This is a genomic window from Brevibacillus massiliensis (genome assembly GCF_000311785.1).
Taxonomy (GTDB): Bacteria; Bacillota; Bacilli; order Brevibacillales; family Brevibacillaceae; genus Brevibacillus_C; species Brevibacillus_C massiliensis.
On sequence record NZ_HE978537.1, the window covers coordinates 77,967 to 123,366 of the forward strand.

46 protein-coding genes and 1 other annotated feature are annotated in these 45,400 nt (G+C 57.2%); of the genes, 10 read left to right on the top strand and 36 right to left on the bottom strand.

The window, feature by feature from the left end; translation table 11 throughout:
• Nucleotides 1–175: 175 nt before the first annotated feature.
• Nucleotides 176–409: an alpha/beta-type small acid-soluble spore protein gene (locus tag HGBM_RS07825; protein ID WP_425358556.1), complete on the bottom strand. Its 234-nt coding sequence runs from the start codon at nucleotides 407–409 to the stop codon at nucleotides 176–178.
• Between the two features lie 101 nt (nucleotides 410–510).
• Nucleotides 511–724: a binding site (T-box leader), on the top strand.
• 58 nt (nucleotides 725–782) lie between these two features.
• Between HGBM_RS07825 and trpS the strand changes: the two genes are divergently transcribed.
• Nucleotides 783–1,769, top strand: coding sequence for a tryptophan--tRNA ligase (gene trpS, locus HGBM_RS07830; RefSeq protein ID WP_019120539.1), 987 nt, complete (start codon nucleotides 783–785; stop codon nucleotides 1,767–1,769).
• Here the strand turns inward: trpS and HGBM_RS29420 are convergent.
• Genes HGBM_RS29420 through HGBM_RS07845 form a run of 3 tightly spaced genes read right to left on the bottom strand, consistent with a single transcriptional unit; the run spans nucleotide 1,667 to nucleotide 3,773 of the window.
• Nucleotides 1,667–2,155, bottom strand: coding sequence for a YolD-like family protein (locus tag HGBM_RS29420; RefSeq protein WP_245552901.1), 489 nt, complete (start codon nucleotides 2,153–2,155; stop codon nucleotides 1,667–1,669). The two genes, trpS and HGBM_RS29420, sit on opposite strands and share 103 nt — an antisense overlap.
• Nucleotides 2,152–2,541 (bottom strand): YhjD family protein, encoded by a 390-nt coding sequence (locus tag HGBM_RS07840; protein ID WP_019120541.1) that lies wholly within the window; start codon nucleotides 2,539–2,541, stop codon nucleotides 2,152–2,154. Before HGBM_RS07840 ends, HGBM_RS29420 begins: the two co-directional genes overlap by 4 nt.
• Complete coding sequence (locus tag HGBM_RS07845; protein ID WP_019120542.1) at nucleotides 2,538–3,773, bottom strand: DNA polymerase IV; 1,236 nt, start codon at nucleotides 3,771–3,773, stop codon at nucleotides 2,538–2,540. The genes HGBM_RS07840 and HGBM_RS07845 overlap by 4 nt, the downstream gene beginning before the upstream one ends.
• Nucleotides 3,774–4,023: 250 nt before the next feature.
• On the opposite strand from HGBM_RS07845, the gene hemQ reads away from it, so the two are divergent.
• Entirely contained in the window at nucleotides 4,024–4,776 is a 753-nt protein-coding gene (hemQ, locus tag HGBM_RS07850) for a hydrogen peroxide-dependent heme synthase (protein WP_019120543.1), read from the top strand.
• Between the two features lie 594 nt (nucleotides 4,777–5,370).
• Here hemQ and thiD read toward each other — a convergent pair.
• The gene (thiD, locus tag HGBM_RS07860; RefSeq protein ID WP_019120545.1) at nucleotides 5,371–6,183 is read right to left on the bottom strand and encodes a bifunctional hydroxymethylpyrimidine kinase/phosphomethylpyrimidine kinase; all 813 of its coding nucleotides are present in this window, start codon (nucleotides 6,181–6,183) and stop codon (nucleotides 5,371–5,373) included.
• A gap of 120 nt (nucleotides 6,184–6,303) precedes the next feature.
• On the opposite strand from thiD, the gene pdxR reads away from it, so the two are divergent.
• Both pdxR and HGBM_RS07870 read left to right on the top strand, forming a co-directional pair.
• A complete protein-coding gene (pdxR, locus tag HGBM_RS07865) occupies nucleotides 6,304–7,776 on the top strand; it encodes a MocR-like pyridoxine biosynthesis transcription factor PdxR (RefSeq protein ID WP_019120546.1) in 1,473 nt (490 codons plus the stop codon).
• Nucleotides 7,777–7,936: 160 nt separating this feature from the next.
• Entirely contained in the window at nucleotides 7,937–8,806 is an 870-nt protein-coding gene (locus HGBM_RS07870) for a LysR family transcriptional regulator (RefSeq protein WP_019120547.1), read from the top strand.
• A gap of 42 nt (nucleotides 8,807–8,848) precedes the next feature.
• Here HGBM_RS07870 and HGBM_RS07875 read toward each other — a convergent pair whose 3' ends face one another.
• The 12 genes from HGBM_RS07875 to HGBM_RS07930 all read right to left on the bottom strand — a co-directional run bounded on the left by HGBM_RS07875 (nucleotide 8,849) and on the right by HGBM_RS07930 (nucleotide 21,302).
• Nucleotides 8,849–9,814 carry an aminopeptidase gene (locus tag HGBM_RS07875; RefSeq protein WP_019120548.1) on the bottom strand — a complete coding sequence of 322 codons (966 nt, stop codon included), beginning with the start codon at nucleotides 9,812–9,814 and terminating at the stop codon, nucleotides 8,849–8,851.
• A 30-nt stretch (nucleotides 9,815–9,844) separates the two neighbouring features.
• A complete protein-coding gene (locus HGBM_RS07880) occupies nucleotides 9,845–10,537 on the bottom strand; it encodes a GntR family transcriptional regulator (RefSeq protein ID WP_019120549.1) in 693 nt (230 codons plus the stop codon).
• Nucleotides 10,534–12,882 carry a xanthine dehydrogenase family protein molybdopterin-binding subunit gene (locus HGBM_RS07885; protein ID WP_019120550.1) on the bottom strand — a complete coding sequence of 783 codons (2,349 nt, stop codon included), beginning with the start codon at nucleotides 12,880–12,882 and terminating at the stop codon, nucleotides 10,534–10,536. Before HGBM_RS07885 ends, HGBM_RS07880 begins: the two co-directional genes overlap by 4 nt.
• Nucleotides 12,879–15,203 (bottom strand): xanthine dehydrogenase family protein molybdopterin-binding subunit, encoded by a 2,325-nt coding sequence (locus HGBM_RS07890; RefSeq protein WP_081590136.1) that lies wholly within the window; start codon nucleotides 15,201–15,203, stop codon nucleotides 12,879–12,881. Before HGBM_RS07890 ends, HGBM_RS07885 begins: the two co-directional genes overlap by 4 nt.
• Before the next feature lie 5 nt (nucleotides 15,204–15,208).
• Complete coding sequence (locus HGBM_RS07895) at nucleotides 15,209–15,736, bottom strand: (2Fe-2S)-binding protein (protein ID WP_019120552.1); 528 nt, start codon at nucleotides 15,734–15,736, stop codon at nucleotides 15,209–15,211.
• 26 nt (nucleotides 15,737–15,762) lie between these two features.
• Complete coding sequence (locus HGBM_RS07900; protein ID WP_019120553.1) at nucleotides 15,763–16,641, bottom strand: FAD binding domain-containing protein; 879 nt, start codon at nucleotides 16,639–16,641, stop codon at nucleotides 15,763–15,765.
• The gene (locus HGBM_RS07905; protein WP_035286722.1) at nucleotides 16,622–17,044 is read right to left on the bottom strand and encodes a VOC family protein; all 423 of its coding nucleotides are present in this window, start codon (nucleotides 17,042–17,044) and stop codon (nucleotides 16,622–16,624) included. Before HGBM_RS07905 ends, HGBM_RS07900 begins: the two co-directional genes overlap by 20 nt.
• A 46-nt stretch (nucleotides 17,045–17,090) precedes the next feature.
• Complete coding sequence (locus HGBM_RS07910; protein ID WP_019120555.1) at nucleotides 17,091–17,975, bottom strand: nitrilase-related carbon-nitrogen hydrolase; 885 nt, start codon at nucleotides 17,973–17,975, stop codon at nucleotides 17,091–17,093.
• A 7-nt stretch (nucleotides 17,976–17,982) separates the two neighbouring features.
• Nucleotides 17,983–18,825, bottom strand: coding sequence for an SDR family oxidoreductase (locus HGBM_RS07915; protein WP_019120556.1), 843 nt, complete (start codon nucleotides 18,823–18,825; stop codon nucleotides 17,983–17,985).
• 20 nt (nucleotides 18,826–18,845) lie between these two features.
• Nucleotides 18,846–19,292 (bottom strand): SRPBCC family protein, encoded by a 447-nt coding sequence (locus HGBM_RS07920; protein ID WP_019120557.1) that lies wholly within the window; start codon nucleotides 19,290–19,292, stop codon nucleotides 18,846–18,848.
• Nucleotides 19,293–19,304: 12 nt separating this feature from the next.
• Nucleotides 19,305–19,958, bottom strand: a complete 654-nt coding sequence (locus tag HGBM_RS07925) for a cyclase family protein (protein WP_019120558.1) — start codon at nucleotides 19,956–19,958, stop codon at nucleotides 19,305–19,307.
• A 102-nt stretch (nucleotides 19,959–20,060) separates the two neighbouring features.
• Nucleotides 20,061–21,302 carry an MFS transporter gene (locus tag HGBM_RS07930; protein WP_019120559.1) on the bottom strand — a complete coding sequence of 414 codons (1,242 nt, stop codon included), beginning with the start codon at nucleotides 21,300–21,302 and terminating at the stop codon, nucleotides 20,061–20,063.
• A 381-nt stretch (nucleotides 21,303–21,683) separates the two neighbouring features.
• Between HGBM_RS07930 and HGBM_RS07935 the strand changes: the two genes are divergently transcribed.
• Nucleotides 21,684–23,222 (top strand): hypothetical protein, encoded by a 1,539-nt coding sequence (locus tag HGBM_RS07935; protein WP_019120560.1) that lies wholly within the window; start codon nucleotides 21,684–21,686, stop codon nucleotides 23,220–23,222.
• Between the two features lie 8 nt (nucleotides 23,223–23,230).
• Here HGBM_RS07935 and HGBM_RS07940 read toward each other — a convergent pair whose 3' ends face one another.
• The 4 genes from HGBM_RS07940 to sdaAB form a co-directional block, all read right to left on the bottom strand.
• Nucleotides 23,231–23,923, bottom strand: coding sequence for an MgtC/SapB family protein (locus HGBM_RS07940; protein WP_019120561.1), 693 nt, complete (start codon nucleotides 23,921–23,923; stop codon nucleotides 23,231–23,233).
• A 94-nt stretch (nucleotides 23,924–24,017) separates the two neighbouring features.
• A complete protein-coding gene (gene recG, locus HGBM_RS07945; protein ID WP_019120562.1) occupies nucleotides 24,018–26,075 on the bottom strand; it encodes an ATP-dependent DNA helicase RecG in 2,058 nt (685 codons plus the stop codon).
• 1 nt (nucleotide 26,076) lies between these two features.
• Complete coding sequence (gene sdaAA / locus HGBM_RS07950) at nucleotides 26,077–26,961, bottom strand: L-serine ammonia-lyase, iron-sulfur-dependent, subunit alpha (RefSeq protein ID WP_019120563.1); 885 nt, start codon at nucleotides 26,959–26,961, stop codon at nucleotides 26,077–26,079.
• 29 nt (nucleotides 26,962–26,990) lie between these two features.
• Entirely contained in the window at nucleotides 26,991–27,659 is a 669-nt protein-coding gene (gene sdaAB / locus HGBM_RS07955) for an L-serine ammonia-lyase, iron-sulfur-dependent subunit beta (RefSeq protein WP_019120564.1), read from the bottom strand.
• 239 nt (nucleotides 27,660–27,898) lie between these two features.
• On the opposite strand from sdaAB, the gene HGBM_RS26970 reads away from it, so the two are divergent.
• A complete protein-coding gene (locus HGBM_RS26970; protein ID WP_019120565.1) occupies nucleotides 27,899–28,399 on the top strand; it encodes a peptidoglycan recognition protein family protein in 501 nt (166 codons plus the stop codon).
• A 47-nt stretch (nucleotides 28,400–28,446) separates the two neighbouring features.
• Here HGBM_RS26970 and HGBM_RS07965 read toward each other — a convergent pair whose 3' ends face one another.
• The 3 genes from HGBM_RS07965 to HGBM_RS07975 are packed head-to-tail and all read right to left on the bottom strand — an operon-like array spanning nucleotide 28,447 to nucleotide 31,414.
• A complete protein-coding gene (locus HGBM_RS07965) occupies nucleotides 28,447–29,304 on the bottom strand; it encodes a DegV family protein (protein ID WP_019120566.1) in 858 nt (285 codons plus the stop codon).
• 22 nt (nucleotides 29,305–29,326) lie between these two features.
• The gene (locus HGBM_RS07970; RefSeq protein WP_019120567.1) at nucleotides 29,327–31,036 is read right to left on the bottom strand and encodes a DAK2 domain-containing protein; all 1,710 of its coding nucleotides are present in this window, start codon (nucleotides 31,034–31,036) and stop codon (nucleotides 29,327–29,329) included.
• 12 nt (nucleotides 31,037–31,048) lie between these two features.
• On the bottom strand, nucleotides 31,049–31,414 hold the full coding sequence (locus HGBM_RS07975; RefSeq protein ID WP_019120568.1) for an Asp23/Gls24 family envelope stress response protein: 366 nt from the start codon (nucleotides 31,412–31,414) through the stop codon (nucleotides 31,049–31,051).
• A gap of 264 nt (nucleotides 31,415–31,678) precedes the next feature.
• Between HGBM_RS07975 and rpmB the strand changes: the two genes are divergently transcribed.
• Nucleotides 31,679–31,867 carry a 50S ribosomal protein L28 gene (gene rpmB, locus HGBM_RS29425; RefSeq protein ID WP_081590121.1) on the top strand — a complete coding sequence of 63 codons (189 nt, stop codon included), beginning with the start codon at nucleotides 31,679–31,681 and terminating at the stop codon, nucleotides 31,865–31,867.
• A 166-nt stretch (nucleotides 31,868–32,033) separates the two neighbouring features.
• Here rpmB and spoVM read toward each other — a convergent pair whose 3' ends face one another.
• From spoVM to HGBM_RS31595, 5 genes are all read right to left on the bottom strand, one after another.
• On the bottom strand, nucleotides 32,034–32,117 hold the full coding sequence (gene spoVM, locus HGBM_RS26975) for a stage V sporulation protein SpoVM (protein WP_035286689.1): 84 nt from the start codon (nucleotides 32,115–32,117) through the stop codon (nucleotides 32,034–32,036).
• A 359-nt stretch (nucleotides 32,118–32,476) separates the two neighbouring features.
• Nucleotides 32,477–33,190 carry a thiamine diphosphokinase gene (locus HGBM_RS26980; RefSeq protein WP_019120570.1) on the bottom strand — a complete coding sequence of 238 codons (714 nt, stop codon included), beginning with the start codon at nucleotides 33,188–33,190 and terminating at the stop codon, nucleotides 32,477–32,479.
• 116 nt (nucleotides 33,191–33,306) lie between these two features.
• Nucleotides 33,307–34,029, bottom strand: a complete 723-nt coding sequence (locus tag HGBM_RS07995) for an amino acid ABC transporter ATP-binding protein (protein WP_019120571.1) — start codon at nucleotides 34,027–34,029, stop codon at nucleotides 33,307–33,309.
• The gene (locus tag HGBM_RS31590) at nucleotides 34,022–34,675 is read right to left on the bottom strand and encodes an amino acid ABC transporter permease (protein ID WP_019120572.1); all 654 of its coding nucleotides are present in this window, start codon (nucleotides 34,673–34,675) and stop codon (nucleotides 34,022–34,024) included. Before HGBM_RS31590 ends, HGBM_RS07995 begins: the two co-directional genes overlap by 8 nt.
• 27 nt (nucleotides 34,676–34,702) lie before the next feature.
• On the bottom strand, nucleotides 34,703–35,518 hold the full coding sequence (locus tag HGBM_RS31595; RefSeq protein ID WP_019120573.1) for a transporter substrate-binding domain-containing protein: 816 nt from the start codon (nucleotides 35,516–35,518) through the stop codon (nucleotides 34,703–34,705).
• Nucleotides 35,519–35,705: 187 nt separating this feature from the next.
• Here HGBM_RS31595 and HGBM_RS08010 point away from each other — a divergent pair, with 187 nt between their 5' ends.
• Genes HGBM_RS08010 through HGBM_RS08020 form a run of 3 tightly spaced genes read left to right on the top strand, consistent with a single transcriptional unit; the run spans nucleotide 35,706 to nucleotide 37,544 of the window.
• Nucleotides 35,706–36,092, top strand: coding sequence for a GntR family transcriptional regulator (locus HGBM_RS08010; RefSeq protein WP_019120574.1), 387 nt, complete (start codon nucleotides 35,706–35,708; stop codon nucleotides 36,090–36,092).
• Nucleotides 36,089–36,955 (top strand): ABC transporter ATP-binding protein, encoded by an 867-nt coding sequence (locus tag HGBM_RS08015; RefSeq protein WP_019120575.1) that lies wholly within the window; start codon nucleotides 36,089–36,091, stop codon nucleotides 36,953–36,955. The genes HGBM_RS08010 and HGBM_RS08015 overlap by 4 nt, the downstream gene beginning before the upstream one ends.
• The gene (locus tag HGBM_RS08020) at nucleotides 36,948–37,544 is read left to right on the top strand and encodes an ABC-2 transporter permease (RefSeq protein WP_019120576.1); all 597 of its coding nucleotides are present in this window, start codon (nucleotides 36,948–36,950) and stop codon (nucleotides 37,542–37,544) included. Before HGBM_RS08015 ends, HGBM_RS08020 begins: the two co-directional genes overlap by 8 nt.
• A gap of 155 nt (nucleotides 37,545–37,699) precedes the next feature.
• Here HGBM_RS08020 and rpe read toward each other — a convergent pair whose 3' ends face one another.
• The 7 genes from rpe to fmt all read right to left on the bottom strand — a co-directional run bounded on the left by rpe (nucleotide 37,700) and on the right by fmt (nucleotide 45,398).
• Nucleotides 37,700–38,347, bottom strand: coding sequence for a ribulose-phosphate 3-epimerase (gene rpe, locus HGBM_RS08025; protein WP_019120577.1), 648 nt, complete (start codon nucleotides 38,345–38,347; stop codon nucleotides 37,700–37,702).
• Complete coding sequence (rsgA, locus tag HGBM_RS08030; protein WP_019120578.1) at nucleotides 38,341–39,231, bottom strand: ribosome small subunit-dependent GTPase A; 891 nt, start codon at nucleotides 39,229–39,231, stop codon at nucleotides 38,341–38,343. The genes rpe and rsgA overlap by 7 nt, the downstream gene beginning before the upstream one ends.
• Before the next feature lie 26 nt (nucleotides 39,232–39,257).
• On the bottom strand, nucleotides 39,258–41,231 hold the full coding sequence (gene pknB, locus HGBM_RS08035) for a Stk1 family PASTA domain-containing Ser/Thr kinase (RefSeq protein WP_019120579.1): 1,974 nt from the start codon (nucleotides 41,229–41,231) through the stop codon (nucleotides 39,258–39,260).
• A gap of 5 nt (nucleotides 41,232–41,236) precedes the next feature.
• Nucleotides 41,237–42,001: a Stp1/IreP family PP2C-type Ser/Thr phosphatase gene (locus HGBM_RS08040; RefSeq protein WP_019120580.1), complete on the bottom strand. Its 765-nt coding sequence runs from the start codon at nucleotides 41,999–42,001 to the stop codon at nucleotides 41,237–41,239.
• Nucleotides 42,002–42,005: 4 nt separating this feature from the next.
• Nucleotides 42,006–43,070, bottom strand: coding sequence for a dual-specificity RNA methyltransferase RlmN (rlmN, locus tag HGBM_RS08045; protein ID WP_026074274.1), 1,065 nt, complete (start codon nucleotides 43,068–43,070; stop codon nucleotides 42,006–42,008).
• 71 nt (nucleotides 43,071–43,141) lie between these two features.
• Nucleotides 43,142–44,509 (bottom strand): 16S rRNA (cytosine(967)-C(5))-methyltransferase RsmB, encoded by a 1,368-nt coding sequence (gene rsmB / locus HGBM_RS08050; RefSeq protein ID WP_019120582.1) that lies wholly within the window; start codon nucleotides 44,507–44,509, stop codon nucleotides 43,142–43,144.
• 1 nt (nucleotide 44,510) lies between these two features.
• On the bottom strand, nucleotides 44,511–45,398 hold the full coding sequence (fmt, locus tag HGBM_RS26985; RefSeq protein ID WP_081590122.1) for a methionyl-tRNA formyltransferase: 888 nt from the start codon (nucleotides 45,396–45,398) through the stop codon (nucleotides 44,511–44,513).
• Nucleotides 45,399–45,400 lie beyond the last annotated feature (2 nt).

The following is a 45,400-nucleotide window of genomic DNA, read 5'->3' on the forward strand; positions in this document are numbered from 1 at the left end:
ATAATAACATACATTACAGCGAAATTTCATCCCTGGCAAAACGCAAAAATGAACAATTCCGTGAATCACTTTTGATTTGCCTTACTTTCTGCGTTCAGAGGTGCTCATTCGCGTTCACACGCAGCTTTTATTCGTTTGAAAGCGCCACCCGATATGGATGGCGCCGGAGGCTTTGTTACGACTCAAGTTTCTGGCTTTCTTCGTCGGCCATGTGCGCCTCTGCATAGGCGATCATCTTCTTGACCATATGTCCTCCAATTGTACCCACTTCCCGCGTGGTCATGTCACCCCAGCCACGCTCCCCAATGTCGTCGTCCAGGCCCAGTTCTTTCGCCGTTTCCATCTTCAGACGATCCACTGCCTGTTCGGCGTTCGGTACAACCAGTCGGTTATGACTCAAGTTGGCCACCTCCGGACCTTAGTATTTATCTGTGCCCGGGCTTTATGAGGCCGCCTTTTGACAATCTCTTTCGGGCGTGGTAAATTAATGAACATATAAATGCATACAGCTTGCGTGTAATGATAAAGAGTAGTACATATTGTCTGCTTTCAGAGAGCTTGTGGTTGGTGAAAACAGGCAGTGAGGCAATATGGAATGGACTTTTGAACACCCAAACCGAACCCTCGTGCAGTAGGCTTTGGCGTCTTTCCCTGGCGATATCAGGGCTTGAGTGATTTCTTTGTGAAATAACAAGGGTGGTACCGCGGTCCATTCGTCCCTTTGACAGGTGACGGATGGACCTTTTCCCTTTATTCCAGAAATTTTGCAAGGAGGATTGATCATGGCAACGATCTTTTCCGGCGTTCAACCCAGCGGCATGATTACACTTGGCAATTACCTGGGAGCCATCAAACACTTTGTGGAGTATCAGGATGAGCATCAGTGCTACTACTGCATCGTCAACCAGCACGCCATCACGGTGCCGCAAGACCCCGACAAGCTGCGGGAGAACAGCCGCAATCTGGCTGCGCTTTACCTGGCGGTCGGTCTCGATCCCGAGAAAGTGGTCTTGTTCATCCAATCGGAGGTGCCGGAGCACGCCCAGCTCGCCTGGATCATGCAGACTTTGGCATACGTCGGCGAGCTGGAGAGAATGACCCAGTTCAAGGACAAATCGCAGGGGCGGGGCGACTCCATTCCCGCGGGGCTGCTCACTTACCCGCCGTTGATGGCCGCCGACATCCTGCTGTACAAAACGGACTATGTCCCAGTAGGCGAAGACCAGAAACAGCACATCGAGATTACCCGCGACCTGGCGCAGCGTTTCAACAACCGCTACCACGAGGTCTTCGTGCTGCCGGAAATCCGCACGCCGAAAGTGGGTGCGAGAATCATGTCCCTGCAGGAGCCGACCAGGAAGATGAGCAAGTCTGATCCCAATCAAAACGCGTTTATCAGCCTCTTGGACGAGCCCGAAGAGATTGTGAAAAAGCTGAAGCGGGCCCAGACGGATTCCGACAACCGGATCGCTTTCGACAAGGAAAACAAACCCGGCATCTCCAACCTGATGTCGATCTACTCCCTCTGCTCCGGACAAAGCATCGAAGAGATCGAAGCGGCTTACGAAGGCAAGGGATACGGCCAGTTCAAGTCCGACCTGGCGGAGCTCGTCGTCAGTCTTCTCGAACCGATCCAGGCCCGTTACCGCGAGCTGGTCAAGAGCGACTATCTGGACCAGGTGCTGGACGCCGGGGCCCTAAAAGCACGCGAAACCGCCTCGCGAACGCTGCAGGAAGTGGAAGCGGCGATGGGCTTGTCGCGGAGGTGAATACAGGAAAAGGTGTCGGTTATCCGACACCTTTTGCTTATGTCCCTAGCTGCGCTCGACCGCATACAGCGCTTCAAACGGCAGCCAATCCACCCGGTCCAGCGAGCGAAACTTGAGACGGCCCGCGGCCTGGTCGAGGTGGCGATGATTCCTGCGTGCCGCTGCATCATCCGCCCGTCGAAAAACGTCACGGTGACGCTGCACTTGTCCCGAAACGCCTGCCACACCTGCTCGCTCAGCTCTGCCCGCTGTTCGTCATCCAGCGTCGGCGGTATGTACCGCGCTTCCTCCGCTTTGATCCGCAAATACAGCTCGCGGTGTTCCGGCAGCACGAATCGGCTGGCGGCAAACAAATTCTCCTTTTTGGAAGTGGGCTTATCTCTCATGTGTCATTCCTCCCGTGTTCTTTCAGCCAAAGCCCGACCCGCTCCCGGCACTCGGCCTGAAGCAGCTCAATGGAATAAACGACTTCCCGCAGATAGCCGCGCAGACGTACCTGCACACAGTAGCAGCTTCCCTGTTTTCGGCTGGTCAGCAGGATGCAGCCGATTTGACGGAGCTGCCGTTTCATCCGGTAATGCCGCCTTTCCGCCCACCGGGACAGCTCCTCGACGATCTCCCGGTAGGACAGCTTGAGCGGCGCCATCTGCATCGCATCCAGGTCGACCACCGCCGCCTTAAACAGCAGCCCAAACAAGACACATTCCCGCAGCAGTTCCTGCCAGCCGCCTTCGTCCGCTCCATCTCGAACAGGGCCGCCGCCCCCCGTCATTTATAATGGCCCCCGATTTTGGCCGCCCGCTCCTGTGCCTGCCCTGCCGGTAGCAGCGAGACGGCCCGCAAAATCGCGTCATTGCCGTACTTGGCCCGAATGCTGTCCATTGTGCGTCCAAGGGAGCGCTGCCGGGTTTTGTCTTCAAACAAGCTGAGCTGGCAATAGTCATCCGGGGTGAGCTGCCCGAGATGGACGCCTACGCTGCGCACCGGCGTATGCTGCCAATGCCGTTCGAACAGGCGGCAGACCGCGCGGTAGAGCGTCATCGCGTCATTGGTCGGCTCGGGCAGCTTCATCTGCCGCCAAAAACCAGTCGACTGCTCAAAATCCGCGCCGCGGCAGCCGACAGACGCCACCATCCCCATCAGCTGCTTGCTGCGCGAGCGCCGGCAGACCTCCTCACACAGCTCCAGCAGCACCACTTTGATGTCGGCAGAGGTATGGTAGTCGCGGGGCAGCGTCATGTGATGGCCGATCCCCTTTTGCAGATCGTGTGTCCGCGGCGATACCGGCGAGTCATCCAGACCGTGCGCCGTCCGCCACAGCACTTCGCCGTTGACGCCCCAGCGGCGGCTGACCAGCTCCGGCGAGGCGGCAGCCAGCTGGCCGATGCGGTAGATGCCAATGCGGTGAAAATGCCGCTTCATCCGCGAACCGACCCCGAACAGCTTCTCGATCGGCAGCGGCCACAGCGTCTCCGGCAGCTCTTCCCGCTTCAGCCAGAAAATCCCCTGCTCCTGTTTTTTGGCAAAGTTGTCGCAGGCCATTTTGGCCAGCACTTTATTTTCCCCGATCCCGACGCGGCAGACGATGCCCGTCTCCAGCCACACCCTCCGGCGAATCTGCTCCGCCAGCGTCCACGGATCGCCGAACAGCGACAGGCTGCCGGTCACATCGAGGAACTGTTCGTCGATCGAATACGGCTCCACCAAATCGGTAAACGCTTCGAAGATGCGCGTAATCTGTACCGACATCCGCAGGTAGGTCTCCATCCGCGGGCGAACGACGACGAGGTCCCGGCACTTCTGCTGGGCCTTCCAGAGCACCTCTGCCGTCGTCACGCCGTACGCTTTGGCCAGCGGGCAGGCGGCCAGCACCACCCCGCTCCGCCGCTGTGGATCTCCGGCGACGACGATTGGTTTATCGCGCAGCGCAGGATTGGCTGCTTTTTCTACACTGGCAAAAAAACTCTGCATGTCTGCGAGAAAAATGATTCGCTTGCCGTCCATGCTTCCTCCTCCTGACAGGAACATGTGTTCTCGATCTCATTATACCAAACGTATGTTCTTTTTATACTGCCAATTTCACCCTTTCGCCCGTCAACATTTTGACAAAAAAGCATAAGGAGGAGGCAATGTTTTGAGATACAATGATGGAGGAGGCATGTCAAAAACTGTGAACGACTCTGCTGTTGTGCTATACTAGTCGACATGGCCTTCATAAAAAGCTTCTCACCTGTAAAAAAGGAGTTGGGATCACATGAGCCAAAACGAAGCAGCACTTACACTGGAAGGTTGGTACGCACTGCACGATTTTCGTAAAATAGATTGGGCGGCATGGAAGTCGATCACGGAACAGGAGCGTAAAGCCGCAGTGGACGAACTGCTCTCCCTCAGCCACACCTGGGCAGCCAACGAAAAAGCCGGCGAGGGCAGCACGGTGATGTACTCCATCCTCGGCCACAAGGCGGACCTGCTCTTTATGTTCCTGCGCCCTACCCTGCAGGAGCTGAACGACATCGAGACGGCGTTTAACAAGACGCGTTTCGCCGACTTCACCTCCCCGGACTACTCCTATGTGTCCGTCGTGGAGATGAGCAACTACGTCCACAATCCCGGCGAAGACCCGAAAGCCAATCCGCAAATCCGCGCCCGTCTCTATCCGGAGCTGCCAAAGACGGAGCACATCTGCTTCTATCCGATGAACAAGAAGCGCGACGGCAACGACAACTGGTACATGCTGTCCATGGAGGAGCGCCGGGAGATGATGCGCTCTCACGGTCTGATCGGGCGCAAATACGCGGGCAAGCTGAAGCAGATCATCACCGGATCGGTCGGATTCGACGATTGGGAATGGGGCGTCACCCTGTTCGGCAACGATCCGCTCGACTTTAAATACATCATCTACGAAATGCGCTTTGACGAAGTCAGCGCTCGCTTCGGCGAGTTTGGCACCTTCCTGGTCGGCAACCTGCTGACGGAGGAGAAGCTGCAAAAGCTGCTGGCGATCTGAGGGGGCTGGACGGGAAAAAGAGCATCCATTTTGATGCTCTTTTTTATGTTAAATATTTCCCTTTCTTCCCAACTTCCTTTTTGGCGTTTGAAAACATTGTGGATGGAGAAAGAGAAAAATGGGCTCGCTCCGTTCGTGGCACGCCAACGGGGAAGCGGGGATGTCCGTCTGCACTCCAAAAAACGGCACGTCGACCAAAAACGACTGGAAGTATTTCAACGTAGAATTTGGTCGACAAGCGTGTGCCGTTTTTTTCCGTTCCGACTGGGTAAGCGTGCCAAGGCCTGCGCTCGCTCCATTTTTCTCTTTCTCCTCGCTGCTTTTCTCCTTACAAGAACGCTGCATCATTTCTTCGCCCCGCGGGTTGGTCCCATCGGAAACGGTCCAAGTGAAGGACTTGTTTGGACGGTCTGGGGGCTGTTTACACTCTCGATGATTTTGGGATTCGGCACCCTGTTCCACTCCATTTACTGGATTGTCAAAGAGAAAAAGCAAAAGTGACACGGAGCGGATGGGCTCATCCTGCTCCCCGGCAAAGACAAAAAGGAGTGGCCGCCGGGCACACTCCCTTTTCCATATAAATGAGGCAAATCCTTATTTCGCTTGTCCGTACTTGCGGTAAGCGGCATGGTTGGTCGGGCCAAAGCCGATGCCGAGCGAGAAAGAGTGACGAATGGCCGCGGTGATAAACGCTTTGGCCGTTTTGACCGCATCCGGCACGGAATTGCCTTTGGCCAGCTCGGCGGTAATCGCCGCAGAATACGTGCAACCGGCGCCGTGGGTGTTGGGCGTCTCGATCCGCTCCGTCTCCAACAGCTCAAAGTCCTTGCCGTCGTACAGCACATCCACCGCCACGTCGCTGTTATCCAGCTTGCCGCCTTTTACCAGCACGTACTTGGGACCAAACGAATGAATCTGGCGGGCCGCTTCCTTCATCTCATCCAGCGTCGCGATTCGCTCCTTGTTGGTCAGCGTTGCCGCTTCCTGCAGGTTGGGCGTCACCACGGTCGCGGTCGGAATCAACAGCTCCCGCATGGCACTCACCATGCCGCCGGCGATCAAGGTATCGCTTCCTTTGCAGACCATGACCGGGTCGATCACCACGTTTGGCAGCGAATGCTGTTTGATCTTGCGGGCGACCAGTTCGATGATCTCTTCTGCGTAAAGCATCCCCGTCTTCATCGCGTCTACGCCCATCACTTCGACGATGCCCTCGATCTGTTCCTCGATCAGGCTGAGCGGCTGGGTGTAGACATTGTGCGAAAGGTCAGCTCTGGAGACGACGATCGTGGTGATGGCCGTCATGCCGAACACGTCGCGTTCCTGGAACGTTTTCAAGTCGGCTTCCAGTCCGGCGCCTCCTTTAATATCTGACCCCGCGATTGTCAGTGCTCTTTTTATGCTCATCGTTCATTCCCCCTGATATTGGAGATAGGATTGCAGCTCCTGCTGCCGTCACCGTCATTTTACTGTATACTTGTGTGTAACAGTCAATATCAGTTTGTAACACTTTTGGAGTTGATACCATTGAAAATTGAGCTTAACCGCAGCTCCCACATCCCACTCTCGCAGCAAATCCACCAGGCGCTGGCCGACCGCATCCTGTCGGGATACTTCCCAAAAGGGTCGCGTCTGCCCTCGGTCCGCAAGCTTGCCGGGCTGCTGCACGTAAGCCCGGTTACGGTCATACACGCCTTGGACATGTTGGAGAAAGAAAAGCTGGTGACCCGCATACAGGGCAAAGGCACGTTTGTGTACGAACAGAGAACGGACGGCCAGGAAGGGCAACAGCAAGACCCCATGCCCTTGCAGATACCCGATTATATACACCGCTCACAGTACTTGTACTACAATCAAATGCCGGCCGAATTCAATTTTGCCTCCTCATCGGTCGACCCCGCGCTGCTGCCGACAAAGCTGCTTGCCGAAAGCATCCAGCATTTGGCTCGGCATCAACCGGAAATCCTGGCGCAATACGGAGAGATTCAGGGCGATCTGGAACTGCGTCAGGTGCTGGCCAAGTACTTGACCCAGGAAAGTCTGTTCACCACGCCGCAGGAAATTCTCGTCACCAACGGCTCGCAGCAGGGAATCGACCTGGTGGCCCGCAGTTTTATCGGGCCGGGTGACGTCGTCGTGACAGAGGAACCCACCTATGCCGCGGCGATTGACGTATTTCGCAGCCGGGGGGCGGCGGTTGTCTCGGTGCCGATGGACGAAGAAGGGATGCGTATCGACAAACTGACCGCCTTGTTGGACACGTACACGCCCAAGCTGGTTTATACAATACCGACGTTCCAAAATCCGACCGGCAAGGTGATGAGCGTACGCCGGCGCAAACAATTGCTCGAACTGGCCAACGAACTAGGCTTCCTGATTTTGGAGGATGACCCGTGGAGTGAGATCTACTACGATGAAACCCCTCCGCCCCACATCAAATCGATGGATACGAGCGGCAGCGTGATCTATTTGAAGGGACTCAGCAAAATCCTGTCGCCGGGCTGCCGCATCGGGTTTCTCATCGCCTCGGTAAACATCCTGAACCGTTTGATCGTCGCGAAAACCAATGCCGATTTGGGCAACCCCCTGTTGAATCAAAAGGTAATCCTGCCGATTTTGGAATCCAACCGCATTGGGCGCCAGTTGGGGGAGCTGCGGAGCACCTTGAAAAAGCGGCGCGACCTGACACTGAAGCTGCTGGGGCAGCAGGCTCCGGCAGGCACCTCCTGGATTGTGCCAAAGGGCGGGTTCAACCTGTGGATTTCCCTGCCCGATTGGGCCAATACGAACGAGCTGTTGGGTGAAGCGGAAAAACGGAATGTCACCTACCTGCCCGGTTCTTCCTGCTATCCCGGAGAGATGGAGTGGAATCATCTGCGGATCAGCTTTTCGTTTGTAGATGAAGATCACCTCAAGCGGGGAATTCGCGAGCTGTGTGCGCTGATTGACTCCTATCTCAGCTCGCCCGAGGAGCGAAAAGGACTTACGCCGCTGTTTTAACGGCAGAATGGAGAGGACTGCGACTGCAAGTTTTCGCAGTCTTCTTCTTGCCCAAAATCAACATCGGCAGACTGGCTGCTGCGAATTTTCTTCTGTGATATAATAGCGATGCAAATAGAATAGTTGAAATATTCAGTTAATACTTTGCTTTGGAGAGGGGTTGACGGCGATAAACCTTCTGTATCTGGAAACTTTTCTGGCTGTTTGCGAGTACCGGAATTTTACCGAGGCGGCAAAACACCTGTACGTGCCCCAGCCTACGGTGACAAATCGGATCCATTATTTAGAGGCGGAATTGGGACAAGAGCTGTTTGCCAGAGGAAAATCGGGGAAGAGAAGCGTGAGGCTTACAGAGGCGGGACGAATCTTTTTACCGTATGCCCGGAACGTTGTCGCGTCAATCGTAGCCGCCAAAAAAGAGCTGACCGCCCGCAGCCAAAGCAACCTGATCAGAATCGGCAGTTCCGTTCCGTTTACCCATCCGTTTATCATCGACAAGATCAAGGCATTGTACAGCTTCCATCAAGACATCAGTCTATCCTTTACCGAAAAAGCGAATGTGTTCCATCTGCTTCGCGACAACACGTTCGATATCGCCTTTACGACTGATTGTCAGGCAGAGGCGAATTTTGAAAGCCATCTGCTTGGCACCGAAGACTTTCAATTGATTCTGTCGGCGGAAAATCCCTTGTCCAGCTGCCCGTACATCGAGGACTTTACCTGTATGGAATCGGAAAATCTGATCTGCTATAAGCCATACGTCAACAGCTTGGAAGAGTCGCTGTTATCCCGATACCACTTCAAGAAAAAGCTGCTGTCCAACCAGCTCGGGATCATCCGCAACCTGCTCAAGCACAATTACGGCATTACCCTGCTGCCTCCGCTCCTCCTGGACAAAGAGCTTCAGACGGACAATTTAAAAAGCATTCCCTTAAAGCTGGACATTCCGGCAAAAAAAATATCTTATTCTCTGGTTTACAAAAAAGGCCAGCTCCCCTACATGGACGAGCTTTTACGCGATCATGCCTGAAGAAGGCCGGGATCCTCACAGCGAGGAAACCGGCCTTTGCCTTTATTTGATCAGCAGCTTCCCGTTGTCGACCACACATTCGCCGTCGATCCAGACGGTGGGAGCGAGCAGCAGTCCGTCCAAATGGATCGAGCTCTCCACTGTTCCGCCGATCACATGGCTGTCCCCGATCGCGATGTGAACCGTACCCTCCGCTTTTTTATCCTCCGCCATATTGCCGATCAGGCGGGCATTGGGGTTGGTGCCGATGGCAAATTCCGCGATGTTGCGGGCTCCCTCGTCCGCCTCTTCCACCAGTTTTCTCAGCTTGTCGGCGGATTTCCCGCCCTCGATGCTCGTCACTCTGCCCTGTTCCACTTTGAGGCGGATCGGGGCGTCGAGCAAACCGATGCCGTCCATCGTGTGGTCGATCACCAGTGTTCCCTCCGCTGTCCCTTCCACCGGGGCGATCGCCGCCTCTCCGTCAGGCATCGCGGCAAATGTGCCAGGTCCCTTGACCAGACCGGTCAGCATGATCCCCGTTCTGCCCTCGACGCTTAAGCTTAAATCCGTTCCGGAAGGCGAGGTAATCCTTACCGCCCCGCCTTTTGTCATTTTTTGCCTGACCAGTTCGGACACCCGGTCAATCTCTTTGTAATCCGCTCCGACAGCACCGTACAGCATCAGCTCTTTGGTCACGCCGCGCATGACCAAGACGCGTTTGCCCGCCTGGAGCGCCTCTTTGGTCGCATTGGTATGGGTAATGGCGTAGGTGATCGGCTGCAGGATCACATCTGCCGCCTTCATCGCCGCCGCCACCACTGCCGGCGGCTCTACCCCGTGCGTTTTGCGCGGTGCAATCACCAGGAGAATCGGCTCGGCGCCCATGGCGGCTACGCAGGAAGCGAATACTTCGCCGATCTCTGTCGTATTTGTATCCGAGACGATGCAGACGCTCTCCCCTGCTTCCAGCTTGACAGAATCCTTCAAAATACGGCTGGCTGCCGCATACAGGTTAAAGTTTTCCATAACAAATCTCTCCTCGTCGTGATTTGCCTCTTACCTGGCCAGCTCCGCCTCCAGTTCTTTGGCGGCATTGAGCACCTGAAGCGACGAATCCCAGATGTGTTCCTGGGCGCTCTTGCGGGCCAACTCCGGGTCCCTGGCCGTGATCGCCGCGAAAATCTCCTGATGCTGGTGAAGCGTCGTGACCCGCCGCTGCTTGTTGCGGGACCAGCTCATCGAGCACAGCAGGTGGATCGTCGCCCGAAGCTGGGACAGGGAATTGATCAGGGCGTGATTGTCGCCTGCGGCGGCAATGGCGTGATGAAACTCGTTGTTGTGCCGGACCGCCTCCTTTTCGTCGGGCAGTTCGAGTTCCAGGTTGGCTCTGGCCAGGTCCAGAATCTGCCCGATCGCCTCCAGCTTCTGCTTATCCCCGCGCTTGGCTGCCAATTCCGCCGACAGCCCCTCCAACTCGGCGCGCAGCTCGTAAAAATCCCTGATCTCCTTCAAGGTAAGCCGGCGCAGCCGGACACCGTGGTGGGGCACCGACTCGAGTATCCGCTCCTGCACAAGCATCCGCAGCGCTTCGCGGATGGGAGTGCTGCTCACCCCTAAAAGCTCCTTGATTTCCCTCTCCCGAATCCATTCGCCGATCTGAAATTTTCCGGCGGCGAACAGTTCGTTTAACCGATGATAGACCGCCATGGCCGCCGTTTCCTTGACGAGTTTGCCAGAAGATTCGATCATTCCGCTCCTCCCCTGTCGACAGCAGCCGCCGCCGAACGGCTGCCCAGCAATTGACTGATGTAAGACGGTTTGACCGGGATTCGGCCAATCGGAATTTTCCAAGGGCGCAGGGCGTCCTCCACTGCGGATTGGATGGCGGCCGGCACCGGAATGGTCCCGCTTTCGCCCGTTCCTTTGATCCCCAGCGGGTTGAGCGGGGACGGCGTCTCGATATGCGCTACCGTCAGCTCCGGACTTTCGCAGGACGTCGGCACCAGATAATCCATCAGCGTACTGGTCAGCAGTTGACCCTGCCGGTCGTAGACGACTTCTTCGTACAAGGCGGTACCCACCCCGTTGACGATGCCGCCGTGGATCTGCCCGTTCACGACCAGCGGATTGATCAGGCGGCCGGAATCATGTACCGATGTATACTGCAAGATTTTGATTTCACAGGAAGCGGGGTCCACCTCCACCACGGCGATATCCGCCATCGACGTAACCGCCGCGGCCGGGGGAGCGAAGTACTCGGTAACCTCCAGACCGGGCGAAACGGGCAGGGAGTAGGTCGTCCCCGGGTACAACCCCTTGGCTTCACGGGCCGCTTCCGCTAGAGAAATGCAGCAGTCCGGATCGTTTTTCAGGCGAATATACCCTTGGGAAAGCTCCAGCATCTCCACTTCCGCCTGCAGCCTACAAGCAGCAATCGCCAGCGCCTTCTCCTTGACGGCCTGGGCCGCTTTGTAGATCGCCGTTCCCGTAATCGTGGCAATCCTGCTGGCAAACGTCCCCGTACCATAAGAGATCAACGAAGTGTCCCCCTGGCACACCGTCACCTGCGGCAGCGGCACGTCCAATACCTCCGCGGCGATCTGGGCCAGCGTGGTCTCGTGTCCCTGCCCCTGCGAGGCTGCCCCGGTCAGCACCGTCACCTCTCCGGTGGTCTCCACTCTGACCGTCGCTCCCTCGAAGGAACCAAACCCCGTATTTTCAATCGCCACTGCCGTACCGATGCCGATATGCCGCCCGAGCCGCCGGCATTCTTCCTGCTTTTGACGCCAGTCGCCGTAACGGCTGCGTTTGACCGCCTCGTCCAGCAGCCTGGCGTAATCGCCGCTGTCGTACACCTGCGGCGAGCCGTCCCTCGACAACAGGCCGGTGTGATAGGGGAATTCATCCGCCTGGATGAGGTTTCTATGCCTGATCTCGATCGGGTCGAGATTCAGCTTTTGCGCTGCCTGATCGAGCAGCCGGTTTAAGATCAGGGCAGCTTGCGGTCGGCCCGCGCCCCGAAATGGCGCCAGCGGAACCGTATTGGTGTAGAGGACCTGGACGTCGCAGAAGTAATTTGGCACCTTGTACGGCCCCGGAATCAGCGTGGAGGTCATCAGCGGCACGATGATGCCCCAGGGCACGTACGCTCCGGTATTGGCCAGCATGGCGTCGGTAACGGCGAGAATCTTTCCGTCTGCGCTCACGCCGAGCGACGCCTCGTGGATCTGTTCCCGCTCGTGAATGCAGCTCATCATGTGCTCCATGCGGTCTTCGACCCAGCGGACAGGCGCACCGAGCCGGCGAGCCGCCCAGCAGACGAGAAAATCTTCCACGTAAAACGGCGCTTTCGCCCCAAACGCGCCGCCGACGTCCGGGGCGATCACCCGCACCTGTCGTTCCGGAAGGTCGAGCAATCTTGCCAAAATGCTGCGCATTTCGTGCTGATTCTGCGTGGCGGCGTACACTTCCAGAGCCGGATTTGTCCCCTCCTCCCGCCAGACCGCCAAAAGGCCCCTGGTCTCGATCGGCAAACAGCTTACCCTGCCGATCTGAAACTGCTGGGTCACCACCACGTCGGCTGCCTGCATGGCAGCCTTTGCATCGCCGATCGACTGGGTGAATCGGGCCGCGAGGTTGGAGTCGAGGTGCTCGTGGGCCAGCGGGGCGTCTGCTCCAATCGCGTCCTGCAGCTGGGCGACCGCCGGCAGCGGCTCGTAGCGGACATCGATCAAATCCAGCGCGTCCTCCGCGATATACCGCGTTTCGGCAACCACCATGGCGACAGGTTCACCGACGTGGTGCACCGTCCTGTTCAGGGGCCGCTGGGTGACCGGAGTCAGGTTGGCGTGGGGAAACAGCACAGGCAGAAAGGGAAAGTCTATGGCATCATCAGGCCCGTATACGGCCACCACTCCCGGCAGCCCGCGCGCCTGTTCCAGACTGATGTCGGCAATTCGCGCGTGGGCGTGCGGACTGCGGAGAAAAGCGGCGCTCAGCGTGCCCTGCACGGTTATGTCAGCAATATAGCGGCCGCCGCCTCGCAGCAGCCGCGGGTCTATTTTTCGTTTGATCGGCTTCCCGAACCACTTCATGACAACACTTCAGCCCCTTTCGGCCTGTTCTTTCCCTGCCGGATCGCCTGTCTGATCAGCTCCGGACGAATCGGCAGGGAAGTGATGGCAAGCCCGTAATCCTGAAGCGCATGGCAGACGGCATTGGCCACGGCGGGTGCCACTGCCACGGTACCGCCTTCTCCTGCGCCTTTTACGCCCAGGGGGTTGAGCAAAGACGGCGCCCACTCCAATATCTCCACTTCCACATCGGGTACCTCCATCGAACTCGGCAGCAGGTAATCCATGAACGTCCCCGACAAAAGCTGCCCGGTTTCGTCGTAGTACAGCTTTTCGAAGAGCGCTCCTCCCAGTCCCTGCGCCATTCCGCCGACCAATTGCCCCTTCACCAGCAGCGGATTGATCGCCCGCCCGACATCGTAGGCCAGGTAGTACCGGTTGATCTTGATTCGTCCGGTATCCTGATCCACTTCCACTTCAGCGGCGTGCACGCCGTAGGGATACGTCATATGGGCTGCCGAAAAGGTGTACTCTTCCCGCAGCCGGATGCCCTGCCGCCTGCATTCCTCCAGCAACTGCGCAAAGGAGAGCAGCGTTTGTCCGGTTGCCTGCATGACGACCGACTCGCCCAGAAGGCCAAGCTGTGCGGTCTCGATCTGCAGCAGACCGGCGGCAGTCTGCAGCATTTTGCTCCGGAGCGCGTCAGCCGCCTGCCAGGCCGCCGTTCCCCCCATGACCGTTCCGCGGGTGGCAAACGATCCATTTCCCTTGGGAACGGCAGCGGTGTCTCCATGAACCACCCGGATCTTGGTATAAGGGAGGCCAAGCCGGTCGCTGCACACTTGAGCCAGCATCGTCTTGACGCCTTGGCCCACATCAGCCAGACCCGTCTTGCAGCAGGCCTCGCCATTTTCCAGCAGCTCCACCTCGGCCCACTCCCACGGCCCCAGACCCGACTTCTCGACAAACATCGCCAGCCCCATGCCGAGCAGCCGGCCCGAGGCCGCCGCTTCTGCCTTCCTCGCGGCAAAGCCGTCCCAGTTCATCACGCGGCGCACGTGAGCCAGAATCCGCGGGTAATCGCCGCTGTCCAGCTCCACCTCCTGGCCGAGTGCGGAGATTCCGTTGGAGTAAGGCATTTGCTCCGGCCGGATGACGTTTATCTCCCGCACCTTGAGCGGGTCGCGCCCCAACGTTTTGGCGATCATGTCCATCACCCGCTCGCGCACGAAGGTGCCTTCAAATCTGCCGGGTCCCCGGTACGTACCCGTAGGTGTTTTGTTGGTGGCGACGACGTGGGTGGTCAGCTCCAGGGCTTCGATATCGTAGGGACCGGGCAGCATTGCCTGCGTCAAGGCGGGAACCGTTACCCCGTGGGTGCGGATATACGCGCCCGTATCCACGAAGATCTCGTCTCGCAGTGCGAGAATCCGCCCTTCTTCATCAAACCCGACGGTCACGCGGTGCTTTTGCTGCCGGGAGTGGTTGGTGGCGACCAGGTGTTCCAGCCGGTCTTCGATCCAGCGGACCGGGCGGCCGATCTGCATGGCGGCGTACGGAATCAGGAAGTCCTCGGGATAAAACTCGCCGCGCGGGCCAAAGCCGCCGCCTACGTCTGTTTCCACGCAGCGGATTTGGCTTTCATCCTGTTTCAACAGCCTGGCGAGGATTTGCCGGTTAAAATGGACGACTTTGGTGGTGCCGTACACGGTCAGTTTCCCGCTGGTCCTGTTGGGGTCGTAGACTGCGAGCAGCCCCCTCGTCTCCAGCGGCACACCGGTGTGGCGCTGTACGTACAGCTCCTCCTGCAAGACGTGCGGAGATTCCTTCAACTTTTCCTCTACCGAGCCTTTTTGGGAGTGAATGACAAACAAATCGTTGCTGCCGACAGCCGGATGCAGCAGGCCCGCATCTGCCGAGAGCGCCTGATCAACGCTCGCCACCGGGGCCAGCGGTTCATAGTCGATCTCGACAAGCTCGGCAGCGTCTTCGGCGGCGTACCGGTTTTTCGCCACGATCAGCGCGACCGGTTCGCCGACGTAGCGGACCTTATCCTTTGCCAGCGGATACTGCAGGGCAAGCTCCAGCGAGCCCTCCGGTGACAAGCGCATCGGAATCGGCGGGAGATCATCCGGCAAATCGTTTACGGTCAAGACCAGCAAAACATCCGGCCGATTGGCCGCCTGCTGCGTGCGAATGGCCCGCAGGTTGGCGTGAGCGTGCTGGCTTCTTACGATGACCGCCTCACACTGTCCGGGCAGTTGGATGTCCCCCACATAGCGGCCTTTTCCCCTGACCAGGCGCGGATCCTCCACACGCTTCACGCTGGTGCCTATCGTCATCAAGTTCACTTCCCTCCCCGGCAGATGCGGGCCGCCTGTTCTACCGCATCGATGATCGACTGGTACCCGGTGCATCTGCACAAGTTGCCGGAGATGCCATCGCGGATCTCCTCGCGGCTGGGATTCGGGTTTTCCTGCAAAAAGTGGTACGCCGTCATCAGCATGCCCGGGGTGCAAAAGCCGCACTGCAGGCCGTGATGCTCCCAAAACGCTTCCTGCAGGGGATGAAGCGGTCCATCGTCTTCAGCCAGTCCCTCTACCGTCAAAAGCTCGGCGCCGTTCGCCTGGACTCCGAAGACGAGACAGGAGCGGACCGGCCGTCCATTCATGATAATGGTGCAAGCCCCGCAGATTCCGTGTTCGCAGCCGACATGCGTCCCGGTTAAACCCAGTTCGTCCCGGAGCACATCCGAGAGGAGCATCCGCGGCTCGACGGATACGGTGTGCGCCACTCCGTTGACCTTCAAATGGACTTGGGCCAGTGTACGGCCCGGCGCGTTGGCTGCAGGTGTTTCCAGCGTGTGATCGCCCATGCTACCACCTCCTATCGATTGTCCAATTAAGTCAAACTCAGCCGGGCCCGTCCGAGTGCCGTCTCCAGCGCGCGCCTGCCCAATGTGACACTCAAATCCCGCCGGTACTCTGCACTCGCATGAATGTCGGACTCCGGTTCGACGATGTCCCTGATCTGTTCGCAGCACTCCTGGATGAGCCGGCTGTCGGGCTCCAGGCCGAGAAGTGCGTCTGTCACCTGATCAAGTTTGACCGGAGCCCCGTCCACACCGCCCAGGCCGAGACTGGCGGCGGCGATTTTCCCCGCTTCGTCCAAGGTTACCGCCGCGGCCGCCAGCACTATGGCAAAATCCCCTTTGCGCAGCGCGAATTCTTCAATCGCATGGCCGCTTCTCGGTTGAATCCGGGGGAATTGCACCGCGACCAAAAGCTCATTTGGCTCGATCGCCGTCGTCAGATAAGTCAGGAAGAACTCTTCGGCCGGGACAACGCGCTCGCCGTCAAGCGAGGCCAGCGTGACCGCTCCGCCGAGCGTGCAGAGGATCACCGGCAGCTCTGCCGTCGGGTCGGCGTGGACTAGACTTCCGCCGACCGTCCCCCGCGAGCGTATCTGCGGGTGGCCGATCAGCTTGATGCCCTCCGCCAGCATCGGACAATAGCGTGCCACCTCAGGCGATTGCTCGATCAGAAACTGCCTGGTCATGCCTCCAATCTGAATCTCCTCTTCGCTCACCCGAATCGATTCCAGCTCGCCGATTCGGCCGATGTCAATCAGCACCTTGGGGCTTGCCAGGCGCATGTTCATCGTCGGGATCAGGCTTTGTCCTCCCGCGAGAATCTTGGCCTCAAAACCGTGCTGTTCCAATAACAGCAGCGCCTCATGCACCGTCTGTGGACTGTAGTAGTCAAACACTGCCGGTTTCACTGCAATCCCCCTCTGTGACGAATTCTCCCAGGACACCGCACAAGGCCTCCCGCTTTAAAAAACAGATTTGCGTCTTTCCCGCGCCTGCCCGCGGCGCCCAGTCCGCGACGGGAATGTTCTCCCGGATCAGCCGGCTGCACTCTGCGGCGATATCGTCCACTTGAAACGCCAGGTGCTCGATCCCTTCCCCGTGCTCCTGCAGAAAGTCCCAGGCGGTGCTGCCCGGCCGAAGCGGCTGGATCAGCTCCAGCAGGATCTCCCCCAATGGAAAAAACGCGATGCGGAGCAAGCCTGCTCCATAGTCCTCGATCCGGTCCAGTTTGACCCCCAGCACCTCTTGGTACTTCAAGATGGCGGCCTCCAGATCGGAAACGATGATGCCGATGTGATTCAGCTTTGTCACAGACAATCTTTCGCACCCCTTTCTGACGGCGAAAATTCAAGTGCCGTCAAACACTTGAATTTTCGCCTTGTTTGCTCGTTATCTCGTTCTGTTTGACAAGCAGGGTGTACTGGCCCGGACAGCGATCGAGCAGCAGATCATTTTTTGTCCCGACGCGCTTGTTTCGCGACAGCTTCGGGTCGATCTCGGCGATCAGCACATCCGCCTCGCGCTTTGCTGCCGGGCCTGCCGCGATCCGCGACTGGGAATCGACGACCAGGCTCGAACCGAGAAATTGCACCCCGTTTTCCCCCCCGGCGCGGTTGGCGCAAGCGATGGAAATCCGGTTGCTGTAGCTGTGCGCCACCGCGAGGTAGTTGGCCAGACAGTACCCCTTTTCATCCCACAGAATCGACTTGCCGATCGACGTCCAGGTCGTGGGGACGAGCAGCAGCTCGCACCCGGCCAAGGCAAGTGAGCGAACCGCTTCGGGAAACCGCAGATCGTAGCAGATCAGCATCCCGACATGAACGTCAAGCGATTCCAGATAAAACAGGGGAAATCCCAGGTTGCCGGGTGTCAGGTATTCCGTTTCCCAGTCGAACAGGTGCACTTTCCGGTAGCGGCCGACAATGCCGCCGGGGCCGACAAGCACGGCTGTGTTGTACAAGCGGCCCGCTTCCCGCTCGATGATCCCGCCGGCGATGTAGCCGCCGTGTGCAGCGGCAGTCTCGCGCCAGGCCGAGACGCTCGGTCCATCCAGCGTCTCGGCCAGTTCGTCCGCTTCCTGCCTGGAGCCGACGATGTAATGGTGGTTGGAGCACTCGGGCAGGACGACGACTTCGGCCCCGCTGCGAAAGGCGGCTTCGATCATGTTTTGATTCGCTTCCCGGTTGCGCTGCAGATTGGCCAGCCCCTGCAGGTTGTTCGACTGGACGACGCCGATTTTCATCTTTGGATTACTCCGCCGCAGCCTTCTCGGCCGCTGTCAGCCGCTGCTGTTTTCTGTCCAATATCGCCTTCATCTGGCCGCCGTCAATCGTCAGCGCCGCATTGTGGACAAAGCTGGCCCGCTCGGAGGCGAGGAAGACGACCACGTCGGCCACTTCCTGAGCTGTCGCGATCCGGCCGAACGGCATCGATTTGGCGGCGGCGTCATTGGCTTCTTCGATGCTGATACCCATGTCGCGGGCATACGCCTCGGTCAGCGTCGCCCAGCGCCCGGTATCGACCGGTCCCGGGTTGACGCTGTTGATCCGGATGTTCTCGTTTCCGTATTGGTTGGCCAGGGCCTCCATGACAGCCAGGTCGGCCGCGTTCACGGCCGTGCCGGTCAGCTCCCACCAGGAAGGCTTGACGCCGTCGTTTCCGATCACGTTGACAATGACGCCGTGTTTTTGCTTGAGGAATTGCGGAATCGTCGCCTTCGCCATCCGCAGGTAGCCGCGAAACTTCAGGCCGAGGGCAAAATCCCAGTCTTCTTCGGTGAGATCCAGCAGAAGTCCGCCCGGGGCAGCCCCGGCGCAGTTGATCAGAATATCGATTTTGCCGAAGTGCTGGACGGTTTGGCGAACGGCCTCCTGGGCGTCAGCCTCGTGCTGCAGGTCGGCCGAGATCGTCAGAACGTCGGCTCCCGGCACCTCACCCATCAGCAAATCCTTGGCCTTTTGCAAATCTTCCGGATTTCTCGCCACCAGCGCCACGCGGGCGCCTTCCCGCAGAAACGTCAACCCGGTCTGACGTCCAATCCCTTTGCTCCCGCCGGTAATCAACACGACCTTGCCATTCAATCCAAGATCCATCTTCCTCTTCCTCCCTTTTCTCAACTGATTTGGGCATTCGTCTCCTTGGCAATCTTCTTGAAAAAGTCGTTGACGATCAGCTTGGCGATCCCGGCCAAAATCCGCTGCCCGACTCCGGCAATCTTGCCGCCTACCTGCGCCGTCCCGCTGTACTGGATGTGAGTCTTGGCGTTCTCGGAGATCAGCTCCACGACCGCGTCTCCGCTGACAAATCCGACCGGGCTGTTGGCGGTCATCACCAGGCGGTAGCGGTCGGGTTCGCACTTCTCCAGTATTTGAATCGTGGACTCGTACTCTCCGCGTACCGCAGCCACCCCTACGCTGATCTTTGCCTGGTAACAATCCGGTCCGACTTCCGTCAACGTCTTGCAGCCAGGTGTCGCCTTCTGCAAGGTCGAAGGGTCGTTCAGCACCCGCCACACTTCCTCCTTGCCGGCGTTTACCACAATCTCTCCGGCTACCTCCATGCAGATTCCCCCTTAATCCTCGATTTGTGCCACGACTCGCGCCGGGGAGCCATCCCCGCCCACCACCGGCAGAGGCAGTGCGATCAACGTGAATTCACGGGCACCGATCAGGTGCAGATTCACCAAGTTTTCAATCAAGGGAATCTCACTCCCGAGCAAAATCGGATGGTTGGGATACGGCGCCGCTCCGTCTACGGCAAAGTCCAACCCCAGCGCGGCGATCCCGGCGTCCCGCAGCCAGGCCGCCGCTTCCTCGGATAGGTACGGATTGTCTGCATAGAGTTCCGGTTTATTCCAATGCTCGGATGCCCAGCCGCTCCACAGCACCACTCGCTTTCCCCGGATCTGTTCGGCTGTCACCCGGCCGACCGTCGTCAGTTCTGACAGAGAAATTTCGTGATTCGGCGAAACTGCTTCCCGCAGATCGACCAGGACAGCCGGCCCGATGAACAGATCCAGCGGAAGCTGTTCGATTGTCTTTCCGTCCGGGAAAAAGTGATAGGGCGAATCGATATGGGTGCCGGTGTGTATGCTGAAGCGGACTTCCGTATTGGACCGCCCTTCCACCTCGTGTGTCGTGATCGGTGTAAACGTGATCGGGGGATGCCCTTCCAGCCCTTGTACCTCCGGCCCCCAGGGCATCGTCAAATCAACGAGTCTTGCCATCTATACCCCTCCTTCATCGGTCCTTTGTCAGATTTGTCATGCCTCTCTCCCGATCGGCCTCACCCCCTTTGCACAAACGCCCGGCGATTGCGAGAAAGAAGATCAAACGTTCTCTTGAACGAGAGCAGCCTCCTTGCTGTCAGGCGCCTCTTTTACCCGCGTCTCTTTGCCGAGGATTAGGACGTTGAGCGCAGCCAGCATGCTGGCGATAAAAAAGAGCGAGAAGATGGCTGTAAACGAGACTTTTGCCGCTACCAGGTACCCGACTGCCAGCGGGCCTGCGATCGCGCCGATACGCCCTGCCGCGTTGGCGTAACCGGAACCTGTGCCGCGGACGTCAGGCTCGTACTGATCGGTTGTGTAGGCGTAGGTGGTGCCTGTTACTCCGAGGTAGAAAAACGACAAGGCCATGCCTGCTGCGATCAGTACCGGCAGCGTCTCTGCCGTGCCGAAGAAGTAAGCGCTGATGGCCGACATTACGAGATAGGTGATCAGGACAAACTTCCGCCCCACCTTCTCAACAAGCCATGCTGCGCTGTAGAATCCCGGCAATTGCGTCAGCGTCATGAGCAGCACGTATCCGAAGCTTTTAATCAGGCCGAATCCCTTGATGACCAGCACGGACGGCAGCCATAAAAACATTCCGTGATAGCAGAACATGACGAAAATCCAGAGAATCCACAGCATGGCTGTCGGGCGGGCGTATTTGGGAGACCAGAGCGCCTTCAGGTTTTGCAGCATGGTCGGTTTGGGTCTGCCCGACGCTTGAAAAGCGGGAGAATCGGGGAGGCCCCAGCGCATGTAAATCGCCAGGAGTGCCGGCAGTGCACCGATGATTAACGCCGAGCGCCAGCCGAAGATCGGCATGATGAAGTAGGCAATCACCGCTGACAGGATCCAGCCTACAGCCCAAAAACTCTCCAGCAGTACGACCATTCGTCCCCGTCTGTGGGCGGGTACGTTATCTGCTACCAGGGTGGAGGCGACAGGAAGCTCTCCTCCCAGCCCAAGGCCGATGAAGAACCTGAATACGAGCAGCACGGCAAACGTAGGAGCGAGCGCCGAAGCGCCGCTGGCAATCGAAAACAGCAGCACGGTGAACATCAGCACTTTGTTGCGTCCAAAGCGGTCCGCCATGGAACCGGCCACGATGGACCCGATCATCATGCCAATTGCGTTGACACTGCCAATCCAGCCGGTCTCTTGCGGGGTCAACTGCCATTCCCCCATCAAAGCAGCAGCAATAAAAGAGATGAGTCCTACATCCATTGCGTCAAAAACCCAACTAAGTCCGGCCACGACAAATATCCTGCGAAAGGATAAGGTTTTTACAACGGAACTCACGGGAATCCCCTCTTTTCTGATCCTCATCGGACCGTATCGGTACATCAATGATTCAGGCCAAAAACCAAATAGAAATTACGGAATATTCAGATATATTCTGCTATCCTGTCGCCTCCTCCTTCCTATACGTTTGTTTCTTCGTTCCGAAACGCCCGAACATTCGACTGAATGATCAGACTATTTGCTAGTACAGATTATAATTTATATTCTATATAATGTTAAATATCAAAGGTTTATCATATCATAAAGTTGATGAATGTCATCGTTCCCGGTCCCACCAGTTAATTCCACGCGATTTCTTGGACCGAACAAGTAACGGATCGGCGAATCCCGACGTCAAATACTACAACGAATAAAACCTTTGAGCGAGGAGTGTGGAAGATGAAGGCAATCTCCACTTTGTTGATCCCGTTGACTCTGCTCGTCTTGACAGGATGCTCTGCCTCTTCGGACGCTGTCCGCCAGCCGATCGACTTACAGTCTCCCGAACCGCCGTTGATCCGCGATCAGATCAACGAAACCGCAGCAGGGCCGGAACAAGATACACCATTCGACTACGCCAGTATGACTGACGAGGTTCTGATCCAGCTCAATTCGGAACCTCGTTTGCATTCTCCGCTCCGCACGCTGGTATCGGACGGCCCGCAGGAGTACACCTTGTACTTCCGCCAGCCGATGCAGCGCGATTCCGTAGAACAAGCGCTGCAGGTGCAGGCGAAGGCCTTTCAAAAGGATTGGCCGTACTCCTTCGTGCCCGAGCTTACGTTTGCCTGGAAAAACGACCAGGAGCTGAAAGTGACGGCAAAAGTGCCCGCCTCCGCCAAGGCCGATCAGCTGAGCGATTCCTACCTGCTCGACGTAAAGGGAGCCAAAACCCAAAACGGAACGGTACTGGATGATGTGCCAAACTTCTTTGCCACTGTCACCAAACCGGATCAACTTTGGCGCATCTCACTCGATGGAAAGGTGCGAGAGCAGCTGAGTTCGCTGTCCGAGCCGTACATGTTCAAACAGCTTGGCACGGACGACCGTTACTTTTTCCTGTCCCGCTTTAAGGAGTACTGCGAGTGCGACAAAGAACTGGAACGGCTGTACGCCCTGTACGATGTTGAAACGAAGCAGGTGATTTCGTATCCGGTTCCGCTTGCCACCAACTACGTGGGACCCGGCACGTTCATCGTCGACCGCCGCGGCTTCTTTTACAAACAGCCAGACGAGCAGACCGTTGTTCCGGAGAGTCAGACTGCGGTTCCGGTTCAGGTAGACGGGTATATCCACGGCTCCAGCTTTAGCCGGAATGGCTCGCATCTGCTGCTGGCAGTGGGGCAGGGGCAGGAGCAGCAGCAGACAGATCTCGACCTGGTCGTGTACGCGTTGGAAAACGGGACATCAGAGCGGCTCACGGGCGCACTGAAAGGAAATGTGCCGCTCAGAGAACCAAGCGGCAGCCCCATGCCCATCCATTTTTATGACGATGGCGAGTATGTCTACTATGCGATGCGGGATCAAGAAAAACAAACCGAACAGCGGTATATGTACTCCTGGCAGACGAAACAGATCAGCGCTTGGAACCCTCCGGTTGACGAGTACGCCTGGTCCGGATTTATCATCTCCAGCGACGGCAAGTACCAGATGTATCCCAATGCCGGCGTGTACAAAGGCAAGGAACTGGTCTATCAAGATCTCAACGCGCCCGGAGATTTCTGGATAAACGGAACCCATCTGATGGTCGGACACAAGTATGAAGATGTGCCCGATGGCGTCGCACCGCAGGAGAGCATCACCCTGTTCGACGCCGACACGCAAAAGCGCTGGGTGATCGCGGAACATTTACCGGGCGGCACCTGGGTCATCGGATCCAGCTCTGACGGCAAGTGGATCTATTTGACCACGAATGCGGATCTCGCCTCTCTGCAGTAGGCAGCGTGCTAGTCAAGAGAGTGAACCTCGTGCACTCCTTCTATTTCTCCCAGCCTTCCGGCGAAATCAAGCAGCTTCTTCCTGGTCGGAAGGCGAACGCGCAGCCTGACCATGAGAAAGCTTTGCCCGTTCTCCTCCTTTGATTCGATCACAGAGACACTGCGGATCTCGGCCGCTTCCCCTTCGAGAGCGACGCTCAACCGGTGCAGGATGCCCGGCTGATCCCAGATTTTCATCTGCAGGGTCACATCCTGCAGCGGCGATGCGTACCGCTCTTCCACCCCGCGCAGCAGCACGACACTGACAAAGACGATCCCGGTGGTGACCACTGCTGGGAGGTAGAAGCCAGCCCCGACGCTGAGACCGATTCCGGCAACCACCCACAAGGTGGCAGCCGTCGTCAGACCGGAGACGACCAGATTGGAACGGCGCAAGATCGCCCCCGCTCCGAGGAAGCCGATGCCGCTTACCACCTGGGCGGCGAGCCGGGCGGGATCGTACTGGGCGTCCGGGTTATTGTAGTCGCCAAAACCGTAGATGGAGGTGAGCATGACCAAAGCCGAGCCTACCGAGACGAGCAGATGCGTTTTGAACCCGGCTTGCTTGTTGCGCCGCTCCCGTTCCCAGCCGACAAAACCGCCAAGCAGTGCCGCTACACACAATCTGGTGACAATCGTCAGGGCGTCGATGCCAAAATCCATACCTCTCTCCCCGTTCGCTCCCGTCATCCCTTCCTGATTGTATGTTTCTCCCACAGCCAGTGCTTTCATTCACATGGCGGGCACGCATTTTTCGTCAATCCAGTACTTTTCCTTCCAAGATGCCCTCGCGTTGCAGATAATCGTGCAGCGGGGCGTAAAGCTGATCCTGCCAAAACCGCTCGTCTCCGATCAGCGCAGCCGCTTCCTGCCTCGCCACCTCCAGAGCCCTGTAGTCACTTAGCAAATCAGCAACTTTGAATTCCGGCAGACCGCTCTGCTTGGTCCCGAAGAAATCCCCCGGTCCGCGCAGTTCCAAGTCGCGCTGGGAGAGGACGAAGCCGTCATTCGTCTCACACATGACCCGCATGCGCTCCTTGCCCACCTCTGTCTTGGGATCGGCGATCAGCACACAGTACGATTGATCGGCGCCGCGCCCCACCCTGCCGCGCAGCTGGTGAAGCTGGGCCAGTCCAAACCGCTCGGCGTCGTAGATGACCATGAACGTGGCATTGGGCACATTGACGCCAACCTCGACAACGGTCGTGGAGACGAGTACGTTCACGTCACCGCGGGCAAACGCCTGCATCACCTCGTCCTTTTCCTTGGCGGGCAGCCGCCCGTGCATGAGGCCGACACTGTACTCGGGAAAGTAGACGGCAAGCTGATGATGCACGTCAATCGCATTCTGCACATCCAGCTTCTCCGACTCCTCGATCAACGGACAGATGACGTATGCCTGCCGACCCTTCGCCAATTCACTGCGCATCCGCTCCAAAACCTGATGGAACTGCCCGTGTTTGGCCCAGACGGTGTCGACGGGTTTGCGTCCGGCAGGCATCTCATCGATCGTCGAAACGTCCATGTCGCCAAGGGCGGTAATCGCCAGCGTGCGCGGAATCGGCGTAGCTGTCATGAACAGCACGTCGGGCGACAGGCCTTTGCTGCGGAGGATGCGCCGCTGCTCCACGCCGAAGCGATGCTGCTCGTCTGTAATCACGAGGCCCAACCGGCGGAAGCAGACGTCTTCCTGGATCAGGGCGTGTGTGCCGACGACGACGTCAACCAAGCCGAGCTGCAGGGCGGAGATGATCTCCCGCCGCCTTTTCGCCGTCAGCGAACCGGAGAGCAGCGCGACCTGCAGGCCGTACGGCTCCAGCATCGCTTGCAGTGACTGCAGATGCTGCTCGGCGAGGATTTCCGTCGGGACCATCAGCGCCCCCTGAAAGCCCGCCTTGACTGTAGCAAACAGAGCGATCGCCGCCACGACGGTTTTACCGGAACCGACATCCCCCTGCAGCAGCCGGTTCATCGCGAAGCCGGCCTGCATGTCATCGAGAACCTCCTTGACCACCCGCTTCTGCGCCCCGGTGAGCGGAAATGGCAGAGAACGAATAAACCGGCGCACCTCTTCAAGCGGTATCTCCTGTTTGATTCCCTCTGTTTGCTGCTTGGCGATCTGCCGGTGAGCCTGCACCTTCAATTGAAACAGGAACAATTCTTCAAACATGATCCGCCGGCGGGCCTGCTTGCCCTCCGCCAGATCGCGCGGAAAGTGGATCGCCTGAATCGCCGCGCGCCGCGGCATCAAGCGGTAGCGCTCGACCAGCGGCTGCGGCAGAATCTCGCCGATCTGGTCGCCGTACTGGCGCAGACCGTTTTGAATCGTCCGGCGCAAAAAGGAGAGGGAGACGTCGCCGCCAAGCGGATAGACGGGAACGAGGTCGCTTCGCCTCTGCGCCCGCGGCGAATCAACCCCGGTCATTTCACTTACCGTGATTTGCAGCTTGTGCTTGTCCCACTTGCCTGTGACGATGATTTCTTTTCCCGGCGACAACTGATTTTTGACATAAGTCTGGTTGAACCAGACGGCTGTGACGACGACGCGGTTGATGACCATACGGACAGAAATGCGGGATTTGCGCTTGCCGTAAAAACGAACGGAGGGTTCACCGTAGATCGTGCCAGCCAGTGTAACCCTCTCGCCGTCTTGTACCTCCGTCAAGTCGCGTATCCGGTAATCTTCATAGCGGGACGGAAAATACTCCAGTAAATCCTGTACGGTTGCAATTCGCAGCGACGCCAGATCTTTTGCCCGTTCCTCCCCTACCCCGGCCACGGCAGTTACGGGCAATGCCAATGATGCTTGTGCCATCTTACCGGTTGATCGGGACGCCAAAGATTTTGGCCTCCAGCTGGCGCCCCGTCTGCGTCGCCGCCAATCCGCCCTGCGCCGTCTCCTTCAGCGTATTTGGCATCGTGCAGCCGATCCGGTACATCGCCAGGATGACTTCATCCGTCGGGATCACGCTCTTGATCCCGGCAAGCGCCATGTCGGCCGCGACTGTCGCGATCGCGGCTCCCATCGCATTCCGCTTTACACAGGGCACCTCTACAAGTCCGGCTACGGGGTCACACACTAGACCAAGCATGTTTTTCAAGGCGATGGCCACCGCCTGTGACGACTGTTCGGGGGTACCGCCGGCCATCTCGACGATTGCTGCTGCCGCCATCGCCGTAGCCGAGCCTACCTCCGCCTGGCAGCCGCCGGCAGCTCCTGAGATAAAGGCGTTGTTGGCAATGCAAAAGCCGATCGCTCCCGCCGCAAACAGGTAATGGACCATCTCTTCGCGCGTCGGCTTCAGCTTCTCTGAAACGGCGAACAGCGTCCCCGGCACGATCCCGCAGGCTCCGGCAGTCGGAGTGGCGACAATCGTCCCCATCGCGGCGTTTACTTCATTGACCGCGATCGACATGCTCACGGCGTTAAGCAGCGTCGGGCCGGATAAAAACGGTTTTTCCTTCATGTAATTCTGCAGTTTCTTGGCATCTCCCCCGGTAAGGCCGCTGTGGGAGCGTATATCCTCGGTCAACCCCCGCTGGACGGCACTTTCCATCACGTCCAGGTTGGCGTACATCTGCTGCATGATTTCCTCGCGGGAGCGCTCCGAGACCTTCATCTCCGCTTCAATCATCACTTCCGAGATCTTTTTCCCCTCTGATTCGGCTAACTCGACAAGTTCAGCCACGTTGCGAAACATGTTGTCCGCTCCTTCCGCTTGCTATTTCATCATTGCTCCGGTGACAGCACCGATACCCCGAGTATATGGGGGATCTGCTGAACGTCACGAACGAGGTCTGCTGTGATCGGCATATCCACCTCGATCACCATCAGCGCTTTGGCACCGCGTTCCCCGCGCGACACCTCCATGTGTCCGATATTTGTCTCGTACTTCGCCAGCACCTGTGCCACGCTGGCGATCATCCCGTAGCGGTCCTCGTGCAGCACCAGCAGCGTCGGTTCATTGCCGGAGAGCTTCAACGGGAAGCCGTCGACCTCGATGATCTCGATTTTTCCGCCACCGATCGAAACGCCAACGATCTCCGCACTGCCATTTTCGTCGCTCAGCCGGATCCGCGATGTATTCGGGTGGTCGGTCGGTTCCTCGGACGTGAGGAGAGTGACATCGATTCCTACGTCCTTGGCAATGCGCAGCGAATCTTTCAGACGTGTATCAAATGTATCAAAATGAAGGATCCCGGCAACCGTAGCGACATCGGAGCCATGTCCTTTATACGTTTTGGCAAACGAACCGTAAAACGTAATCTCGGCCCGTTTCGGCTGCCGGCCAAACAGCATCCGGGCTACCCGTCCGATCCGGGCGGCACCCGCGGTATGCGAACTGGACGGCCCAACCATCACCGGTCCAATAATGTCAAATACACTTTTGTATTTCAACCAGTATCTCCTCCCAGCCGAAAAGCGGCACTTGATGAGAGCACAAGGAATCTGTTCGGATCTTTCTTTTATTGTAACCTACCAAAAAGCGAAGCGCTATACGGGCAAATGTATCCTTCCAGATTGCGTTTGGCGGGAGAAGCGCATCCTAAGCGGTAAAAGCAATGGCGGGTGCTGCAATTTGGACAATCCCCAACAAGCCTCGCTCGCCGCAATAAGGAAGGAGACGTGCAAAAATCATGAACATCATTACAGACTTTATTCCCGCAAATCAACCGAATCGACCCGGAACCAAACTGATCGGGCCCCGGTTCATCACCATGCACGACACTGATAATCCAAGTCCGGGCGCCAACGCCTTGGGACACGCCAGCTATTTGAAGAGCAGTGAAGCCGCAGAGCGCTTTGTTTCGTGGCATTTCACCGTCGATGACACAAACATCGTCCAGCATCTGCCGCTCGACGAAGCAGGCTGGCACGCGGGCGATGAAGACGGCCCCGGGAACAGTTCAAGCATCGGGATCGAGATCTGCGAAAATACCGATGGGGATCGCAGCAAAGCAGAAAAACGGGCTGCCGAGCTGGTCGCCAGGCTGCTGGAGCAATTCGGGCTCGGCATTGACGCTGTTGTACAGCACAACCATTGGAGCGGCAAGAACTGTCCGCACATCTTGCGGGAACGATCGGGCGGGTGGGATGAGTTTATTGACGCGGTCAGGCACTGCAGGCAGGAGGCGTAAAAAACGCGCCCCCGCCAAGGCGGGAGCGCCTGCTTCTGTTATGTACGTCACACCTTTACCACGGCACAGCCGAGCACCCCGGGGCCGGTATGGGTGCCGATTACGGGACCGACTTCGGCCTGAAAGGCTTCGACCACGTTCATCTCCGTTTGGACCCGCTCCCGCAATGCATCCGCCTCTTCTGGCGACTGGGCGTGGATAATCGCCGTTTTGACGGGAGAGGTCCCCGCGTACTCCTTCAGCCGTTCGATCATCCGGCTCACAGCTTTCTTGGAGCCGCGCACTTTCTCATACGGGCTGACAACTCCGCGTTCATCCAGGTACAAGATCGGCTTGATGTTGAGCAGAGAACCCAGGAACGCAGACGCTTTGCCGATTCGTCCGCCCTTTTGCAGGTATTCAAGCGTATCGATGAGGAAGTAGACCTGAATGGCTTCAATATAGCGGTTGATCAGGTCGAGCACCTGCTGTTTCGACTGTCCCGCCCGAGCTGCCCGAGCCGCCTCGACCACGATTAGTCCGTAGACAAACGAAGCTTTTTTGGAGTCAATCACCGTGATATCCGCTGCTTCTTCCAGCATGGTTTTGGCAATCACCGCAGACTGATGGGTGCCGGACAGCGCAGCCGAAAGGGTCAGTACGATGATTTGGACATCTCGCCCGTGCCCCGCGATGATCTCCTTATACTTGGCGGCAAACTCCATCGGCGAGGGCTGCGACGTCGTCGGCAGCACCGGTGACTGCGCGAGCTTTTCGTAAAATTGATCCGCCCGCAGGGTGACGCCGTCCAGATACGTTTCTTCGCCAAAGCTCACCTTCAAGGGAACGACTTCGATTCCCAGCGTCTGCTGCAGGGACTGGTTAATGTCGGATGCGCTGTCTGTTACAATGACAATGGGCGGCATACGGAACCCTCCTTCCTGCTTTCTACTCCACTGCAATCATAAACGGATACAGGGGTTGTCCGCCATAGGATACCTCTGCTTCTGCATCCGGAGCGATGTGAGTGAGCCACTCCTGCAGCGCTTCTGCCTGCTCTTTCGTCGAGCCTTCTCCGTAAAGGAGCGTGACGACCCCCGCCTCTTCATCTACGAGCTTCTGCAAGAGTGACTTCGCACACGACAAGAGATCAGCTTCTGCCACCGCGATCTCGCCGTCGGCAATCCCGATAAAGTCGCCTTCCTTGATGGAAACTTCCCCCAGCTTCGTCTCCCTGATCGCATGCGTGACGAGTCCGGTCTTTACCTGCCCAATCGCCCGCAGCATATTCTCCGTATTGGTCTCTTCGTCTGCCCCGCTGTTGAATGCGACGGCTGCGGCCATCCCTTGCGGCACGCTTTTCGTCGGAATGACTGTAACAGGCACCTCGGCGAGCTCCGCCGCCTGCTTTGCCGCCATCACAATGTTCCCGTTGTTGGGCAAAATATACACCTTTTCGGCAGCAACCTGGTCAATCGCCTTCAACAGATCTTCCGTACTCGGATTCATCGTCTGTCCGCCATCGACGACGACCTGCACCCCCAGCCCGTGAAACAGCTCGCTGATGCCGCTTCCGGCTGCTACGGCAATCAGGCCGTAGGGGGTTTTTTGCCGTTTGCTGACGGACTGCTTATCTGCGGCTCCCGGCTGCCCGGTTGGCATTCCTGCGGTTTCCTTGACGATGTTGGCATGCTGCTCCCGCATGTTTTCGATCTTGAGCCGGTGAAGGCTGCCAAATTGTTGGGCGTACTGCAGCACTTCGCCCGGATGTTCAGCGTGGATATGTACTTTCACCAATTCGTCGTCCGCCACCACCAGCAGCGAATCTCCCATCGCTGCCAGATGGCTGCGAAAGGCCGGCTCGATAAACGGCTTCTTGCCCGCTTCGGTGCTCTGTTTCAGCCGAACCATGAATTCCGTACAGTAGCCGTATGTAATATCTTCAGTCTTCATGTGGATTTGCGCATGGTGCTGCTCGGCAACCAACTGCTCCATGTCGGCGACAGCAGCTTCCGGCTGCGCCTTGTCTGCTGACGCTGTCGCCCCCTGCAAAGCGCGCAAAAATCCCTCGTAAATGAAAACCAATCCCTGCCCGCCGGAGTCCACTACCCCGACCTCTCTCAGAACGGGCAGCAGTTCGGGAGTGCGGCCCAGGCTCTTCTGTGCCTCGCTGTACACGCCCTCCATCACCGCGGCAATGTCATCTGTCGTGCGCGCCTTTCGCACCGCGGCCTCAGCCGCTTCGCGGGCCACTGTCAGGATTGTGCCCTCCACTGGCTTCATCACAGCTTGGTAGGCGGTTTCAACGCCTGTTTTTAAAGCTTCCGCGAACTGCCGGGCATTGATCTCAGCTTTTCCTGCAACGGCCTTGTGAAAACCGCGAAAAAGCTGGGACAGAATGACTCCGGAATTGCCTCTTGCCCCCATCAGCAAGCCCCTTGCCAAAGTTGCTGCGGCGTCGTCGATGCGCTCCGAAGGCTTCCGGGTCAACTCCTCGACACCGGAAGCAAACGTCAAGTTCATATTGGTTCCCGTGTCGCCGTCCGGTACCGGAAAGACGTTCAAGGCATTGACGGTCTTGACGTTTTTCAACAAGTTGTTGGCACCCAGCAAGGCCATTTGCAAAAACAGGTCGCCACTTAGAAGCTTGTATACCACTCGGTTTCCTCCTTACGTTTCCCGTTCTGTCCGGACTCCCTGCACATAGATGTTAATGGCGGAAACGTCGATGCCTACCGTCTGCTCCAACGTATATCGAACGCGGCGCTGCACATTGCCCGCCACTTCGGAAATCTTCGTGCCGTAACTGACGATGATATGCATGTCCAACACGACTTGACCGTTTTCATTTCGAACAACGACACCCTTGCTCAGGTTGTCCAGCCTCAGCATCTCGGCGATGCCATCCTTGAACGCTTTGCGTGATGCCATTCCGACCAGACCGAATACTTCCATCGCGGCGCCGCCGGAAATCCGCGCGATCACTTCTTCTGTTACGTCGATCTTTCCGAGAGGTGTATTCATTTCCACTGGCATGCAAGACCCTCCTTTGATATGAAACCTGGCTCCGCCAAGCCTGGCGCAGGCGATGGACAAAGCTGCACTCATTTTTTACCTTTTCCCAATTCTACTACATCAATAAGCGTAAATGAAGTTTTTTGCACCTGAATGTCATGCCTTCAAAGAGAAAATCCTGTCAAGTATTGCAATTGACAGGATGGTATGCTACTATATCCAAGTGTTTATACAGTTCTGCAGAAGCTTTTCATGTGTTACACGCTGTGAGGGAGGTGGAAATTCATGGCACGTAGATGTTTTGTTACTGGTAAATCTGCAAAAGCTGGCAACGCACGCTCCCACTCGATGCGTGCAACTCGCCGCTCTTGGGGTGTCAACGTACAAAAAGTGCGCATCCTGGTAAACGGCAAACCGAAACGCGTTTATGTCAGCACGAGAGCGCTGAAATCCGGTCTTGTGACCCGCGTATAATTTCCCTCTGCCATGCGAAAAAAGCACCTGTCGGGTGCTTTTTTGTATTTTCCTGGCATGACCGCGATTTATTAGTCCAGAAGGGTATCTCCGTCTTGTCCCACACAGGCAAGGGGGCAAGCCTTTCCGTGCATCCCCGGCACATGAAAAGGCTGTTGTGTTCACCTTACTTTTTCCTGTTGAATGCCTCGATTACGGCGCGTATCATGCCACCTAGAAACTTTGGCAACTTGATGGTATAGAAACGCATTTCGACCCCTCCTTATCGGATTACTTGTGATGAAAGAGAAACCACCCGACGGCCATTAGTCCCGTTCCTAGAATGGCATACCACACCCACAGAGGCGCGGAGCTCAACAGAATGGTCAACCCCCCGACAGCCAAACAGACGCCAACAATACGTTTAACGGCCATTCCCTGCCGTACCCGAATAGAGCGAAATCCCATTTGTATGTCGCACCCCCCAGGCATAATCCGAAACATGTATACTACATCTTATTCCTGAGGGGGCCAAACATGTGCCAAACACGGTCGGTAATCAAAAAAATCAGGTGGGTCATGATCCTACCTGATAAGTATATGCGCAAAAATGTCAATTGTGCTGTCAGACTAGCCTACCGATCCCTCGTTTTTTTCCCGCTCCTCGTCCTGCCGGCCGTTCGGGTCGCGTGTTGACATGACCAGCAGGGCGCCGCTTTCGATCTGGATCCTGCCTGCTTCCCCTGTCAACTGATTGCTTACGCCAAGCGTTGAGCCCAGCTCCAGCGTCGCGTCATGCAGCGGGTAGGCGAAGCCGTCCAGTGTAATCCCGGTCACCAGCGGGCTAAGCGGCAGCAGGGAGACGTACTGATAGTGATCCCTGGCCAGCCGGCAGCGGCGAAAGCGCTCAGACAGCAAGGCAATCCGGTTGTATCTGCTCTCGATCTGCATCCAGACACCTGCCTGATGGGCCTGCCATAAGAGCTGCACGTTCGCCAGCGAGTGGTCCATCCGCCCGCCCAGCGCGCCGTACATGTAGATCACCTTGGGCTGATACGACAGCGCAGCCTGCAGTCCGATGTCGCTGTCAGTCGCGTCCTTCCTCTCCGGAAAGCGGCGGATCTCCACGCCGGAGCGGACCAGTTTGGCCAAACCCGCTTCGCCGATCGTGTCAAAGTCGCCGACTGCCAGCGTCGGCACCACTCCCGCTTCCAGCAGGCCCAGCGCACCGGCGTCTACGCCGATCAGGATGTCGCCCGGCTCTGCATTCGGCAGTACATCCAACGTCCCTCCGGCGCATATGTGCACCCGTCCAGAGCCGCTTTTCTCTTGTTTCTGCTTCATATCTCTGTACCCTCTCTTCTTTGGCGCTCCTTCTTTATTGTAGAGCCCCCAGCTCCCGGTTGCAAAAGAAAAACCGCGGCATAGGCTGCAAGAGCGCCGCGGCTTCTTCTTATGTTTTATAGCATTTTTTCCAAAAACTGTTTTGCCCGCTCGCTCTGCGGTCGGCTGAAAAACTGTTCCGGAGGTGCTTCCTCTATCAGGCGCCCCCCGTCGAGAAACAGGATGCGATCCGCCACTTCGCGGGCAAAGCCCATCTCGTGGGTGACGATCGCCATTGTCATTCCCGTGTGGGCCAATCCCTTCATCACTTCCAGCACCTCTTTGACCATCTCCGGATCAAGCGCCGAGGTCGGCTCGTCAAACAACATGATTTCCGGCTCCATCGCCAGCGAACGGGCGATCGCCACCCGCTGTTTCTGGCCGCCGGACAGCTTGGACGGATACACATCCGCCTTGTCGGAGAGGCCGACCCTGCCAAGCAGCTCCCGCGCTTTTTGCCGGGCGGTTTCTTTTGCCAGCTTCTTCACTTTTACCGGTGCGTATGTCAGATTCTCCAGCACAGTCATATGGGGAAACAGGTGAAAGTGCTGAAACACCATCCCGATCTTTTGACGGACAAGCGTCACATCCGCCTTTTTCGCGGTGATATCGGTACCGTCGATGAGGATTTTCCCCTTGGTCGGAACCTCCAGCAGGTTCATACAGCGAAGCAAGGTTGATTTGCCCGAGCCGGATGGACCGATGATCGCCACGACATCCCCTTTTTTGACTTCGGTTGAGATGTCGCGCAGGACCTCCTGCTTCCCGAACGATTTCGACAAACTCTCTACTTTAATCACTTCGTCTCAGCCTCCTCTCCAAAGACCGCGCCGCCAAAGTCAGCAGCATGACCATGATGTAGTAGAGCAGGGCCGCGAAGATCAGCGGTTCAAAGTACAGGAAGGTGTTGGCCCCGACGATGGTGGCGCGGCGCAGAATGTCCAGCGCGCCGATCGTCGAGACCAGTGCGGAGTCCTTCAGCAGCGCAATGCTCTCGTTGACCATCGCCGGCAGAATGTTTTTAAACGCCTGCGGAAAGATGATGTCGAGCATCATCTGCCGGTACGGGACGCCGAGGGCGATCGCCGCTTCCCGCTGCCCTTTGTCTACGGCGAGAATCCCGGCGCGAATCGTCTCCGAGATATACGCTGCGGAGTTCAACCCCAGCGTGATGACGCCCGCCTGCAGCGCCGTGATATCGTACTGGGTCAACTGCGGCGTGGCGAAGTACACCAATGAGATCATCAGGATCAGCGGCGTCCCACGGAAAATCGAGGTATAGAAAACGGCGAACCACTTGAGCAGCGCGATGCTGGAGATTTTGAACAGCGACAGCACCGCTCCCCACAAAAAACCAAAAATCGCGGCCAGGACGGTATATTCCAGCGTCGTGTAGATCCCCTCGGCAATATATCGGAAGTCTATCTGTGAAAAATCAAGATGCATCCCCTGCTACACCCCAAATCTGGCTGCTTATTGGTCGAACCACTTCATGATTAGCTTGTCCAGTTCGCCGCTGTCTTGCAGCTTTTTGATCGCCTGGTTGAACTTGTCCACGTTTGCGGAGCCCTTTGGAAAGGCGACAGCCGAGCCGTTGGAACCATCCTGTTCAATCAGACTCATCTCCAAATCAGGATTGGTCTTCATGTAGCCCTTGGCTACCACGTCTTCGATAATCGCGGCGTCGATCCGGCCCGATTTCAATTCCTGCACGATCTCACCCAGTTTATTGAGCGACACGACCTCTACACCCTTGTTGGATTCGGCGATCTCTTTGGCTGCCGTCTCTTGAATCGAGCCGAGCTGTACTCCTACCTTCTTGCCAGCCAGATCTTCCGGCTTGGCCAGCCCGCTCCCTTTTTTCGCGACAATCGAATTCTTCGCCTCGAAGTAGACATCGGAGAAGTCAGCGTTTTTCTTGCGCTCGTCGTCGGGAGACATCCCTGCCATGACAAAGTCAACGCGGCCAGACTGCAGGGCCGGTAGCAGCCCGTTGAAGTCCATATCCTTTATTTCCAGGTCAAATCCGACTTCGTCCGCAATGTATTTGGCAATGTCGATGTCAAATCCGACGATTTCATCCTTGCCGCTTGAGGTGTCATGGTACTCAAACGGCTTGTAATCCGCCGATGTGCCCATGATCAGCTTTGGCTTGGCATTTTCTTGCGATGCTGTCTTGTTATCTGTGCTGCCTGCTCCCGCATTTCCGCCGGTTCCGCATCCGGCGAGAACGCCAAGAGCAAGTACGGAGGAAATAGCAAGTGCAACAAATCTGTTCCGTTTAGTCATGTTTGGATAACCCCTTATACCAAATTGTTTAGTAAAGCTAGACTGAATTAATATACCACTAATAGAATTTGTATTCAATAATATTTTATCGGAAAAAAATGTCTGATAGATTCTTGACTCTTCTTCTTAAGTGTGTATATTATATATGTACACTATAAACAAAATATACACATTGGTCGGTGATAGGATGAACATTCTCATATCGAATGCCTCTGCAGACCCGATCTACCTGCAGATCAAAAACCAAATCAAAGCGAGTATTCTCAATGGAGAATTGACTCCCGGCCAAAGCCTGCCCTCCATCCGCCAGCTGGCCAAGGATTTGCAGATCAGCGTGATTACCACCAAGCGGGCCTATGAAGAGTTGGAAAAGGAAGGTTTGATCGACTCGGTGGTCGGCAAAGGCTCATTCGTTTCCGGCGCCAATCAAGCGTTTATCCGCGAACAGCGGCTGCGGCAGTGGGAAGAAAAGCTGATCGAAGTCACCCAGGAGAGCAAGGCACTGGGAATCAGCCTGGCGGAGTTGATCGCCCACCTGCGCATGCTCTATCAAGAGGAGGAGGAGAATCGATGAACGTGATTGAAATTCGCAACCTGCACAAACAATACGGCTCATTCTCCCTGCAGGACGTCTCCTTCGGCGTCAAACAGGGATTTATCACCGGCCTGATCGGCCCGAACGGTTCGGGAAAAAGCACGTTGATCAAGATGATCATGAACATCGTCGTCCCGGACAGCGGAGAGATTGCCGTCTTCGGCCAAAAAATGCCCGATTGCGAAAAAGAAATCAAGCAGCGGATCGCCTTCGTCCCGGACGAAAGCTACTACTATGAAGACTTGACCATCGCCGAGATGAAGCGGATTATCGCGCCATTCTACAAGCGCTGGAGCGAAGACGTGTTCCAAGGATACCTGGAGCAGTTCGAGCTTCCCGCAAACAAGAAAATAAAGGACTTGTCCAAGGGGATGAAAATGAAGTTTTCACTCGCCCTGGCCTTGTCCCATGAGACTGACCTGCTGATCATGGATGAACCTACCGCCGGCCTTGACCCAGTGTTCCGCAGAGAACTGCTGGATATCCTCGCCGGTCTCATCCTGGACGAACAGAAGTCCATCCTGTTCTCGACGCACATTACGACGGATCTGGATCGGATCGCCGATTACATCACATTCCTCAATCGCGGACAGATCGTCTTTAGCGAAGCGAAGGACAACGTATTGGAGCGATACGTCCTGGTGAAGGGCAACAAGGAACTGCTTGACCGGGATACCAGCCAGCTGTTTGTCGGCATTCGCGAGACAGGGGTAGGGTTTGAAGGGCTGGCTGCCAATCGGTCGGAGGCAGCCAGCCAGTTCGGAGCGCATGCGGTATTGGAAACACCGTCATTGGAGGACATCATGTTTTTTACGGTAAAAGGAGGAGGCATTCGTGCTTAACTTGATCATAAAAGACTTGCTCGTGATGAGAAAATCCTTGCTTTTTCTCTTGATGTACATTATTATTCTCCCCCTTTCGTTCATCCACCTGTCCGGGGGGTTTCTGCCGGTCGGCCTGTTTCCGGTTGCCGTCATGCTGATGAACAGCACCAGCAATGACCTGAAAAACAAAAACCACGTTTTGCTAAGCAGCCTGCCGATTCGCCGCAAACACATCGTCGCGGCCAAATACCTGGGCGCGCTCTTCTACAGCCTGGTGGGAGTGGTGATCGCGTTTGTGACCAGCATGGTCACCCGACTCGCCATGCCGCAGACGGAGGTCGCCTGGATGTCTGTGGGGCAAGCCGTGATGCTGCTCAGTCTGGCATTGATTTTCTCTTCCTTGTACCTGCCAATTTTTTACTGGCTGAGCGATCAAGGCATGCAAACGGTAAATATCGTCATGACAATCATTTTGTTCATCACTCTTTCCATTTCGTTCCAGATTCCCGTATACACCGGAAGTGTGCTGCTGCTGTTGGCAGCGATTCTCCTGTTCCTCCTGTCATACTTTACAGCAGTGCGGATCTTTTCCCGGAAAGATTTTTAGGCCTTTCATTGCATAAAGCACCTTCGGGGCTCCCCGAAGGTGCTTCGCATCCAGCTATTCGACAATCGCTTCCGCTTCGATTTCGACCGACAAGCGCACCTAGATTATAGTGGACGATCAAAAAAGTACAGGCCCATATGACCTGTACTTCTTTTTTAGCCGCGGATGGCAGCGATCGCCTGCGCGCGGTCCGGTTTGTTAAATACGGCTGAGCCGGCAACCAATACGGTTGCGCCGGCAGATTCACAGAGGCGGGCTGTGTCCGCGTTGACGCCGCCGTCAATCTCAATCTCTACGTGGGACAGGCCCCGTTCGTCGAGCATTTGCCTCAGCGCTGACACCTTGGGCAGGACGCTGTGAATAAAGCTCTGCCCCCCGAAGCCGGGGTTGACCGTCATCAGCAGAACCAGGTCCACATCTGCCAGCACGGATTCGACTGTCACCAGCGGCGTAGCCGGGTTCAGCACGACCCCTGCTTTGACTCCCTGTTCCTTGATGGCGTATATCGTGCGGTGAAGGTGGCGGCATGCCTCCTGGTGCACACTGATCAGATCGGCGCCGCTTTTGGCAAAGGCGGAGATGTACCGATCCGGCTCTTCGATCATCAGATGAACATCGAGCGGAAGCTTGGTGACAGGACGCGCCGCTTCCACAATCAACGGCCCGATTGTAATATTGGGCACAAAGTGGCCGTCCATCACATCGATGTGAATCCAGTCCGCGCCGCCGCGCTCCACGTCTTGAATCTCAGCCCCCAAGCGGGCGAAATCGGCGGAGAGGATAGATGGGGCAATTTTTACCATGGTTTGTTCCTCCGTTGGTACTCTTTTAGCTCTTCAGCAAACTGCCTGTAGTGTTCATACCGCTCTGCGTCGATCAACTCGTTCTCGACGGCGGCCTGGACGGCGCAGCCCGGCTCGCGCAGGTGGAGACAACCGCGAAACTTGCATTCGTCCGCATAGCCGTCAAACTCGCGAAACGCCTGTGCCAGCTCCAGTTCCGTCATATCGACGAAATCCAGCGAACTGAATCCAGGAGTATCGGCCACATAACTTCCCTTTTCGAGGGGAATCAGTTCGACGTGGCGGGTCGTATGCCGTCCCCGTCCAAGCTTGTGGCTCACCTGTCCCGTCCGCAGACGGGCATGGGGGAAAAGGGCATTGATCAGCGATGATTTTCCTACACCGGATTGACCGGCGAAGACGGCGATGTGGGATGCCAGCGCCTGGCGAATCTCTTCCAGCCCCCGCCTGTCCTGCGTGGAGGTGGGAATGACGCGATAGCCAATCTGCCGATACTTTTGACAGATCTCGTCCAGCTCTGCCTGGTCCGCCAAGTCGGCCTTGGACAGAGCGATCACCGCTTCAATCCCGGCCGTCTCGGTATGCACCAGAAACTTGTCCAGCAGCGCCGAGGAAAAGGAAGGGGTCCGCATGGAAAAGACCAATACGGCAACGTCGACGTTGGCGACCGGCGGGCGAACCAGCTCGGTGGTCCGCTCGCCCACCTCCATCACATACCCTTCCGCCTCGCTCACCGTGTCGTAAACAACCCAATCGCCAACCAGCGGCGTGACTCTGGCATCTTTTTTCTTGAACAGCCCTCTCGCCCGGCACTGGATGACCCGCTCGCCGTTATCGACGTAGTAAAAACCGCTCAACGCTTTCACGATGCGTCCTTCTGGCATTATTTCCCTCCCTTTTGTGATTGTTCCTAGAAATTTTGGTAATCGACGTTATACGACTGATACTCAGTTCCGTTTTTGTAGACGACGATCTTGCCGTTTTTATTCGGCGCCAGCACCAGGGGAACGTTAAAGCCGGTGCTTTCGTAAATGGTCTGGTTCCATGCCACCTGATTGTCGCCGCGGGCGTCGCTGACCACAATCTTGATCTCGGCTGTTTCGCCGAAATTGAGGTCGATATAGATCTGGTAGTCTCCCGTTTTGGCATCGGCTGGGTACTCGCCGTTGCTCACAATCAGCGTAACCTTCGAACCCTGAGGCACTTCGTCGCCGGCGTTGTACGGGAACGTGCCGATTACCTTGCCTTTTGGCTCGAAAGACGGCTGGTATTTCACTTCATCCGCTTTGGCCAATTTTGCCTTGAGCAGATCGATCTCCGCCAATTCGACAGTCTTGCCGATAACACCTGGCATCGTGGTCATCGGCACCCCTTTGCTGACGACTACTTTTACTTCCGCCCTGGACGGAATGACGGAGACGCCTTCGCCCGGGGATTGGTCGATGACCTGTCCGACAGGTGCCTGGCTGTCCTCGCGCTCGGTAAATTTCACATTGTCGAGGTTAAAGCCCTTCTGCTTCAGCAAGCTCTCCGCCTGGTCCCGGTCCAGCCCGACCAGTTTATCCATCGGCACCTCGGCCGGTCCTTTGCTGACGTACAGGGTTACCGTTGAGTTTTCCTTCACCCGCATCGGCGGCGAAGGGTCCTGGCGAAAGACGGTGCCTTGTTCTGCTTCGTTGTTCTCCTCCACCAGATTTGGCACCAGATGCTTCGCCTCCAAAGTCTTCCGGGCCTGCTCCAGCGTCATCCCTTCCACAGGCGGCACGTCAGTCTCCGGTACTTCCAAAATACCGTTTAGAATGTTAATGCCAACGAGAACCAATACCACAAACAAAACTGCCGCGCCCGCCCAGACCGCCGAGCGGATCAGCCACTTCTTCCTGTTGGCAGGACTTCGCGGCGGATCTTCCTCCTCGTCCTCTTCCTCGGCAGCGGCCGCAGCCCGCGCCCGCTGGGGGAAGTGGCGTTCCTGCTTTACCTGTTCCAGCATTTCCGGCGTGATGGCCGGCAATACCCGGGTCTCTTCGTCATCAGTGGGAACCGCCACTTTGGGCTCGTTCAAGCGCTCCGGCGAAAGGCACGTCTCCAGGTCGTGCAGCATCTCTTCCGCAGAAGCGTACCGCATAAACGGATCTTTCATCAGGGCGCGCAAAATCACGTTTTCCACACTCTGCGGAATCTCCGGATTGATCTCGCGCGGCTCCGGCAGGGGTTCCTGCAAATGCTTCAACGCAACGGAAATGGGCGAATCTCCAGAAAACGGAAGCTGACCCGTCACCATTTCATACAAGACGATTCCGAGCGAATAGATGTCCGACTTTTCCGCCGTGACGCCGCCGCGGGCCTGTTCCGGCGAAAAGTAGTGAACAGAGCCAAGCACAGCCCCCGTATGGGTGATCGTTGCCGAGGTTACAGCTCGGGCAATCCCGAAATCTGTCACCTTTACCTGACCGTTTTTGCCTATCAAAATATTGTGTGGTTTAATATCACGATGAATAATATGATTCTGGTGAGCGTGGTCCAGCGCGTCACAGATTTTGCTGGCGATGCGCACCGCCTCTTTGACCGGCAGGGCACCGTGTGCGTTGATGACCTCTTTCAGCGTAGAGCCTTCGATATACTCCATGACCATGTAGTGCGTGTCATCTTCCTGCCCGACGTCATAGACGCCTACTACATTGGGGTGGGACAGGCTGGCGACGGCTTGGGCTTCCCGGCGGAAGCGCTGGACGAAGTCTTCGTCGACGGAAAATTGAGGGCGAAGCACTTTTACCGCTACCGGTCTGTTCAGCACGAGATCTTTGGCTTTGTAGACGACGGCCATGCCTCCGCCGCCGACCCGGCGCTCCAACTGGTATCGTCCTCCCAACTGACGATTCTCCATCTGCCTCACCCCTCTTCCTGCCCTGCGTCAATCGCTGAAGCGGTATTGCTCACGGCGATTAACGTAATATTGTCTTCGCCGCCGGCGTCCAATGCGTATTGGACGAGCCCGTCCACCTTTTCCTGCAGGGGTATCGGCTTTTGCATCCAGGTTTCCATCACCGCAGGCGGAACCTTGTTGGTCAAGCCGTCTGAGCAGAGCAGGACGATGTCTCCATCAGACCAGACGAAATCGCCCAAGTCGATCCGGACGTTTCTTTCCGTGCCCAACGCCCGCATCAGCACATTCCGTCGGGGATGGAAAGAAGCCTCCTGCACCGTGATCTGGCCGCTTTTCAACAGCTCTTGCACCAGCGAATGGTCTTCCGTCTGCTGTCTCAGTCCGCCTTCGCTGTACAAGTACAGCCGGCTGTCCCCGATATGGGCCGTCACCCCGCCTTCCTGGTTGATCAGGGCAACCACGACGGTGGTTCCCATCCCGCTGCACTCGGGATGGGACTCGGCATAAGAGTACACCGCTTCATTGGCGGACATGACGGCATTCATCAGTACTTCCCTCTCGTCTACAGGGGTGAGGTCCCGGTCTACGAGACGCAGTTCCTGCAAAATGCGCTCGACTGCCATCCGGCTCGCCACGTCACCTGCCTGGTGTCCGCCCATGCCATCGGCGACGATCGCCAGTACCCGCCCTGTTTCGTCGGCCGTACAGGCAAAATAGTCTTCATTTACTTGGCGCACACACCCAACATGCGACTTCATGGCAATTTCCATATCCTCACCCCACTGTTTCCTTGGCGTGCTGGGCTCGAAGCTGCCCGCAGGCAGCGGCAATGTCGCTGCCGTGTTCACGCCTGATCGTCACATTGATCCCTTTGTTTTCCAAAATCCGTTTAAAGGCAAAAATTTCCTTTTTTGGCGTGCGCACGTAATCCCGCTCGGGAACGTAATTGACCGGAATCAGGTTGACGTGGCAGAGCATGTCTCCGACCAGCGCAGCCAGCTCCTCCGCATGCTCGGGCTGGTCGTTTTGTCCGCCGAACAGTCCGTACTCAAAAGAGATGCGCCGCCCCGTCCGCTTGATGTAGTAACGGCAGGCCTCCAGCAGCTTCTCCAAGGGAAAGCCGCGGTTGATCGGCATCAGCTTGGAACGCAGTTCTGTGTTGGGGGCATGCAGCGAAATCGCCAGATTCACCTGGCCGCCCACCTCTGCAAACTCGTAAATCTTCGGCACGATGCCGCTGGTGGAAACGGTGATGTGGCGCTGCCCGATATTGAGTCCGTGGTTGTCATTGATGATCCGCAGGAAGCGGATCAGCGCGTCGAAGTTCTCAAACGGCTCGCCGATCCCCATGACGACCACATGACTCGCCCGCTTTCCTTCCGCGTCAAGGGAGCGCTGAGCCATCAGCACCTGTGCGACGATCTCGCCGGCTTCCAGATTGCGCTTCAACCCGCCGAGCGTGGAAGCGCAGAAGGTGCAGCCGATCCGGCAGCCAACCTGCGTGGTCACGCAGATGCTGTTTCCGTAGTTGTGCCGCATGATGACGGTTTCGATGGCATGCCCGTCCCGCAGTTGAAACAAAAACTTGACGGTCCCATCCTGGGATTCCTGCCGGGTAATCTCCGTCATCGCGTTCATGCGAAAGTGCTCGGCCAGCTTTTCGCGGAGCGGTTTTGACAGGTTGCTCATATCCGCAAAAGCCTGGACCCGCTTGACGTACAGCCAGTCAAAAATTTGCTGGGCGCGAAACGCCTTTTCCCCCTGCCCGGTCAGCCATTCCTTCAATTCATCCATCGTCAGACTGTAAATCAAGGGTTGTAGTCTCCCTGTTGCCTCCATTGTGCTTCACCCTTTATCGTAATGTATAACTCACAGCGTCGGCCGCGATCCCCTGTCAAGCTGTCCAACTCTCATACCCTCGGATTTCGTTTCAATCGGGAAATAAAGAAACCGTCACTGTGGAACTGATGAGGCAAAAGTTGAACATACCCTCTGCTCGCATCTGTCGTTTGGCGTACCACATCAGGCAAGTCATCCGCCAGGGATGCATCCAGGCTGAACTCGGGGTGTTCGGCGACAAACCGCTCGACGATCCGCTGATTTTCTTCCGGCTCGATCGTACAGGTGCTGTAGACCATCAGCCCGCCCGGAGCGAGCAATTTGCTCACTTCCGTAAGCAGTCGGTACTGCACCCGGGCGATCGCTTCGACGTCCTCAGGGCGCTTGTTCCACTTTACATCCGGTTTGCGCCGGATGACGCCAAAACCCGTACATGGCGCATCCAGGAGAATCCGGTCAAACTGGCCCAGCCCCTGACTCGGCAAATCGGCGGCGTCGCTGATCCGCGTTCGGACGATCGAGATGCCCAGCCGTTCGGCAGCCTGCTCGATCAACTGGCGCTTGTGGGGATGGACGTCGCAGGCGACCAGTTCCCCTTGATTTTCCATCCGCTCGGCGATGTGGGTCGTCTTCCCGCCGGGCGCCGCGCAAGCATCCAGCACGCGCATGCCGGGGGCGGTAGCCAGTGCCGGCGCGACGAGCATGGAGCTTTCGTCCTGAATCGTGTAAAAGCCTTCGCGAAACCAACGGGTGGCTGCCGGATTGCCTTGTCCCAAAATGATCCCGTCCGGGGTGAGCGGAGATTTTTCCGCTGCGGGAAATTCTTCTGCAAGCTGCTGCAACAGTTCATCCCGGCTGATCTTCAGGCGATTGACCCGGATCGTCGTGCGAGGCGGCAGATTGTTGGCCTCGCAGATCTGCCGCGTTGCCTCCTCGCCGTATTGCCTGAGCCAGCGCTCAACCAGCCACTCAGGATGGGACAGGGCAAAGGCGATCTTTGCTGCAGTCGTCGCCTCCGCCGGTTCCGCCCAGACGTCGGGCTGCCGCAGCACGTTTCGCAGCACGCCGTTGACCAGCGAAGCGATCCCCCGATGGCCCCGGCTCTTGGCAATCTCTACGGCTTCATGCACCACCGCGCGGTCGGGTATCCGGTCCAAAAAGCGAATTTGGTACAAACTCATCCGCAGGAGATTGGCCACCCAGGGCTGCAGCTTTTTCAAGCCGCCGCGCACGAAGCGGGCGATGACCGCATCGAGCGTACCCTGCCGCAGGATCGTGCCGTAGACCAATTCCGTCACCAGAGCCGCGTCCGGAGCGGACAACGCGCCCTTCTCGAGCGCGCTCTTCACCTGCAGGTTGCTGTAGGAGCCAAGCTCATCCACTTTTGTCAATACGTCAAGGGCGATCTCTCTCGCCCCCGGCTGTTTTTTTCTGTTCACATCAGTCTTCTCCTAACCTGACACCGACTGGAATCGACGAACCTGCTCCGCGCAGGAAATCATGCGCGCTCATCCGCTTTTTTCCTTCCGGTTGAAGCTCTGTCAGTTTCACGCTGCCTTGGCCGCAGGCGATGACCAGCCCGTCCGACTCGCGGGCGATAACCGTTCCCGGCTCAGCCAGCACGCCCGTTGTTTCTACTTTTTCCACCCACCAAACTTTCCAAACTTTTCCTTCCAATGTCGTAAATGCAACCGGCCACGGATTCAGCCCGCGCACGAGATTGTAGACCGCTTCCGCGGACTTGCGCCAGTCGATCTGCTCGTCAGCCCGCTTCAAAGTTGGAGCGAACGTCGCTTCCACATGGTTCTGCGGTTCTGCGGCGATGCTGCCCGCCTCCAGTTTGGGCAGCGTGCTGACCAGTAGTCCTGCCCCCGCTGCCGCCAATTTGTCGTGAAGCGAACCGACCGTATCCCGCTCTTCGATCGGTACCGTCACCTTCGCGATCATGTCGCCCGCGTCGAGCGCCTCGACCATGTACATAATCGTCACGCCGGTCTCGGTCTCCCCGGAGATGATGGCTTTGTGGATCGGCGCACCGCCGCGGTATTTGGGCAATAGCGAGGCATGCACATTAATGCAGCCCAAGCGCGGGCTGTCGAGCAAGGCCTTGGGCAGGATTTGGCCGTAGGCTGCCGTCACGATCAAATCCGGCTGAAGGGCCAGGACTGTTTCCAGCGCTTCCGGTGCCTTTATCTTTTCCGGCTGAAAGATTGCCAATCCGTGCCGCTGCGCCGCCACCTTCACCGGCGGCGGCGTCATGACCTGTTTGCGGCCAACCGGCCGGTCAGGCTGCGTCACGACGCCGATCACGTCATAACCCGCTTGAATCA

Bases quoted from the DNA above. Each gene is read 5' to 3' on its own strand.
- HGBM_RS07965 (WP_019120566.1), bottom strand. From the start codon at position 29,304: ATGCCGCCCATTGTCATTGTAACAGACAGCGCATCCGACATTAACCAG.
- HGBM_RS31590 (WP_019120572.1), bottom strand. From the start codon at position 34,675: ATGCATCTTGATTTTTCACAGATAGACTTCCGATATATTGCCGAGGGG.
- HGBM_RS07885 (WP_019120550.1), bottom strand. From the start codon at position 12,882: ATGAAGTGGTTCGGGAAGCCGATCAAACGAAAAATAGACCCGCGGCTG.
- HGBM_RS07935 (WP_019120560.1), top strand. From the start codon at position 21,684: ATGAAGGCAATCTCCACTTTGTTGATCCCGTTGACTCTGCTCGTCTTG.
- pknB (WP_019120579.1), bottom strand. From the start codon at position 41,231: ATGGAGAATCGTCAGTTGGGAGGACGATACCAGTTGGAGCGCCGGGTC.
- HGBM_RS07915 (WP_019120556.1), bottom strand. From the start codon at position 18,825: ATGGATCTTGGATTGAATGGCAAGGTCGTGTTGATTACCGGCGGGAGC.
- spoVM (WP_035286689.1), bottom strand. From the start codon at position 32,117: ATGCGTTTCTATACCATCAAGTTGCCAAAGTTTCTAGGTGGCATGATA.
- HGBM_RS07880 (WP_019120549.1), bottom strand. From the start codon at position 10,537: ATGATCGAATCTTCTGGCAAACTCGTCAAGGAAACGGCGGCCATGGCG.
- HGBM_RS07925 (WP_019120558.1), bottom strand. From the start codon at position 19,958: ATGGCAAGACTCGTTGATTTGACGATGCCCTGGGGGCCGGAGGTACAA.
- HGBM_RS07895 (WP_019120552.1), bottom strand. From the start codon at position 15,736: ATGGGCGATCACACGCTGGAAACACCTGCAGCCAACGCGCCGGGCCGT.
- trpS (WP_019120539.1), top strand. From the start codon at position 783: ATGGCAACGATCTTTTCCGGCGTTCAACCCAGCGGCATGATTACACTT.
- HGBM_RS07845 (WP_019120542.1), bottom strand. From the start codon at position 3,773: ATGGACGGCAAGCGAATCATTTTTCTCGCAGACATGCAGAGTTTTTTT.
- hemQ (WP_019120543.1), top strand. From the start codon at position 4,024: ATGAGCCAAAACGAAGCAGCACTTACACTGGAAGGTTGGTACGCACTG.
- HGBM_RS08010 (WP_019120574.1), top strand. From the start codon at position 35,706: ATGAACATTCTCATATCGAATGCCTCTGCAGACCCGATCTACCTGCAG.
- HGBM_RS07890 (WP_081590136.1), bottom strand. From the start codon at position 15,203: ATGACGATAGGCACCAGCGTGAAGCGTGTGGAGGATCCGCGCCTGGTC.
- HGBM_RS07910 (WP_019120555.1), bottom strand. From the start codon at position 17,975: ATGAAAATCGGCGTCGTCCAGTCGAACAACCTGCAGGGGCTGGCCAAT.
- rsgA (WP_019120578.1), bottom strand. From the start codon at position 39,231: ATGCCAGAAGGACGCATCGTGAAAGCGTTGAGCGGTTTTTACTACGTC.
- HGBM_RS07940 (WP_019120561.1), bottom strand. From the start codon at position 23,923: ATGGATTTTGGCATCGACGCCCTGACGATTGTCACCAGATTGTGTGTA.
- HGBM_RS07975 (WP_019120568.1), bottom strand. From the start codon at position 31,414: ATGCCAGTGGAAATGAATACACCTCTCGGAAAGATCGACGTAACAGAA.
- recG (WP_019120562.1), bottom strand. From the start codon at position 26,075: ATGGCACAAGCATCATTGGCATTGCCCGTAACTGCCGTGGCCGGGGTA.
- HGBM_RS26970 (WP_019120565.1), top strand. From the start codon at position 27,899: ATGAACATCATTACAGACTTTATTCCCGCAAATCAACCGAATCGACCC.
- HGBM_RS07840 (WP_019120541.1), bottom strand. From the start codon at position 2,541: ATGACGGGGGGCGGCGGCCCTGTTCGAGATGGAGCGGACGAAGGCGGC.
- HGBM_RS26980 (WP_019120570.1), bottom strand. From the start codon at position 33,190: ATGAAGCAGAAACAAGAGAAAAGCGGCTCTGGACGGGTGCACATATGC.
- rlmN (WP_026074274.1), bottom strand. From the start codon at position 43,070: ATGGAGGCAACAGGGAGACTACAACCCTTGATTTACAGTCTGACGATG.
- HGBM_RS29420 (WP_245552901.1), bottom strand. From the start codon at position 2,155: ATGAGAGATAAGCCCACTTCCAAAAAGGAGAATTTGTTTGCCGCCAGC.
- HGBM_RS07875 (WP_019120548.1), bottom strand. From the start codon at position 9,814: ATGGAAAACTTTAACCTGTATGCGGCAGCCAGCCGTATTTTGAAGGAT.
- rpmB (WP_081590121.1), top strand. From the start codon at position 31,679: ATGGCACGTAGATGTTTTGTTACTGGTAAATCTGCAAAAGCTGGCAAC.
- HGBM_RS08015 (WP_019120575.1), top strand. From the start codon at position 36,089: ATGAACGTGATTGAAATTCGCAACCTGCACAAACAATACGGCTCATTC.
- HGBM_RS08040 (WP_019120580.1), bottom strand. From the start codon at position 42,001: ATGGAAATTGCCATGAAGTCGCATGTTGGGTGTGTGCGCCAAGTAAAT.
- HGBM_RS07920 (WP_019120557.1), bottom strand. From the start codon at position 19,292: ATGGAGGTAGCCGGAGAGATTGTGGTAAACGCCGGCAAGGAGGAAGTG.
- sdaAA (WP_019120563.1), bottom strand. From the start codon at position 26,961: ATGTTTCGCAACGTGGCTGAACTTGTCGAGTTAGCCGAATCAGAGGGG.
- HGBM_RS31595 (WP_019120573.1), bottom strand. From the start codon at position 35,518: ATGACTAAACGGAACAGATTTGTTGCACTTGCTATTTCCTCCGTACTT.
- rpe (WP_019120577.1), bottom strand. From the start codon at position 38,347: ATGGTAAAAATTGCCCCATCTATCCTCTCCGCCGATTTCGCCCGCTTG.
- thiD (WP_019120545.1), bottom strand. From the start codon at position 6,183: ATGAGCATAAAAAGAGCACTGACAATCGCGGGGTCAGATATTAAAGGA.